Here is a 57177-nt window from a genome sequence, read left to right as displayed (position 1 = left end):
GTGACGGCCGAACAGGTTCATGTAGATCGAGTCAACCAGATCGATAGGCGATTTACCGCCGTAGGTTGCTTTGTATTCATCGGAAGCCGAGAAACCAGCTGCGATCGTAGCGACCGAAGCGCCGGTGCTCAGCCAGGACTGCAGGCCCAATGGATCGGCTGGACGATTGAAGTACGCTACGTACAGGGTTTGAATTTCAGTCGCGGTAGCGGCAGTAGTGGTAGCCATTGATATAACTCCTAAGGATTAATAAATTTTCTGCGTCGCAGCACAATCGCTTGCAGTACTACGGCAGCCATAGTGGCAGAAGGCTTTCCAGGTTTATGTGACGAGCGTCACACGAAACTGCAAAACCCACTTATTTTTATAGGTTTTTTCTATAAAAAAGTGCGATATGCATTATCGGAGAAGCTTATGGGGAAATCAATAGTGCCCGCTGCTTAATGTGTAAGCAGGTACCACATTGATTCCCGACAGGTTAATAGCAGTTTTAGTATATTTAGAAAAAGAATATGGGCGCGCGCAAATGGACAGACAAAAAAAATGCCGCAAACTGCGGCATTTTTAAATAGTGACCGGATTACTTGGTCCAGTAAGTGGCCCCGTAGGCAGTGCGCTTGTCATCCAGTCGAGAAGAGAAGATATAGGCCGCATTATTGTTGGCGCCAAGCGAACCACTGACTGCCATATTAGTACCTTGTACGTATTGGACATTGCCGCTTAAATCGCCGTTGTTACCAACAAAGCCGGTAGATTGCAATTTATACGTCTGTCCGGCAGTGAGCAAATCAAACCCGGTGCTGAAAGTACGTTTGTCAAAATCCACCTGCAACTGGCCATTTTGCAAAGATGCCGCGCTGGTCAACTGGGTGGCGCTGTTCAGCACCAGTGCGTCGCTGGAACGCAACGCGAAACCGACCGAACCCTGTTGTGGAATTTCCCAATCCGCACCCTTGGTCCGGATCACCGTGTAATAAGAGTTATACGCTACGCGCTTGCCGCCAGCCGCCAACAAGGCCGCCGAGTCCACGGTTGCCGGCTGATCGGCAATGGCAGCCCAGCGCCCCCACATCAGTTCACTGGACGCGATAGTTGGCGTCGGCGTGGTGACAACCACTTCAGGTGGCGGCACCGCCGGTGGATCAGTCTTGATAGCGCTGTTACGCACCTGCTGAATGATCAGCGCAGCTTTTTGTGCATCCAGCGCCGGCTCAGCCAGGGCCTGACTGCTGCCGCTGCTCTTGCCGGACGGCTCGTCGCTGCGCGGCGGCGAGAGGGCATCCGGCGCCGAGCTGTTGGTATTCAACAACTGTGGCGCGGTTTCGCCGCGTTTTACCTTCAGCATCTGGCCAGCCTGGCCGGCTGCCAGCTCGCGGCTGGCCGTATGTTCGCATGGGCCGCCGCCGGTCGGCAGGCAGGCGCCGCCAAAGCCACTGACCACGATCGCGCCGGACAGCACGGTTACACTGGAGCTTTCATGGTCGGTAAAAACGGTAAAGTCGGTGCCGCGCACGCCGATGGCTGCCACCGGGGTATTGAAACGGAAATTCTGACGCGCCTGCTTGACCGCCGAGCCGGAGACGCTACGCGCCACGCCAGCCAGCAATTCCAGCTTGACGTGGGTGTTCGCCGGCACTTTGCGGTCGATGTGGTAGGTGACAATGCGCGCGCGGCTGGCCGGGCGCAGGATCAGCAGGCCATCGTCGGCCGTTTTCAGGTAAACATAGCCGTCCTTGCCGGTGCTCAGCTCCTGGCCTTCCTGCACGGCGTCGTTCAGCACCGCGCGGCGGCTGTCGGCAAAGACCTCGCCACTGACGAAGACGATGCGGCCCGCCTCGCCAGCCTGCGCCCAGGCGCCGCAAGCCAGCATGGCCGCGCCCAAGGCGAGGCGGCGCCAGTTGCGCAACGAATTATTTGGCGAAAATTGAGACCACATAGCTATTACTCCTTTTGGGACATTGTGCAGCCAGCCTCAAAATAATCCTGTGACGATCATCACATTTTTACGCAGGCGCTTCACTCTAAGCTACACTGTAGCCTTTGGGCATCATCACATCCAGCGGTGTTACTGTTTTTCACCATTTGTTACACATCTCGTTAGGATAATAACAAAATAGCATGAGGCGCCTCTCCACCATGGTCAGCTTGCATTAATGAAGTTGCCTTTTTTGCCACTTACCATCTCCGCCACTGTCGCCCGCCGCCTGATCGCGCTGGGCGCGGTGCTGCTGGCCGTGGGTGGTCAATGGCCGCACAGCGGGCTGGCGTGGAGCAGTGCCGATGAGTGGCTGCGCGACCAATTGATACGCCGCCAGGCCTCGGCGGCGACCGAGCAGCGGCTGGCCGTGATCGACATCGACGAAACCAGCCTGGCCGCAGCCGGCCCATGGCCGTGGCCGCGCGAACGCATCGCCACCATGATCGAGCAGTTGCTGGGCGATTACGGCGCGCGCGGCGTGGCGCTGGACCTGGTGTTGCCGGAACCGTCCGACGCCGGCGGCGACGCCCGCCTCGCCATGCTCAGCCAGCACGGTCCGCTGGTGCTGCCGCAAGCGTTTGATTACAACGGCAATATGCCGCTGCGCGTGGGCCGGCTCACCGGTGGCGCCGCTGCGGCCAGCGCTGGCGCGGCGGTGCCCGCCAGCGGCTACATCGCCAACCACGCCGGGCTGGCGCAGGCCGCCCACATCGGCAATATCGGCTTTGTGCCCGACCAGGATGGCGTAATCCGCCGCCTGCCGATGCAAACCTGGTTTGACGGCCGCACTTTCCCGACCTTGTCGCTGGCTTTGCTGGATTGCTGTAGCGCCAGCAAGCCCTCCGCCAGCGGCCCCACCGGCGGCATGCAGCTGGGCGATGGCTTGCGCCGCCTGCCCTACCGGCTGCAATGGGACGCCTATAAAGTCATCCCTGCCAGCATGATCCTCGACCTCAGCGCACCCGACGAACTGCTGCGCGGCAAGCTGGTGCTGATCGGCTCCTCGTCGCTGGGCCTGGCCGACCGGGTCGCCACGCCGCTGTCGGCTTCGACCAGCGGGCTGCTGGTGCACGCGGCCGCGCTCACCGCCCAGCTCGACGCGCGCGCCGGCCTGGCGCCTTCGGCCTGGCCGGGCCGCCTGATCGCCATGCTGTTTTCCAGCGCCACCATTGCGCTGTGCTTCTGGACACTGCCGCGCAAGTCGGCGCTGGTCAATGTGGGCGTGCTGGCGGCCGCCTCGCTGCTGTGGCTGGCGCTGGCGTGGCAGATGGCGCCGCATGACGCGCTGTTCGGCCTGAGCGCACCACTGCTGGCCAACGCCTTCCTGCTGGCGGTCGGCGTGCCGTTTGCCTGGCAGCAATCACAACGCCAGTCGCGCCGCCTGCTCGACACGCTGCGCCAGTATGTGGCGGATGCGGTGGTCGATGAACTGCTGCGCAACAACCTGCTCGACCCGCTCAAGCCCAGCCATTGCGACGTCACCACCCTGATTGCCGACATGCAGGGCTATACCAGCCATGTGGGGGCCCTGCCGCTGGAACAGGCGGCCGAGCTGACCCGCGCCTTCCTCGACTGCCTGACCGGACCGGTGCTGGCCGCCCATGGCACGCTGGACAAATTCACCGGCGACGGCCTGGTAGCGTTCTGGGGCGCGCCGCTGCCGGTGCGTGACCACGCCGACCAGGCACTGGACGCGGCGGCAGCGATCCAGGCCGGCATGGTCGAGTTCAATGCCGCGCGTGCGCGCCAGGGACTGGCGCCGATACGGGTGCGGATCGGCATCGAAAGCGGGCGCGCCATGGCCGGCGATTTTGGTTCTGCCGCACGCAGCATTTATACTGCGGTCGGCGATAGCGTCAATGTGGCGTCGCGGCTGGAAACGGCCGCGCGCGATTTGCCGCACGACGTGATCATCGGCCCCGGCACCGCAGCGTTGTGCCGGCGCCATCAGCTGCGCCATATCGGCGAACTCACGCTGCGCGGCAAGGAACACCCGACGACGCTGTACACGCTGCTGGCGCCTGCGCCGCAACAAGGAGTTTTGTGAAGAATTACCTGCCTGCCCTGCTGGGCGGATTACTGTGCACCGCCATCGCCTGCGCCCAGGAAGCGCCGGTGGAGGAAGACCTGTACCTGACGGCCATGCAGTCGATCGCCGACGGCCGCCGCGCCGACGCCAGCCTGATCCTGGACCGCATGCTGACGCGCGGCGCCCAGCACGCCGGCGAGTGGCTGGACCTGGCGATGATCCAGTGTGCGCTCGGCAATGACGCCGAGGCGGAAGCGCTATTCCTGCGTATCGAGCGCGAATACCAGCCGCCACAAGGCATCCGCGACATCATCGCCCAGCAGCGCCAGCAAGGCTGCTTCCGCTGGAAGCCGCAGGTGATGTGGAGCGTCAACGGCGCACGCGGCTACGATAGCAATGTCAACCAGGGCGCCAGCACGCCGTTCTTCACCGACAGCAACGGCGTGCCGCTGGAGTTGTTGCCTGAATACAAGCCTCACGCCGACCATTACAGCATTGCCTCGGCCGACTACCTGCGCGAAATCAGCCCCGATGGCGACATCGCGTTTGCCCAGGCCCACCTGCGCAAATACGACCGCGAGTCCGGCTATAATTCCGCGTCGATTTTTATCGGCGCCGAGCACCCATGGCAGGCGGGACGCTGGCAGATGCGCAGCACCGCCCTGCTGGGCGCGCTGACGCTGGGCGGCTCGCTCTACCAGGAACAGGCACAGCTGCAATTGCGCGCCGCGCCGCCGTTGAAATTGCCCAAGGGCTACGACTTCGCCTTGCTCGGCAGTGTTTCACGCACCCGCTACACCACGCTGTCCAATTTCGATTCGACCACGGTCGAGCTGCGCAACATACTCGGCTACCGCACCAGCAGCAGCCAGCTGCAGGCGGCCTTTGGCTATCAGCGCGACCTGGGCAGCGCGGCCCGCCCTGGCGGCGACCGCAGCGGCTGGTCGATGCGGCTATACGGACGGCGCACGCTGTTCGACGCGCTGCAAGGCGAGCTGGAACTGACCGGCCAGCGCTGGAGCGGCCAGAACGTCTACTCGCCAGGCCTGATCGATGTGGTGCGCAAGCAAAACAATCTGGTGTTGCGTAGCGTGCTCAGCTACCCGATCCAGCGCGACCAGACCTTGCAGCTGGAGTGGCGCCAGGTGCGCAACCGCGAGAATATTTCGATTTTCCAGTACGATGCACACCAGATCCAGCTCAGCTGGCGCTGGAACCATCTGTGACATGCGTGACATGCAACAATCTGCAACAATCCGCCGCTTGACGGCGGAAATTGTGTATAAGTAACGTTTTAGGCGCGCGGCCTGGCTGGCGCGCCGACGTAGAACAGCGATGACAAAAGCAACCGACACCGAACAGCTCGCCGCGGCGCCCGCCACCGGCAACGAGGCGTCTGCGCAAAATGTGCAGGTGCACCTGCGCCGCATCCCGCTGCTTGCCGGCCTCAGCGACGAGGAAGTAACGCGCCTCAAGCCCGAGCTGCGCTTCCGCCAGTATTCCAAGCGCGACATCGTGCTGCAGAAAGGCGCGGCCGGCGACGGCCTGCTGTTCCTGCTGTCGGGCCAGTTGCAGGTGATCGATGTGACCGAGGATGGCCGGGCGATCGGCCTGCGCATGCTGGCGCCGGGCGACTTTTTCGGCGAGATCGCGGTCATCAACGGTTCGCAGCGCACCGCCTCGGTGGTGGCGATGAGTTCGGTGCTGGTGGCTTTCCTGCCGGCGCCGGCGGCGCTGCACCTGTTCTCGCACTCGCCGTCGGTGGCCAACCTGATGCTGCGCCACCTGGCGGCCAAGATCCAGCGCGATTCGGAATTCCGTTCCTTGCTGAGTATCAACAATACCTCGCGCCGCATCTTCACCTACCTGGTGCAGATGAAAACCCCGGCCGAACAGCCTGGCCAGCCGGAAGTGGTGAAGAACCTGCCTACCCACCAGGACATCGCCAATATGATCAACACCAGCCGCGAGACGGTGACCAGGGCGCTGGCCACGCTGGTCCAGCAGGGCATCATCCAGAAGGTCAACCAGGAACTGGTCATCGTTGATCCCAAGGGCTTGCAGAAGCTGGTGGACGGCCCGTAATTCCATGATGCGCAAGGTATAATTGCGCGCTTTTTTCACGCCGCCCGCGCGGCCCCACACTGTCCCCAACCATGACATCACACCTGTTTTTCCACCGCGCGCCGGGAGCCCAACCATGATCGTGCTTGGCCGCCTGCGCAACATCGCCAGCTACCGCGGCTTCATCCTCGGCAGCGTGCAGCGCGAGTTCCAGTCCAAATACCGCAACTCCATCCTCGGCGCCGCCTGGACCGTGCTCAATCCGCTGGCCATGATCGTGGTGTACACCGTGATCTTCTCGCAGGTGATGCATAACCGCCTGGCCGGCAACAGCTCGGCGTTCGGCTACAGCATTTATCTGTGCGCCGGCGTGCTGACCTGGAATCTGTTCGCCGAGATCACCAGCAAGGCGCAGAACGTCTTCATCGACAACGCCGGCCTGATCAAGAAAATCAACTTCCCGCGCATCTGCCTGCCGATCATCGTGGTCACCAACGCGCTGCTGAACTTTGCCATCATCTTCGGCCTGTTCACCGCCTTCCTCATCGTCAGCGGCAACTTCCCCGGCTGGATCTACGCCGCCGTGCTGCCGGTGCTGCTGCTCGAAATCCTGCTGGCGATCGGCCTCGGCATGGTGCTGGCGGTGCTGAATGTGTTCTTCCGCGACGTCGGCCAGTTCTTCACCATCGCGCTGCAATTCTGGTTCTGGTTCACGCCGGTGGTCTACCCGGCCAGCGTGCTGCCGGAAGACGTGCGCCCAATGCTGGCCTGGAACCCGATGGCGCCGGTGATCGGCGCCTTCCAGGATATCCTGGTGCATCAGCGCGCGCCCCAGTGGGCCAGCCTGCTGCCAGCCCTGGCGCTGGCGCTGATCCTGTGCCTGCTTGGCATGCAACTGTTCCGCAAACGCGCGGGAGAAATGGTGGATGAACTGTGAACGGCAGCATACGCGTCAATAATCTCGGCAAGGCCTACCGCCGCTATACCAGCCACCGCGCGCGCCTGCTGGAATGGATCATGCCGTCGCGCCCGCGCCACGACACCATCTGGGTGCTGCGCGACATCAGCTTCAACGTCGAACCCGGCCAGGCGCTGGGCATCATCGGCATCAACGGCGCCGGCAAGAGCACGCTGCTGAAGCTGATCACCGGCACCGCCGCGCCGACCACCGGCAACGTCGCCATCGGCGGCCGCGTGGCCGCCATGCTGGAACTGGGCATGGGCTTCCATCCGGACTTCAGCGGCCGCCAGAACTGCTATATGTCGGGCCAGCTGCTCGGCCTCAGCGTCGAAGAACTGGACCGGCTGATGCCGGAGATCGAGGCGTTTGCCGAAATCGGCGAATACATCGACCAGCCGGTGCGGGTCTACTCCAGCGGCATGCAAATGCGGCTGGCGTTCAGCGTGGCCACCGCGCGCCGCCCCGACGTGCTGATCGTCGATGAAGCGCTGTCGGTCGGCGACGCCTACTTCCAGCACAAGAGCTTTGAACGCATCCGCGCCTTCCGCACCGAAGGCACCACGCTGCTGATCGTCTCGCACGACAAGGGCGCGATCCAGTCGGTGTGCGACCGCGCCATCCTGCTCGACAAGGGACGCGTCAGCAAGGAAGGCACGCCGGAAGAAATCATGGACCTGTACAACGCCATGCTGGCCGAGCGCGAGGGCGACAACGTGCGCCAGGAAACGCTGGACAGCGGCAAGGTGCAAACCATCTCCGGCACCGGCCAGGCAACGGTCGAACACATCGCGCTGCTCAAGGAAGATGGCGAGCCGGCCGAGGTGCATGGCACCGGCAGCAAGGTGACCATGGAAATCCGCGTGGCGGTGCATGACGACCTGCCGGAAATGACGCTGGGCTACCGCATCAAGGACCGGCTGGGCCAGAACATCTTTGGCACCAACACCTTCCACAAGCTCAAACCGCTGACCAATCTGCGCGCCGGCCAGCGCCTGACAGTGCGCGCCAGCTTCCCGCTCAACCTGGGACCGGGCAGCTACTCGGTGGCCACCGCGCTGCACAGCAGCGACAACCACCTGAGCGAAAATTACGAGTGGCGCGACCTGGCGCTGGTGTTTGAGGTCATGAATTTAAAACACAGCTATTTCGAGGGCTGCACCTGGCTCGATCCGGAAATAGCCATCGACTACGGAGACGCGCAATGAGCCTGACTTCCTACGCCGCCCATTTCGAAGACCTGCTGCTATGGCGTGCCTTGCGCCAGGTGAAAGGCGGCCAGTACCTGGACGCCGGCGCCGGTGATCCGCTGCACGGCTCGGCCACCCAGTTGTTCTATGCACGCGGCTGGCGCGGCATCAACCTCGAACCGGCCAGCGCGCCGCTGCGCCAGTTGCGCATCGCCCGCCCGGCCGACATCAACCTGCCGCTGGCGGCGGCTGCCGCTGAAGGCACTGCCGATTTCTACGAAGTGACCGGCACGCCGCTGTCGACGCTGGACGGCGCGCTGGCGCGCCACTACCGTGAGCAGGGCCGCGAAGTGGTGCTGCGCCAGGCCGCGCTGCGCACGCTGGACCAGGTGTGCGCCGAGCATCTGGACGGCCCACTGCACTTCCTGCACCTGGGCATGGACGATCCGGCCGACGCGCTGGCCGGCTTCGACCTGCAACGCTGGCAGCCGTGGCTGGTGGTGCTGCGCGCGCCGGCCGGCGCAGCGCAGCCGCTGCTGCAAGCGGCCGGCTACACGCTGGCCTACCAGGACGGCTGGAAGCAGTACTTCGTCGCGCCGCAACAGCAGGCGCTGGCCGCCGCACTGCAACTGCCGCCGAATCCGCACGACGACTGGCAACTGGCCGAAGGCCACGCGCGCAGCTTCCCGCTGGACGAATGGCGCCAGCGCACCGCCGCCGCCGAAGCGGAAGCGGCCACCTCGCGCAGCTGGGCCATGGCCCACGTCGAAGAATGGAAATACAAGTACACGCAGATGGAAGAGCAGCGCGAGCGCGCCGACCAGCTGCAGGCGGAACTGAAGCGCGTGCGCGCCATCGCCGACGAACAGACCAGCCGCCTGGAACACGACCGCCAGCACTATCTGGAGCAACGCGCCGAAATGGACCGCACGCTGGCCGCCGGCCAGGCCGATGTGGCGGCGGTCTACGCCAGCCTGTCGTGGCGCATCACCAAGCCGCTGCGCGCCGCCAAGTTCGTGCTGACGCGCGGCCCGCGCTGGGCGCTGCGCCAGCCAAGCCGCGTGCGCGGCGTGCTGGTGCGCGGCGCCAAGCGTGTGCTGGGCGCTGCGCTGCGCTATGTCAACGCGCGTCCCAAGCTGACCTTCTTCCTGCGCCGCACCGTGTCGCGCCTGCCGTTCCTGCTGCCGCTGGCGCGCATGGTGCACATGCGCCTCAAGCATAGCCAGGCGAACGGCGCCGGCGCCGCCGATGGCGCGCTGCCGGCCGACGCCGGCGCACCTGCCGACCTGAGCCAGCTGCCCGACGCCGCCCGCCGCATGTTCAAGGACTTGCGCCGTTCCGCCCCTCACTCCTGATCACCACGAGCACACTTCATGCGTATCGTAATTGACCTGCAAGCCTGCCAGGGCTCCAGCACACATCGCGGCATCGGCCGCTATTCGATGGCCCTGCTGCAAGCGATGCTGAAACGCGCCGGCGGCCACGACATCCGCATCGCGCTCAACAACCGCTTTCCGGACAGCGTGGCGGTGCTGCGCAAGACGCTGGGCGAACTGCTGCCGCAACAGCAGATCCACGCCTACGAGCTGCCGTCGCACATCTGGGAACACCAGACGCAGAACAGCTGGCGCCTGCGCGCCGCCGAGCAGCTGCGGGAACACTATCTGGCCAGCCTGCAACCGGACGTGGTGCACGTTTCCAGCCTGTTCGAAGGCCTGGGCGAAGACGCCTGCGCCTCGCTGCTGCACAGCCGCGGCCAGTTCGACACCGCGATCACGCTGTACGACCTGATTCCGCTGCTGCGCAAGGAAACCTATCTGACCGATCCGCATGTGGCCAACTGGTACTACCGTAAGCTGCAAAGCCTGAAGAACGCCGAGCTGCTGCTGGCGATTTCCGGCCACTCGAAACAGGAGGCGATGGATGCGCTGCAGCTGCCTGAGCACCAGGTGGCGAATATCTCGTCGGCGGTGGACGATATCTTCCGCCAGCGCCAGCTGAGCGCCGATGAAGAACAGGCGCTGCGCCAGCGCTACGGCCTGCAACGCCAGTACATCATGTACACCGGCGGCATCGACTTCCGCAAGAATATCGAAGGCCTGATCGAAGCCTACTCGCTGCTGCCGGCGCCGCTGCGCGCGCAGTACCAGCTGGCGGTGGTGTGCAGCATTCCCGACCACGACCGCCTGCGCCTGCAAGCGCTGGCGGCCAGCTTCAAGATTCCCAAGGGCGACCTGGTGCTGACCGGCTTCGTGCCGGACGACGACCTGGTATCGCTGTACAACCTGACCGGCCTGTTCGTCTTCCCTTCGCTGCAGGAAGGCTTCGGCCTGCCGGCGCTGGAAGCCATGTCCTGCGGCGTGCCGGTGATCGGCTCCAACAACAGCAGCATCCCGGAAGTGATCGGCCGCGCCGACGCGCTGTTCGATCCGAACCGGGTGACGGCGATCCGCGACAAGATGCAGCAGGTGCTGGAACAGCCGGCCTTTGCCGCCGAGCTGCGCACGCACGGACTGGAACAGTGCAAGCAGTTCTCGTGGGACGCCAGCGCGCAGAAAACCCTGGCCGCCTTCGAACAGGTGCATGAACGGCGCAGCGACGCGCAGCGCACGCAGGTGGCGGTGGCCACTGCGGTTCAAGCGGCGCCGGCGGCGCGTCCGCGCCTGGCGTATATCTCGCCGCTGCCGCCGGAACGCACCGGCGTGGCCGACCAGAGCGCCGAGCTGCTGCCGGAACTGGCGCGCTACTACGATATCGAAGTGGTGGTGCAGCAGCAGGAAGTCGACGAGCGCTGGATGCTGGCCAACTTCCCGGTACGCAGCGTGGAATGGTTTGAAGCCAATGCCAGCCGCTATGACCGCGTGCTCTACCACTTCGGCAACTCCGGCTTCCACGCCCATATGTTCGCGCTGTTGCAGCGCCATCCGGGCGTGGTGGTGCTGCATGACTTCTACCTGAGCGGCGCGGTGCACTATCTGTCCTCGCTGAACCTGGAGCCGAACGCCTATTGCCGCATGCTGTACCAGTCGCATGGCTATCAGGCGCTGGTGGAGGAGCTGGCGCAGGGCCGCGAAGCCTCCTACTATCACTACCCATGCAACCGCCCGGTGCTGGAAGCGGCCAGCGGCATCATCACCCACTCGCGCTATTCGCAGCAGCTGGCCGAGCGCTGGTATGGCGCCGGCGCGGCCGCCGACTGGCGCTACATCCCGCTGCTGCGCGCCCTGCCCGGCCAGCTCGACCGCGCCGCCGCGCGCGCCAGGCTGGGACTGACCGACAAGGACTTCCTGGTCTGCTCCTTCGGCCTGATCGCGATCACCAAGTGCAATGAGAAGATTCTTGAGGCGTGGATCAATTCCACGCTGTCCAAAGACGCCAACTGCCGCCTGGTATTCGTCGGCGAAAACCATGTCGGCCCGTTCGGCAACGCGCTGGCGGCGCGCATGGCGGGCCAGCGCAATGTGCAGATCACCGGCTTCGTCTCGATGGAGATGTTCCGCACCTACCTCGCGGCAGCCGATTGCGCGGTGCAGCTGCGCAGCCGCTCCCGCGGCGAGACCTCCGGCACCATCCTCGACAGCATGGCCTATCGCCTGCCGACCATCATCAACGCCCACGGTTCGGCTGCCGAAATGCCGGAACATGTGGTGATCAAGCTGCCGGATGAATTCAGCGACGAGCAACTCAGTGCCGCCATCATCCGCCTGCGCGACCAGCCTGGCCTGGCCAAACAGCTGGTGGACAGTGCGGTGGACTACATGCAGCAGGTCCACCACCCGGCCGCCGTCGGCGCCGCCTATCACCAGGCGATCGAGCAGTTTGCCCGCCATAGCCCGCACAGCCAGTACCAGATGCTGGTGCAGCGCCTGAACCAGATCAGCGCCAGCTTCAGCCCATCCGAGCAGGACTGGGTGAAAGTCGCCGGCGCACTGGCCGCCAACACCCCGGCCAGCGGCCTGCCGCAGTTGCTGGTGGATGTCACCGGCGTGGAGCAGGATCAGCAGGCGCAAGCCCGCCTGCTGGCGCTGCTGCAAGCGCCGCCGGCCGGCTACCGCGTCGAACCGGTGCAACTGGTGGAGGACGCTTACCGCTACGCACGCCGCAGCACGCTGGCGCTGATCGGCCGCGGCGACCTGCAACTGGATGACGACGTGGCCGACATCAAGCAGCGCGACAGCCTGCTGTTGCTGGGTGCGCAAACGCCGCCGGCAGCGCTGCTGAATCGCGGCGTCACGCTGCTGGCCCAAACCGGGCTGGCGGCATTGCTGCCAGCCGGCCATGCCGCCATCCTCGCCGGAGACAGCAGCGATGCGCACTGACGCTCCCCGCCAGCTGCTGGTCGATCTGTCCGAGCTGGTACGGCATGACGCCCGCTCCGGCATCCAGCGGGTGGTGCGCGGCATGCTGCAAACATTGCTGGCTGCACCGCCTGCTGGCTACAGCGTGCACGCCGTGTATGACGCCGGCGGCTACTACGCCTATGCCGGGATGGAACAGGACGCCGCTGGCCAGCCACGCTATGTGGCGGCGGCCGACGGCCAGCAGCAAGCGCTGCAAGTGAGCGCCGGCGACCTGTTTGTCGGCATCGACCTGAGCCTGGAAGGCGTACTCCGCAACCAGGCCGTGCTGGCCAGCCTGCGCCAGCACGGCGTGCGCCTGTATTTCATGGTCTATGACCTGCTGCCAGTACGCCAGCCGGCCTGGTTCGTCGACGGCCTGGCCAGCGCTTTCGCGCAGTGGCTGGAGGCGGTGTCCTTGCTGGCCGATGGCCTGATCTGCAATGCGCGCGCCACCGCCGACGACCTGCTTGACTGGCTGGACCAGCACCCGCCGCAACGCGCGCTGCCGTTGCACATCGGCTGCGCAGCACTGGGCGCCGACCTGGCAGCCACGCTGCCAAGCAGCGGCGTCAACGCCGACGAGGCAGCCTTGCTGCCGCAACTGGCGCAGCGGCCGACGCTGCTGATGGTCGGCACGCTGGAGCCGCGCAAGATGCAGGCACAGGCGCTGGACGCGCTGGAACTGCTTTGGCAACAGGATTGCGAACTGAACCTGGTCATCGTCGGCAAGCCGGGCTGGCGCATGGAAGCACTGGCCGCCCGGCTGGAAGCACATCCGCAGCTGGGTCAACGCCTGTTCTGGCTGCCGCGCGCCAGCGACGAATTGCTGCTGCGCCTGTACCAGGACAGCAGCGCACTGCTGGCAGCGTCGCAGGGCGAGGGCTATGGCCTGCCGCTGATCGAAGCGGCGCAGCACGGCTTGCCGGTGATTGCGCGCGACCTGGCGGTATTCCGCGAAGTCGGCGGCCAGCACGCCTGGTACTTCAATGCCGGCGACGGCGAGCAATTGTCGGCTGCGCTGCGCGACTGGCTGCGGCTGTACCGCGACGGCCAGGCCCCAGCCTCCGGCGGCATGCCGCGACTGGACTGGGCGGCCAGCACCAGCCAGCTGCTGGCCTGTGTACTGGATGGCAAGTGGTACGGCCGCGCGCCGGTCAAATTGCCCTAGGGTTACAAATTTTCACAATTTAGGGGTCAAAACAGGCGCTGTGGCGGCTGGTAAAAATTGCCGATTTCGCAATGGGAATATATACTAGGAGCCCTTTACCTACTTTTACCTTCGCTTATGCTCCCACGCCTGCCTCGAACGGGGAGATTGATTCAACGCTGGCTGCCACTGCTTCTGGGCATCAACATTCTGCTGCTGGCGTTCTACCTGGTAGTCGACTACCAGCTGGTGTATCACTCGGATTCCGCCGTTAAGAACCTGCTGGCGCAGGAAATCGTCGACACTGGCCAATACTTCCCGCGCGACTGGAACTACGTTAACGGCGACCTGTGGGTGCTCAACACCCATACCTTCATCATTCCGCTGCTGCGCTTCATGCACAACGGCTTCCTGGCGCACGCCGCCTCCGACCTGATTTCCGCCGCGGTGATCCTGTACGGCAGCTGGCTGCTGACCGGCCTGCTGGAGCAAAGCCGCCTGGCCCGCCTGCTGGGCATGGCCGTGATATCGGCCGGCATGTCGCTGATCATGGCCGAGCACATTTACGGCCAGGCCGCCTACGGCTCGCTGTACTACATGGCCTGCTTCCTGCTGTTCGCCTACTGGTCGCTGACCCAGGCCCGGCAAGGCCGCCAGCGGCTGCTGTGGAGCGCCGCCACCGTGGCGCTGACCGCACTGGTGTTCTGGACCAACCCGCAACGCGCACTGCTGTTCTACGCCCTGCCGCTGCTGACCGCCGGCGGTCTGCAGCACTGGCTGGAACGCCGCGCCGCGCGCACGGCCAGCCAGCGTCCGCAGGGACGCCACGCCTGGGCCATCGCGATGGTGGTGCTGGGCCTGGTGATCGGCACGCTGCTGAGCGTGTACACGCTCAAACAGGTCAACAACAACCTCGGCCTGACGCTGATACGCTGGCTCGACTTCAACGGCATGGCGCGCAATCTGCTGGCCGTGATCAACGGCGTGGCCTGCCTGTTCGACGGCGTCCCGCACGGCAATGGCAAGGTGGTGTCGCTGGCCGGCGCCTACGCCTCGCTGCGCGTGGTCGGTGCGCTGCTGCTGATCGGCATGCTGCCGTGGGGCCTGTACCGCTCGCTGCAACTGGAACGCGGCCCGCGCCAGCTGGTGGTGGTGTTTGCCTGCGTATCGTTTGCCGCCAACCTGTTCATGATGCTGACCACCACGCTGGCCGACATGAGTTCGCCAGAAGCCTCGGTGCGCTACCTGGTGCCGTCGCTGCTGACCATGCTGCCTATCCTGATCGGCATGCTGGTCGACCAGGGCGCCGGCAAGCCGCTGCCGCGCTGGGCCGGTATCGGCGCCATCGCGCTGCTGGCCACCAGCGCACCAACGTCCTACCTGTATCCTTACAACGAGGCGCGCCACCTGCCGCGCCATGGACTGATCCTGGCGACACCGGACCAGCAACTGGCCGACTTCCTCAAGCAGCAGGGCCTGCGCTACGGCTACGCCACCTTCTGGAACGCCGGCAAGCTCACCGTACTGAGCGGCGGCGCCGCGCAGGTGCGGCCGGTGGTGGTCGAGCGCGGCCTGCCGCAGCCCAACCGCAAGCTCAGTTCCAACCGCTGGTATATGCCGCAAACCTGGCAGGGCGAGACCTATTTGATGCTGCGCGACGCCGAGCTGGCGCACCTGAACCGCGCGCTGCTCGACAGCTACGCCGGCCAGCCGCGCCTGCTGCGCTACCAGGACGTCAACATCCTGATCTATCCACACAATCTGGCCGCCGTCGTGCCGGGCTGGGACATCCAGGTGCAGCAGCCGCAGCACTACAAAATGGACGAACACACGCTGCATCAGCGCGGCGCCATCGTGGACGGTGTGATGACCGTGCAGCCGGGCGAAGAAGGCAATCTGCACTTTGGCCCGATGCGCATGCTGGCGCCCGGTGCTTACGCGGTCAGCTTCGACGTGGACACCGAAGGCGACGGCCAGGGCGAATTCGGCGCGCTCGACGTGGCCACCCAGGGCGGCGCCAAAATCCATGTGCGCCAGCCGGTCATCGCGGCTGGCAAGCAACGCATCACCTTGCGCTTCGACACCGACCGGACGCTGGACATGGTTGAATTCCGCGCCTTCAGCACCGGCCGTGGCCGCTTCTCGCTGAGCGGCATCGATATCGAACGCATCCCTACCGCATTGGAGAAACAATAATGCAAGCGACACCTCTGATCTCGGTCGTGATCCCGGTCTACAAGGCCGAGAAGATGCTCGACGAGCTATATACCCGCCTGCGCGATGCACTCGAAACCGTCAGCCCGCATTTTGAAATCGTACTGGTGGAAGACTGCGGCGGCGACCGTTCGTGGGAAGTAATCGAACGCCTGGCCAAGGCCGACCCGCGCGTGGTCGGCCTGCAGTTCTCGCGCAACTTCGGCCAGCACTACGGCATCACCGCCGGCATGGACCAGTGCCGCGGCGACTGGGTGGTGGTGATGGACTGCGACCTGCAGGACGCGCCGGAAGAAATCCCGCGCCTGTACGCCAAGGCCCAGGAAGGCTACGACGTGGTGCTGGCCTTGCGCGGCAAACGCCAGGACCCGCTGCTCAAGCGCGCCGTGGCGTGGCTGTACTACCGCACCTTCAGCTATCTGGCCGACCTCGACATCGACGGCGACAGCGGCAACTTCCGCATCATGTCGCGCCAGGTGGTGAAGAACTTCGTGCGCATGCGCGAACAACTGCGCTTCTTTGGCGGCCACGTGCAGTGGATGGGCTTCCCCACCACCGGCATCCAGGTACAGCACGCCGCGCGCGCCGAAGGCAAATCGACCTACACCTTTGCCAAGCTGTGGCGGCTGGCGATGGACACCATCCTCGCCTATTCCGACAAGCCGCTGCGCATGGCCGCCAAGCTGGGACTGGGCATGGCGGCGCTGTCGATGGTGTTCGGCCTGTACCTGCTGCTGCGCTCGTGGCTGCAAGGTTCGCCGGTGCCGGGCTGGAGCAGCCTGATCGTCTCGCTGTATTTCATCGGCGGCCTGATCATCGGCATCCTCGGCATACTTGGCATCTACCTGGGCAAGGCCTTCGACGAAACCAAGAAGCGCCCGCTGTACATCGTGCGCCGCGCCACCCCGAACACGCTGCTGCGCGAAGACTGAACACCATGGATATTTCCCTTTCCCCGCTTGACCTGGAACGCTTTGGCGTGACCACTGCCAAGGCCGCGCTGAGCGCCGGCGACCGCGCGCCGGACGCTGCCGCCTGGTGCCGCAGCAAGGCGGTGCAGATGCTGATCGCACGCGTGCCGACCAGCGCCGTGGCGCTGGTGCAGCAGCTGGAGCAGCAAGGCGCCTTCCTGACCGACACGCTGCTGTACTACAGCCGCAAGCAACTCTCGCCGGAAGCCGCCGCGCTGCCGGACGGCTACCGCTGGCGCCTGGCCACGCCGGCCGACGCCGATGCAGTGGCGGCGCTGGCGGCGCTGACCTTCACCGGCTACGCCGGCCACTACCACGCCGACCACCGGCTCGACCAGGCCGCCGCCGACGCGGTGTACGCCGACTGGGCCGCCAACTCCTGCCGCAACCCGAAGGTGGCGGACGCGGTGCTGCTGATCGAGCACGACGGCGCGCTGATTGCCTTCGCCACGCTGAAAGACCGTGGCGAGGCGCTGCTGGAAGGCGTGCTGTTCGGCGTGCATCCGGACCACCAGGGCCGCCGCCTGTACCAGGCGCTGATGCAGCAGGCGCAGCACTGGGGCAGCCAGCACAGTTTCAGCGCCATGACCGTCTCCACCCAGGTGGTCAACCTGGCGGTGCAGAAGGTCTGGTGCCGCCTGGGCTTCGAGCCGTCGTCCAGCTATTACACCTTCCACCAGTGGTTTGGAGAGTCCGCATGAACTACCTGTATATCGTCGCCACCATCGCGCTGACCGTGTTCGGCCAGATCGCCATCAAGATGCAGGTATCCAAAGCCGGCTCGCTGCCGGCGGACAGCGGCGACAAGCTGCTGTTCCTGATCAAGCTGCTGCTGAACCCGTGGATCATCGCCGCCTTTGCCGCCGCCTTCCTGGCGTCGGTGACCTGGATGGGCGCGATGAGCAAATTCCAGCTGAGCCATGCCTACCCGTTCATGAGCCTCAACTTCGTCATCGTGCTGGGCCTGAGCGCCTGGCTGTTCCATGAACCCATGTCGCTCACCCGGATGGCCGGCGTGGCGCTGATCTGCATAGGCACCATCGTTGCCGCACAAGGCTAAGGAGCCCGCATGAATCCGATCCCCTTCAACAAACCCTTCATGACCGGCCGCGAGCTGTGGTACATCGCCCAGGCGCACACCAATGGCCACCTGTCCGGCGACGGCCAGTTCACCAAAAAATGCCACGCCTGGCTGGAGCAAAGCACCGGCGCCAAACGCGCGCTGCTGACCCACTCATGCACCGCCGCGCTGGAAATGGCGGCGCTGCTGGCCGAGCTGGAACCGGGCGACGAAGTCATCATGCCGTCCTATACCTTCGTCTCGACCGCCAACGCGTTTGTGATGCGCGGCGCGGTGCCGGTGTTTGTCGACATCCGCCCTGACACGCTCAACCTCGATGAAAGCAAGATCGAGGCGGCGATCACCCCGCGCACCAAGGTGATCCTGCCGGTGCACTATGCCGGCGTGGCCTGCGAGATGGACACCATCATGGAGATCGCCGAGCGCCATGGCCTGATCGTCATCGAAGACGCGGCGCAAGGCATCATGTCGACCTACAAGGGCCGGCCGCTGGGCAGCATCGGCCACCTGGGCGCCTACTCCTTCCACGAAACCAAGAACATCATCGCCGGCGAAGGCGGCGCGCTGCTGGTCAACGATCCCAAGCTGGCCGAACGCGCCGAAATCATCCGCGAAAAAGGCACCAACCGCAGCCAGTTCTTCCGTGGCCAGGTGGACAAATACACCTGGGTCGACATCGGCTCGTCCTACCTGCCGGGCGAAGTGATCGCCGCCTTCCTGTGGGCGCAGATGGAGGAAGCGGATTACATCACCGCACGCCGCCTGGCGCTGTGGGACCACTACCACGCGACGCTGGCGCCGCTGGAGGCCGAGGGCCGCTTGCGCCGCCCGGTCGTGCCGGACGGCTGCCAGCACAACGCCCACATGTATTACATCCTGCTCGACTCGCTGGAGCAGCGCACCCAGGTACTGGCCAGGATGAAGCAGCAAGGCGTCAACTGCGTCTTCCACTACGTGCCGCTGCACAGCGCGCCATACGGCATCCAGCACAGCCGCCACCACGGCGCCATGGACAATACCGACCATCTGTCCGATCGCCTGCTGCGCCTGCCGCTGTGGGTAGGCCTGGAGGAGCAGCAGGAGCGCGTGCTGCGCGCCTTGCGCGAAGCTCTGTGAAGCACGGCGCGCCGTTCCCGGACGCGCCTGGCGTGCCGCTGGTTATCGACCTGGACGGCACGCTGCTGCGCTCGGATCTGCTGCTGGAATCAGCGCTGGCGCATGCCCGCACCCGCCCGCTGCACTTGCTGGCGCCGCTGGCCTGGCTGGCGGGCGGCAAGGCCAGGCTCAAGCAACGCCTGGCCGAAGCGGTCGAGATCGACGTCACCACCCTGCCCTACGACCCGCGCGTGCTGGCCTTGATCGCGCGCGAGCGCGCCGCCGGCCGCCGCATCGTGCTCGCCACCGCCAGTCACAGATTGTATGCGGAGCGGGTTGCCGCCCACTTGCAGGTGTTCGACGAAGTGCTGGCCACCGAAGGCGAACTCAACCTCTCAGCCGCGCGCAAGCGCGACAGCCTGGTGCAACGCTACGGCGCCCAGGGCTACGACTACGCCGGCAATGCCGGCGACGACCTGGTGGTATGGCGCGCGGCGCGCCGCGCGTATGTGGTGAACGCCGGCTCGGGTGTGCGGCGGCGCGCGGCCGCGCACGGCAATGTGGCCGAAGTGCTGGCGCCGGCGTCGCCGCTGCAGCAGCTGCACAGCGCGCTACGCGCCATGCGCATGCACCAGTGGGCCAAAAACCTGCTGATCTTCCTGCCACTGCTGGCAGCGCATGTGGCCGATCAGCCTGCGCGCATGGCGGCCGGCGCGCTGGCCTTCATCTGCTTCAGCCTGTGCGCCTCCAGCGTCTACTTGCTGAACGACTTGCTCGACCTGGCGGATGACCGCCATCACCAGAGCAAGCGTCAACGGCCATTCGCCGCCGGCCAGCTGCCGCTGCTGACCGGCATGGCGCTGACACCCTTGCTGCTGGCGGCCGCCTTCGGGCTGGCGCTGGCGCTGCTGCCCTGGCGATTCAGCGCGGTGCTGCTGGCCTACTACGCGCTAACGCTGGGCTATTCGCTGCACCTGAAACGGCTGATGGCGGTGGACGCGGTAACACTGGCGGCGCTGTACACGCTGCGCCTGATTGCCGGCGCCGCCGCCTTCGGCGTGCCGCTGACCTTCTGGCTGCTGGCGTTTTCGATGTTTATGTTCCTCAGCCTGGCGCTGGTCAAGCGTTATGCCGAGCTGCGCGAGGCGCGCCACCGCGGCGACACCGCGCAGGCGCGCGGACGCGGCTACTTCCCCGGCGATCTGGAAATGATCGCTTCGCTGGGCGCCGCTTCCGGCTACCTGGCGGTACTGGTGCTGGCGCTGTACACGCAGGACCGCGCCACCGTAGCGCTGTATCGCCAGCCGCAGCTGATCTGGCTGGCCTGCCCGCTGCTGCTGTTCTGGACGACCCGCACCTGGATGCTGACCCACCGGGGCGCCATGCACGACGACCCGGTCGTGTTCGCCCTGAAGGACCGCACCAGCCTGGTGGTGGGTGGGCTGTTTGCGCTGATCTTCTGGGCCGCGACCTGATCCTGGCTTAATGCAGGCCGTGCTGCAGGCCGCCGTCCGGCCACGCCAGCACCTCGAAATTGCCGCAATCGGCGCGGGCTGCAGGCACGCCGTTCAGACGTATCAGCGCTGCCGCGTCGAGCACATCGACCTCATGGCTGATGAGCGCGAAATCGTAGGACTGGCTGAACACCGCCTCACTGGTAATCCAGCGCATGCCATTCAGCTGACTGGTGTACGACGCTATCACCGGCTGTGTGCGGCTCAGCATGCCGTAGCGCTTGGCGTCCCAGTAGTTGGCGATGCCGCGCCGCAGCTTGTGCTGTGCCAGCATGGCGTCCATGCACGCCACTTGCGGTGGATAGTAAGCCTGCCGCACCTGATCGAGGTCGCGCAACTGCGGCAGCAGCATCTTCAGCGTCAGCCCGGCAGTCAGCGCCATCAGCAAGACCGGCAGGTGACGCTGCCAGCGTTGCGGCAGGCAGCTGTACAGCAGCAGCGGACCAAGCAGCAGCGGCAGCACAAAGGCGGGGATGAAATAGCGCACCGTGAAATCATTGGTGGACACCAGTACCACCGCCACGCCGGCCGCCCCGGACAGCCAGCTGAACACCGCCAGTTGCGCCGCCAGCGGCTGACGGATGCGCCAGCCGCGCCCGGCTAGGGTGCCCGGCAGCAGCAGGCTGACCGCCAGGTAGTAGGCTATCAGCAGTGTCAGGCACAGCGGTGCACGCTGCCAGGTTTGCGCCAGCATGCCGCCAAGTTGCGCCAGGTTGCTGTCGATCCCCGCCAGCGACAGGCCCCACGGTAGCTTGTGCGCATGCGCCACCAGCTTGTACAACTGCATGCCGATGAGCGAGCCGATCAGGATAGCGGCCGCCTGGCGCTTCCACGGCAAGCCCTGGCGCCACTGCAGCAATCCCAGCGTGGCCAGCGCCGGCAGTGCGTATTGCAGCACGTACAGCCGGTCAGACAGCGCCGCCAGCGCCGCTACCACGCCCAGCAGCCAGCATGCCTGGCCGTGCTGCAGCCGCAGCGACAGCAGCAGCAGCAAGAAGGCGCCGCAATGGAAGGCGCTCAGATAGAAGTAGCTGTACGGCGTGACGGTCTGCATCGCCCAGTAGAACACCAGCACCGTGGCGAACGCCGCCGCCAGCGGCGCGGCGCGGCTATCGAGCACGGCGCGCGCCAGCCACCACGCCAGGCCGAACAGCAACCCGCCCTGCAGCACGAAGAACAGCGGCAGCGCATGGAAGAAATCGCCAGCCAGCCAGTGCGCCAGGAAGAATAGCGGCCAATCGGGCAAAAACGACGGCGCCGGCGTCAGATACCACTGCGACAGGCGGCCATTGTGCTGCACCAGGTCGCGATACAGCGCCGGCAGATAATCGCTGTCCGAATGGAACAGCAGCGCCAGGTCTATCTTCAGTTGCAGATACCAGAGCACCGCTGCCAGCAGGCTCAGGCCGACGCACAAGAGCGCCAGCACCGGCACACCGTAGCGCGCGCGCGCGATGGCCGGCATCACAGGCTGAGCTTCTTGAAAATGCTTTCCGGGACGGCGCGGATGATGGCCATGATGCCCCACCAGAAAAATGGCGTGTAGAGCACATTGCGCTGGCTGTCGATGGCTTGGACGATGGCGCTTCCCACCTGCTCCGGCGTGGCCCACAGCGGGCCTTTGGGGAAGGCAGCCGTCATCGGCGTATCCACAAAGCCGGGCTTGATGGTCAGCACCTGCACGCCGGACTTGCTCAGGCGGTTGCGCAGCCCCTGCAGGAACACCGCCAGCATGCCTTTGGCGCTACCGTAAATATAGTTGGACTGGCGGCCACGGTCGCCGGCCACCGAGCCGATCACCGCGATGGCGCCGCGGCGCTGCGCGGCAAAGCGGTTGGCGATATCGGTCAGCAGTGAAATCACGCTCAGCGCATTGGTGCTGATTTCCTTCAGCGCCAGCGTGGCGTCGGCTTCACAGGCTTTCTGGTCAGGCAAGGTGCCGTGCGCAATCAGCACGATGTCCAGGCCGCCAAGCGTGGACACGGCGCGCTCGACAGCCATCGCATGCTGGTCAAAGTCGTTGGCGTCGAACGGCGCGCCAGCGGTGCTGGCCGCACCGCGTATCTTCAGGTCAGCCAGCAGCGCATCCAGCCGCTCGGCGTTACGCGCCAGCAGGTAGAGCGCATCGCCGCGCTGTGCGTAGCAGCGCGCGGCGGCTTCGGCGATTGCCGAAGTGGCGCCAATAATGAGGATTTTTTGCATGTCAAAGTCCCAGTCGGTTTGATTGGCAGGAAGCGAACGCGCCGAGGGCGCCATAGTCGCGCCGCACCTGCTGGAAAGCGGCGAATTGCGGATAAGCGCGCTGAAAAGTGGCTGCGCTCATGCGTGCATCCTTGGCCAGGTAATGACGGCCGCCGGCCGCCAGCACCATGGCGTCAAGTTCGTCGAGCAGTGCCAGCAAGCCCGGCTCCAGCTTGAAGTCCAGCGCCAGCGTATAACCTTCCAGCGGGAAGGAAAGATAGTTATCGTTGGCCGGGCCGAAGGTTTTCAGCACGGCCAGGAAAGAGCCGCGTCCCGAGGCGGCGATCCGCGTCAGGATGGCGTGCAGCGCCTGCGTGCCGGCTGCGCGCGGAATAACAAACTGGTACTGCACAAAGCCAGCCTTGCCGTACAGGCGGTTCCACTGCAGCAGGCCGTCCAGCGGATAAAAGTAAGGCTCGTAGTGGACTTGCGCCCGCGCTGTGCGCGGCTGATGGTAGTACAGGGTATTGAAGGCGCCGATGGTATGGCGGTTGAGCAGTTGCGCCGGCAGGTCGACCGGCAGCGTGCGGCTGCGTTTCGGCCGTGGCGCCAGTCCGCCCTGCTGCGCGTGTTCACCCAGCATCAGCAACGAGCGGCCGAGGCGCGCGCCACCCGTGACGCAATCGATCCAGGCGACCGAATAGCGCGCGCTGCCATGCTGTTCGAACAGGTCCAGCACTTCGGCCAGCGAGCCTGCGCGCAGCGTGGTCTGGTCGATATAGGCGCTGGGCACGCGGCGCAGGCGCAGGGTGACGGTCAGCAAGATACCGGTCAGGCCCATGCCGCCGCAGGTGGCGCGGAACAGCTCCGGATGGGTGTCGCGCGTGCAATGCAGCCGGCGGCCATCTGCCAGCAGCAGCTCGAACGACAGCACATGGGCGCTGAAACAGCCGTCGACATGATGATTTTTGCCATGCACATCGCTGGCAACCGCACCGCCCACAGTGACAAATTTGGTACCTGGGGTGACAGGCAGGAACCAGCCCTGCGGCAACAGCACTTCCAGCAGATCGGCCAGCGTAGCGCCGGCTTCGCAGCACAAGATGCCGGTAGCGGGATCAAACCCGCGCAGCAGGTGGCGGCGCGTTTGCGCCATCACCAGCGGCGCCAGCGCGCTGTCGCCATAGCTGCGCCCCAGTCCGCGCGCAATCAGCGCCTGGCCTTGATGCGCTGCCAGCAGGCCGGCAGCCTCGCCGGAGGTGGCGGGTGCCAGCATGCTGGCCTCCACCACAGGATAACGCCCCCAACTGTGTAAGCGCATCGGCTGGGGTCGGCTTACTGTTTGGGCGCACCGCCCAGCAGGAAGGCCAGCTTGGGCTTGGCCTTGGTGATCGCCGCGCCGCCGACAGCGGCAGCGGCCGGCGCCGGCGCGGCCTTGGCCGGCTCGTACGGCTTGAGGAACCATGGATCGACCTTCTCGCGGCGCGGCGGACCGCCGCCGCCGAGGCTGCGCGGTGGACGCTCGGCCGAGCGCGGGGCGCGGGCGGCGTCTTCGCTGCGGCGTGGGCGGCGTTCGCCGCGCTCGTCGGCAAAGCTCGGCGCCGGGTCGAAGCCCTGCGGCTCGGCGCGCTTGATGGTTTGCTTGATCAGTTTTTCGATGTCGGCCAGCAGGCGCTCATCCTTGTCCGAGTAGATCGAGATGGCGTCGCCCGAGGCGCCGGCGCGGCCGGTGCGGCCGATGCGGTGCACATAGTCTTCGGCGTTGTACGGCAGGTCGTAATTGATCACGCACGGCAGGTCGGAGATGTCGAGGCCGCGCGCGGCCACGTCGGTCGCCACCAGGATGTCGATCTCGCCCTTCTTGAACGCTTCCAGCGCGGCCATGCGTTCCTGCTGGGTCTTGTCGCCGTGGATGGCGGAGGCCTTCATGCCCTCGCGCTCCAGCTCGCGCGCCAGGCGTGACGCGCCCAGCTTGGTGTTGGAGAAGATGATCACCTGCTTCAGCTCACGCTGGCGCAGCAGGTGCGCGGTCAGCGCATGCTTCTGGTTCTCGGCGATCTTGTACACCACCTGGGTGACCTTGTCGGCGGTCTTGTTGGCGCGCGCCACTTCGATGGTGATCGGGTCGGTCAGGAAGGTGTTGGCCAGCTTCTTGATTTCCGGCGAGAAGGTGGCCGAGAACATCAGGTTCTGGCGCTTCTTCGGCAGCAGGTTGATGATGCGTTGCAGGTCGGGCAGGAAGCCCATGTCCAGCATGCGGTCGGCCTCGTCCATGACCAGCATCTGCACCTGGTTCAGCGCGATATTCTTTTGCTCCACGTGGTCCAGCAGACGGCCTGGGGTGGCGATGACGATTTCCACGCCGCCCTTCAGGATCACCGTCTGCGGCTTCATGTCCATGCCGCCGAACACCACCGTCGAACGCAGCGGCGTGTGCTTGGCGTAGGCCTTGACGTTGTCGGCCACCTGCACCGCCAGTTCGCGGGTCGGGGTCAGGATCAGCGCCCGCACCGGATGGCGCGCCGGCGAAGTGCTGGCGCTGGCGTGGGCCAGCAGCATCTGGATGATCGGCAGCGAGAAGCTGGCGGTCTTGCCGGTGCCGGTCTGCGCCGCGCCCATCACGTCGCGCCCTTGCAGCAGCACAGGGATGGCCTGGGCCTGGATCGGCGTCGGGTGCTCGTAGCCCTGGTCGTTCAGCGCGCGCAGGATGTCTGGCGACAGGCCGAAATCGGCGAAACGGACTTGGACGGGCGCCTCGGCAGCCTGTTCTGGGACGGAAGGGGTGGTGATTTCGGTATCGGACATAATGTGGACGGATGGTGAAGCGCCGTAAACTATACCCTAATTTCTGGCAACTGCGCTAAAAAACGGCAGCTTTAATAGCAAAACCTTGCATCAATGGCATGCATGATAATTATTTTGATCACACACCAGTTGCATGGCCGCCCAAGAAAAGGGCCGCACATGGCGCAGCTCGCCTGAGGTAAGATAAGCTATGGACGATCCGCAACCCCAACCACCGGCCCCACCCGATCCCCGCGACTGCTGCCACAGCGGCTGCACCTACTGCGTGGACGACCTCTACCAGGAAGAACTGGAACGCTACCGCGTAGCCCTCAAAGCCTGGCAAGCCCGCCAACCCTAAATCCGCGACGCTAGAAGGCTTCCCACTCGTCGCCGCCGACGGTTTCCCTGACCGGCTTGCTGGTGGCGACGCGCGCAGCAGGGGCGTGGGCGCTGGCGACCACGGCTGCCGGCACCGGCGGCTTGCGCGGCGCGGCTGGACGAGGCGACGCGCTGACGCCTAGCAGCTTGAAAACGCTGACCACTTCGCTCAATCGCGCCGCTTGTTCTTGCATCGATTCGGCGGCGGCGGCAGCTTCTTCTACCAGCGCGGCATTTTGCTGCGTCACCTGGTCCATCTGCACAATCGCCGTGTTGACTTGTTCGATGCCGGAGCTCTGCTCCGCGCTGGCCGAGGTGATTTCGCTCATGATGTCGGTCACCCGGGTGATGCTGGTGACGATTTCATTCATCGTTTCGCCCGCCTGATTGACCAGCGCCGAGCCGGTCTCGACCTTTTCCACCGAATCGCTGATCAGCAGCTTGATGTCCTTGGCCGCCGCCGCCGAGCGGTGCGCCAGGTTGCGCACTTCGCCCGCCACCACCGCGAAGCCGCGCCCCTGCTCGCCAGCGCGCGCCGCTTCCACTGCCGCATTCAGCGCGAGAATATTGGTTTGAAAGGCGATCCCGTCGATCACCGAAATAATGTCGACAATTTTACGCGACGATTCATTGATCGAGGCCATCGTGCCCACCACCTGGCCAACCACATCACCGCCTTTCAAGGCGATGCCCGAAGCCGACTGCGCCAGCTGGTTGGCCTGGCGCGCATTATCGGCATTTTGCTTCACCGTGCTGGTCAGCTCTTCCATCGACGAGGCCGTCTCTTCCAGCGAGCTGGCCTGCTGCTCGGTGCGCGATGACAGGTCCTGGTTGCCGCTGGCGATTTCCGATGACGCAGTGGCGATGGTATCCGTGCCATGCCGCACCTGGCTGACCAGGTTTTGCAGATTGCCGGTCATGTCTTTCAGCGCCTGCATCAGCTGGCCGGTTTCGCAAGCGCTCTTGACGTCGATGCTGCGGGTCAGGTCGCCATCGGCCACATCACGCGCCAGCGATACCGCTTCCTGCAAAGGCGTGGCCACCATCCGCGCCACCCACAGCGCCAGCACCATGCCGATGCCGATATTCACCACCAGCAGGATAATCGAGGTGGTCCGCGCATTTTTGTACACTGCCGACGCCAGCTCGCTGGCCTCATCGCCGCCATCGACGTTGAGCTTGACCAGCTTGTTGACGTTCTCGGTAATCACCTGCAGCGCGGCGGCCGAGGTGGTGGAAGATAGCTTGCGGCCGTCGGCCTTGTTGCCGCTGCGCGACAGGGCGATCATTTTGTCATGATCGATCATGAAAGCCGCCAGGCCCTTGTCGAACTCGGTGGCGATGGCTTTTTCTTCCGGGCTGGAAATCAGTTTTTCGTAAACATCGCGGTGTTTTTTGAGGGTGGCCAGCGCATCGTCCATGCGCTTTTCGTAGTCGGCCATGGCGGCCGGCTCGTCGTTGAGCAGGTGCGCCAGCTCCCAGCGGCGCAGCTCGCCGACGTCGGTGCGCAAGTCCATCACCGCGCGCACGCTGGGCATCCAGTTGTCCGCCAGGTCGGTCGATGCCTGATTGACGCGATCCATCGACAGCATATTGCTGACACCCAGCAACAGGGTTAATGCCAATACCGCACCGAATGAAACAATCAGTTTGGTGGCTATCTTCAGATCGTAAAACCATTTCATGGCCCATCTCCTCATGGCTGCTGCTGGCTATCCAGTATGCAACTATGTGAAGCGCCATGCCAGCGCCACGCTGCGCTTGTGTTGTCCAAGCAACAGCGTGGCGCGGCGGACGCTTACAGCTTGCCGTTCAGGGTGAAGAACACCTGGCGTGGCGCGCCGGTCAGCAGCGTGCCCATGAGGCCCTTCGGATCGCTGGCGGCGAAGCCGTTGGTGCCGATGGTGCTGATGTACTGCTTGTCAAACAGATTGGTGACGTTGATTTGCAGCGACAGTTCCTTCGCCCAAGCCAAGGATTTCAGCTTGTAGCCGGCCGACAGATTGGCCACCCAGAAGGCATCCACCGCGTTGTCGTTCAGGTAGGTGTAGTAGCGCTTGCCGGTGTACTTGCCGCCGAGGCGGGCGAAGAACGGGCCGCCGTCATACGATACTTCGGTGTTGAACGATTGCTTAGGCGAGTTGACCACGGTCTTGCCGCTGACCGCAACCAGGGTGGCGCCATCCATATAGTTCGACTTGTACTTGGAGTCGTTATAGGTGACCGAGTTGAACCAGCTGAATTCGCGGTTCAGCTTCCACACGGCGATCGCTTCCGCGCCCTTGGTGTCAACCTTGCCGACGTTGACGAAGGTCGATGGGCAGCCGAGGATGCCGGCGCAGGTGGCCACGCTCAGTTGACGGTCGTCGAAGCGCGCGTTGTACACCGCCAGCGAGCCCTGGACGCTGGCGCGCTTGAAGCGGTAGCCCAGGTCGATATTGGTCGAGGTTTCCGGCTTCAGGCTGGCGATGCCGGCGTTGTACGCCTCTTGCGTTTGCGAGAACGGACCGCCGACGCCAGGCTGGTGGGCGCGCATGTTTTTCGACGCCGAACCGAACACCTCGTCATCCTGGGTGATGGCATAGTTGAAGCCGGCCTGCGGCAGGAATTTCTTCTCGGCGCTCAGCTGGCCGGCGGCGCGGGTGCCAACCAGGTTGCGGGCGGTGATATCCACGTCCAGCGATTTGAAGCCGGCGTTGATCTTCAGCTTGCCGTCCATCAGCGCCAGCGTGTCTTGCAGGTAGTACTGCGAGGTGGTGGTGATGAAGTTCTGCTTCCAGTCCACGCGGAACGGGTTGCGCAGGTAGTACATGGTGTCGCCAGGGCCGGTTGCGCCATAGTAGGCGCGGGTGCCGGTGTGATTGCTGCGCTCGCCCCACAGGCCGGCGCTGATGGTGTGGCTGCCGAGTTCCCAGCTCAGGTCGCTGGTGACGCCGTCACGGCCGATGTTGTACTCGGTGGTGCGGATCGAGATCGGGTTGTTGGCGTCGGTGGCCGCGTACGGCGTGTACCAGTGGCCCTGGCCTTCGTTGTCGTGGTGGTAGATGGTGGTCTTCAGATCCACGCCGCTGGCCAGGTTCAGGTCCAGCGTCAGGCCGCCGAGGGTGTCCTTGCGCAGGCCGCCGGCCGAGTAGTAGGCGTCGTCCATGCTGGTGACGCCACCGCTGTAGACACCCTTGGCAGCATTGATCGCGCGCTGCCAGTCGGACTGGTAGTTATCCCAGTTATAGCCGAGGCGGCCAATCATTTCCTTCGACAAATCCTGATAGTCGATTTCCTTGCGGTCGGAATAGTTGATGAAGCCGGTCAGGCTGTTGTTCTCGCCGAAGTTGAACACGAAACGCGCGTTCCATTGATCCTGGTCCTGGCTGCCTTCGCCTTTCCATTTGTCGGTGCGCTGGCGGGTGCCGCTGATGAAGGCCTTGAACACGCCGTTGATCAGGCCGGTATCGACGCGGGCGAAAGTGCGCGCGGTCGAATCGCTGCCGAAGGTTTGCGCGAAGGTCAGGCCGCGCTCATCGGTCGGCGCCAGCGTGAAGAACTGCACCGTGCCTCCCAGGTTGCTCGACGACGCAGTGCCCAGCGAACCGGCGCCCTGCGACACCGACACGCTGCCGATGTTTTCCGACGAGATGGCGCGGCTGATGTGCAGGCCGTTGTTGTTGGCGTAGCTCATGTCGCCCAGCGGCACGCCGTCCAGCGTGTAGCCCAGCTGGCTTTGGTTGAAGCCGCGGATGCTGAAGCTGGTCGACCATTCGTAGGCGCCGAAAGGATCGGCCGACTGGAAGTTCACGCCTGGCAGTTTATCCAGCACTTTCAGCGGGCTGGTGCCCGGCAGCGCTTCGGCCAGGTCGGCCTTGTTGATGTTTTGTACCTGGCGCGACTGGCCGCGGCCGGTGATTTCCACCGTCTGCACCGGACCGGCCATGGCCGCTACGGAGGCGTCTTCGGCGGCGTCGTTCTCGGCGGCGTATGCTTGGCAAGCCAGGGCTTGCAGCACCAGCAAGCACAAAGGTTTCAGAGGGAAGCGCTGTGGCATGGTCGTTATTCTTTCTTGCTAGGTTGGTGGAAAATCAACTGGCAAGATTGTAGGAAGCCGATATGACGATGCGATGACGCGGCCGTGACATCTTGATGACACAGCAACAGACCTCAGCAAGCGTACGCGCGCGCAGTTCGGCGGCAACACGCTGTGGACGCTGGCGATGTTCGCCACGCTGGGGTAAGCTGGGGCTTTCTCCGGAGGTGCGATGTCGCGACCGATTGCGCTGCTGCTTGCCGCCGTGCTGGCCTTGCCCCCCTTCGCCTTCGCCATCGAGCGGCCCTTCCCCGCCAATATCCTGCGCGGCAAATTCACGCCCGGCTATTTCCCGGACATCACGCTGGACGGCAAGCCGCGCCAGCTATCGCCGGCAGCGCGCATCTTCAATCAGGACAATATGCTCGAAATGCCGGCTGCTCTGCGCGGCAAGGATATCGTGGTCAATTACACGGTCGATGGCATGGGCAATATCGATCGCATCTGGATACTCACCGCCGAAGAAGCGGCGCAGAAAGTGCCGACCGCTAAATAGGATAGGCCGCCTGTGCGGCACTGGCGCGCTGGTCGGCAAAGCGCAGCAGCTCGTCCGGCGGAATCGGCCGCGAGATGTGATAGCCCTGGAGATAGTGGCAGCCCATTTTTTCCAGAATCGCCGCCTGCCCTTCCGTCTCCACGCCTTCCGCCACCAGTTGCAGCCCGAGGCTGTGGCCCATGGCGATGATGGCGTGCACCAGGCTGTTGCTGCGCTCGCTGTGCTCGATATCCATGACGAAGGCGCGGTCGATCTTCAGCGTGTTGAGGTGGAACTGGGTCAGGTAGCTGAGCGAGGAATAGCCGGTGCCGAAGTCATCCAGCGAAATGCCGACACCCAGCGCGCGCAGCTGGGCCAGCACGGTTTGCACGTTGACGGCGTCCTCGATCAGCACCCGCTCGGTCAGTTCCAGCTCCAGCTGGTGCGGCGACAGGCCGTTGTGGATCAGCGCCTGCGACACCAGTGTGACGAATTGCGGATCGGCCAGCTGCCAGGCTGAGACGTTGATGCTGATGGTCACATCGTCCAGCACGCTCTTTTTCCACGCGCCCATCTGGCGGCAAGCCTGCTCCAGTACCCAGGTGCCCAGCTCGATAATCATGCCGCTGTCCTCGGCCACCGGGATGAAGCGGTCCGGCGACACCGGCCCCAGCAGCGAGCTATTCCAGCGCAACAAGGCTTCGACCTTGGTCAGCTTGCCGGAATGGGCGTTGGTGATGGCTTGGTAGACCAGGTAGAACTCATGGGCTTCGATGGCGCCGCGCAGCGCACCGTCGATCACCAGCCCGTCCTTGGCCAGCGCGTTCATGGTGTCGTGGAACATGCGCTGCTCGCCTCGGCCGACTTTCTTGGCCTCGTACATGGCGATGTCGGCGTTGCGTATCAGCGTGTCGCTGTCGTGGCCGTGCTGCGGATAGCAGGCAATGCCGACGCTGGCGGTGACGCTCAGTGCGTGATAGGACACCTCGAAGCCCTTGGCCATGGCGGCGATGATTTCGTTGGCGCAGCCAGCCGCCATCCACTCGGCGCTAGCAGGCGCCAGGTCGGGGATGATGATGATGAACTCGTCGCCGCCGAAGCGGGCCAGCACGTCGTCCGGGCGCAGCAGGTTGTGCAGGCGGTTGGCGGCGGTGCGCAGCAGTTCGTCGCCGGCGGTGTGGCCGAAGGAATCGTTGACGCGCTTGAACTTGTCCAGGTCGATGAACAGCACCGCGCATTCGCGTCCCTTGCTGGCGGCCTTGGCGATTTCCTGGGTCAGCCTGACGGACAGCGCGTGGCGGTTGCTGAAGCCGGTCACCGGATCGATGCGGGCCGCCTGGTACAGCAAATCGTCCTTTTTCTTGCGTTCGCTGATGTCCAGCAGCTGTACCAGGCAGTACAGCCGGCCGCGCTCGATGTAGGGCGAGCCCAGCAGCTCAACCGGCAGACGGTTGCCATTTCGCAAATTTAAGATGGCCGTATCGGAGATCGGGTACTGCACGCCCTCGGCTTCAAAGCGCTCAAAATACTGGTCGGACATTTGGCGGGTCAGGCCGGGCAGCAGGTCGGAACTGTGCAGGCCGATTAACTCCTGGGCATTATTAAATCCCAGCAATTTTGCGCAGCGTTCATTGGCGACGTGGATATAGCCGCGCCGGTCGCGTATCAGGAAGCCGTGGCTGAGGCTGTCGATGGTGCGAACATAGCGCTGCTGGATTTCATCCTGCACCGCGTAAATCAATCCCAGCATCGACAGCACTTTGAGGATGCTGGTGCCGACGAACCAGACGCCATACATTTCCGGACTCAGGCTGGCGGCGCTGAGCAGATTAAACCCGCCGCGCAGAATTAATGTCAGCCCCAATAAGCGGTAGCGATTATGTACGCTGACTAAACGCGAGCCGACCCAGAACATCACCACGCCTAAAGCAGTTGCACTTCCCGGCACCAGCCATTGCTGATTGGTTCGCCACAATAAATAGAATACACCACTGATGGCCAGAATACCTGGCAACATCCGGCGCATATGCTGCTTGCGGAATTTACCGATAAAAAACTGCGTGCCGGACCAATATCCCGCCATGCCAACGGTTAAAAACAAGGCGCATAAATATAATTGCCATTGCAATGGCACGACGCCTGTGCCTTTAAACCATAACACGCCGCCGGCCATTACCGACAACTGTCCCACGCCCCAGAATAGCGCATGCTTTTCCTTGCGCTGCATAAGCCAAAGGAAAATCAGTAAAGCACTCAATATGGTGTCGGCGGTAAATTCCACCAACATGGCCGTGAGGAAGCTCGGATCTGCGTTCATTGACATCGGCGCCCTGAGGACGCAACTCAAAGTGACTAGCGCATTGTATGCCTAACTCGCTAAATCATGCCAGTAGTTAGCATGTAAGCGCCATTTTTGAGCTTGCTTCCTTAGAGAAACAACGATATGGCGAGGCTCCACATGACGATGGCGATCATTCCGTCCAGAATACGCCACGCAGTGGGCTTGGCAAATACCGGCCGCAAATAGCGCGCGCCGAGGCCCAAGGCGCTAAACCATAAGGCGGATGCCAACATTGCGCCCAAAGCAAAATACAGTTTCCCGTTACCCGGCTGCTGGCCACCGATAGACCCCAATAACACCACCGTATCCAAATAAACATGGGGATTTAAAAGACTGAACGCCAGCATCGCGGCAATTACTGTTTTTCTGTCCTGTGCAGTATTATTATCATCGGCAAGCATGGCTGAAGGATGGATTGCAGCGCGTGCAGCGCGTAGTCCATACCAGAATAAAAATAAGGCGCCGGCGATTTTTATCCAGAATAAAAGTACCGCTGCCTCGGTAATCAGCTTGCCCATGCCGGCCACGCCTGCGGCGATCAGCGTCACGTCGCAAATAATACAAATGGCGATACAGGTCAGCACAAATTCACGTTTTAAGGCCTGGCGTAGTAAATAAGCGTTTTGTGAACCGATGGCAACTATCAGGCTGCCGCCGAGGCCGATTCCTTTTAAAAAAGCGCTGGCTTCCATTATTTTTCTCCGTGCAAAAGACGCCAGCTTACTGTTCGGACGAACATAAGTATAATTAATATTATTTGCCAAATATTAGGTGAGCTAATGAGTCGAGTAGACTACCGGGGCTTGGCCGCATTGGACGCGGTGATCGATTACGGCAGCTTCGACAAGGCTGCCGCCGCGCTGTCGATCACCCAGTCGGCGGTGTCGCAGCGCATCCGCATGCTGGAAAACAGCGCCGGCGAACTGCTGATCGTGCGCAGCCAGCCGCCCTCGCCGACCGAGGCCGGCCAGCGCCTGATCGCCCATTATCGCCAGGTGCGGCTGCTGGAATCGGCGCTGGACCGGCGTCCCGGCGAGAGCGACTCCTTGCCCGAAATTGCCATCGCCGTGAACGCCGACAGCGCCGCCACCTGGCTGCAGGAAGCCGTCACCCCGCTGATGAGCGCCGGCAACTGCATGCTGAACATCCGGCTGGACGACCAGGACCACACGCTGACCATGTTGCGCGAGGGCCGCGTGTTCGGCTGCGTGACCAGCGAAACCGCCCAGGTGCCAGGCACCACTGTCACACCGCTGGGCATAATGCGCTATCTCTGTGTGACCAGCCCGGCCTTTGCCGCCCGCTGGTTTGCCAACGGCATGACGGCTCAAGCCGTGCAGCGCGCACCGGCGCTGCATTTCGACCGCAAGGACATGCTGCAAACCCGCTTCATCGCGCAGCGCACCGGCTACACCGGCCGCTACCCACACCATGCGCTGTCCAGTTCGGAGGGTTTTGTGCGTTTTCTAGAGGCGGGACTGGGCTATGGCATGCTGCCCTTGCAACAATGCGCCCAGCAGCTAGAGGATGGCAGACTGGTCGATCTTGCTCCAGGCGGCTGGCTGGATGTGCCGCTGATGTGGCATATGTGGGATATCCAGACCCCGTTTACGCGTGCATTGTCGGATAACGTGATCACTACTGCACGCAAATGGCTCATTTAACCGCCTAATTCCTCCCTGGCGCGCGCTTCCCAGGCATCCGTGTCCGGCTGGTGCAGATAACGGTCTTCCAGCACCGTCTGCGTCGTCGGCGGGCCTATGCGCTGATAAATCATCATACTGGTCCACGATAGCGTACCCGGCGCATGCGTCTCCAATAGACGGAAGGACGGATGCTTGATCGGATAGGTGGTGGTGCTCACCAGCGCGCCTTCCGGCAACTCGCGCGCCAGCTTGTTGCTGAGCGCGTTCATCAGCGGACCGAAACAGGTGCTGTAGACAAACACCAGGCTGGCGCCGCGCACATCCACCTTGAACATATCGTTTTCGATGAAGGCGATGCGCGCGCCCAGCTCCAGCAGATGCCGGCCGTTTGCCACCACGCCGGATGGTAGCGTCAGCGGCGTGTCCACCCTCAGCGGCTCGGGCAAGGCTTCCAAACCCTGCCGGGTCAGCGTCAGCAGCCGCACCAGGCGGTCCTGCGCCAGCCGGTGCCGGTAGGTCATCAGCTCGACGCCAACACAGCGCGAAAACGGCAAGGTCAGCGCGGCCGTCATCACCACCTTGCCCAGTCCGCTTCCCAGGTCAACCATGATGCCGCCCGTCGGCAGATAAGGTTTGATCGCGTCGAAGTAGTTTTCCAGCTCGAAGCGCTGCATTTCGCCGTAGATGAGGCCACTTTCCTGAATCAGCCATTGATGGAGTTCAGCGTCGGAAATCGCTTCCAGCGGGCGGAAGCCAGGCAGCGGCGCCAGCTTGGGCAGCATGCCCATCGGCAGAATGCTGGCGGGCAGCGTGCCGACCAGCACGCTCACGTGCGGACGCAGTCGGTGCAGCAAATACGCGTGACGCGACGGTTTTTCCAGGCAGGTGCGCAGCGCGTAGCCAATTTCCAGGAACGGCAGAAAGGGCGAATCCGGCGTCAGCTCCAGCGTCGGACGCGGATGGTTTTCGCCGCCCTGTATGCTCTGGAACAAGGCTTCAAAAATATCGGCCGGCTGGCGGTAGCGCTGGACCGGAACGACAGGACGGTTTTCGGTGCGGAAGGTCGTGCTATTCATCGGGATGAGGATTGCATCTCCCGCTAATTTTGTAAATAGAACATCACGCCGGACGCAGCGGCTTTAGCATCTTTGCAACATCATCATAATGGCCCTGCCAGCCGGAACTGGCCAGCTTGGGCGCGCACACCGGGCAGGCGATGAAGGGATCGCAGTCATGTTGCAGCTCGATATAGTAGCGGCCGATGACCGGCTTGCCAGCGTAAGAGTCGGTCATCACCGGGCGCGACTTCAGCGAAGGCTTGGCGACGGCCGGAACGAAATCGGCGCCGCCCGGCGGCAGCCAGCGCTTGAAGGCTTCCACCGGTTTGCCTTCAGGCACATACCAGGATTTTCGATCATTATTCCAGCGCGCACCCAGCGCCTTGGCTTCATCTTTTTCCGCGAACGGGACTTTTAAAAACATCATGGGAATTACTCCGCAACAGCAAGAGTGACATTTTACAGGCCGGCGCACTAAATCATGCGCTATGAGAAAATACGCATATGCCTACGATAGAACCCCTCACCCTGACGCTGACCGAACTGGCCGCGCGCTGGAAGCTCAGCCCGCAACAAGTGCTGGCGTCGCCGCACGCCTTGCCCATGTATTTCTACTTTGATGGCCTGGTCTTCGACTTCAACGACAAATGGCACCGCGCCAATGGCGATGCCAGCGCCGTGCAAGCGCTGGAGCAGCACAAGACCCGGCTGGGCACGCTGGAAATCGACCTGCAGCGCCAAGCCATGCACAAGCGCGGCCTGCTGAAACTGACGCAATGGGAAGAAGCGCTGAGCGATGAAGAAATGCAGAGCCAGCAAACCGAGGCGGACCGCCTCACCGAAGAAATCGCCTTCCTCAGCGCGCAACTGAAACAGCGCGAAGAGGAACGCCAGCGGCGCGTACGCAACGGCCTGCTGCGCGCGGCGCCGCGCACGCTCAACGACATCGCCCAGCACGGCCAGACGCGCTTCCCGCCATTCGCCTACATGCCGCACACGCCGAATCCGCCGGCCGGCGACACTCCCGCCATCGCCGAAGGCGCCGTGGTGGCACTGGAAGACGGCTTCCCGCTGAAAGAAGCGCTGACCACGGCGGATCTGGTGGCGGCGATGCAGGACGTGCGCGCCGCCGAAGAACGCGCCGGCTGATTACGCCAGCACGATCCGTTTCTGCTCGCGCGCCGAGCGGTAAATCGCCTCGACGATACGGATATCGCGCAGGCCCTCTTCGCCCGCCACAATAGGCTCCTTGTTGTTGACGATGCACTGCGACAGGTGATCCAGCTGCGCCGCCCACTGGGTTTTGCCCGGTCCCGGCGGCGGATCGACTTGCTTGCTGCGGTCCTGGCCTACCCACAGCTTGTTGCCATCGTAGCGCGTGCCCGGCTCCAGGTCGATGCGGCCCTTGTCGCCCATCAGCAGGATATGGTTCTGATTGGCGCTGTACATTGACATGCAGGAGCCAATCACGCCGGACGGGAATTCCAGCTGGAACTCGATCATGTCCTCCACTTCCTTGAAGCGCGGATCATTGCGGTCGGTGGTTTCCTTGGCGTAGACCGCAATCGGTTCCTCTCCCGTCATATAACGTGCCGCGTTCAGCGCGTAAATGCCGATATCCATCAGCGAACCGCCGCCGGACATCGCTTTCTTCAAACGCCATGCGTTGGGATTGCCGGCGGTGAAACCGTGCTCGGAGCGGAAATAGCGCAGCTTGCCGATCGCGCCCGAACGGGCCAGGCGGATCGCTTCCAGGTTATGCGCTTCAAAGTGGCAGCGATAGCCGATCATCAGCTTTTTGCCAGCCTTTTTGCAGGCAGCGATCATCGCTTCGCACTCTTTCGACGACACCGCCATCGGCTTCTCGCACATCACATGCTTGCCCGCCTGGGCGGCACGGATGGTGTACTCGGCGTGCATCGACACCGGCAGGCAGACGTAGACAATATCGATCTCCGGATTGTCCTTGATGCTGTCGAAATTCTTGTAATCGTAGATGCCGCTTTCCGGCACGCCATACTCGGCCGCCACGCGCTTGGCCTTGGCCGGATCGCCACTGACCAGCGCCACCAGCTTGCTGTGTTCGCAGTTCTTAAACTGTGGAATGATAATCCCCAGCCCATAGCCGCCCAGCCCGACTATCGCATAGCCCAGCTTGCGCCCTGCCGTTGCCGCCATCGCCGGCAGCCCCACCGCCGAAGCCGTGATAGCGCTACCAGCAGCAATCACCAGCCCGCGTCGATTCATATCAATCATGCCTGTCTCCTCCTTAATGGGTGTGGCGACAATTTTAGTCTAAGTACAATTTGCTGGAGCATCTGAACCAAGAAAAATAGCGCCCTTAGAACGCGATTGACATCCGCAAGAATCAAACTAGACTAAGAGAACTTAGTTTAGTGGAGATGCCAACATGCTAACTGTCAATATCCATGAAGCGAAAACGCACCTTTCCCGGCTTGTAGAGCAAGCGGTCAACGGAGAACCCTTCGTTATTGCCAAAGCTGGCAAACCCTTGGTGAAAGTGGTGGCGCTTGACGCGCCTACACATGGTCAAACTCGCCGCTTGGGCTTCCTGACGGGAAATATCAGCGTACCAGATGATTTCAACACCATGGGAAACAATGAAATTGCGCAGCTTTTCAATGCTGAGTCATGAAACTGCTGCTGGATACGCATCTATTGCTCTGGGCAGCAGGGCAACCTGAGCGGCTGTCGCCAGCCGCTCATTTATTGCTGGATGATCCAAACAATGAACTGCTGTTCAGCGCCGCCAGTCTATGGGAAATTACCATCAAGCACGGACTTGGGCGTAGCGATTTCCAAGTAGATCCTCGCCTGCTAAGACGCGGACTACTGGATAACGGATATGCCGAATTACCTATCACGAGCGAACATACTGTTGCCGTCGATACCCTTGCTTCACTACACAAAGATCCGTTCGACCGCATCCTGGTAGCACAGGCAATTGTTGAAGGCATCTCCTTAATCACATCTGATCCACTGGTCGCGCAATATCCCGGTCCAGTGCGCTACGTCTGACAGCGGCAATAAAAAAGGACTTAGGCTTGCACCTAAGTCCTTCATTTTATTTGGTAGGCCCTCCCAGAGTCGAACTGGGCACCAACGGATTATGAGTCCGCTGCTCTAACCAAGCATGAGCTAAGGGCCCTGAGGGGTGTTGCTGCGCTGGAGAAGGTCTAGTCTCTCTGATGCGCACTCGTTAAGAAAACGAACACGCGAGCATAAAGGCTAGCCCTACCCCAGTCAAGTCTTAGTTGGCTTCCAGGAAGCTCTTCAGCTTGTCCGAGCGGCTCGGATGGCGCAGCTTGCGCAAGGCCTTGGCTTCGATCTGACGGATGCGCTCGCGCGTCACGTCAAACTGTTTGCCCACTTCTTCCAGCGTGTGATCGGTCGACATTTCGATACCGAAACGCATGCGCAGGACTTTGGCCTCGCGCGGCGTCAGCGAATCGAGCACGTCCTTGACCACGCCGCGCATCGAGGCATGCAGCGCCGCGTCGGAAGGCGCCAGCGTGTTGTTGTCCTCGATGAAGTCGCCCAGATGCGAATCGTCGTCGTCGCCGATCGGCGTCTCCATCGAAATCGGCTCCTTGGCGATTTTCATGATCTTGCGGATCTTGTCCTCGGGCATTTCCATCTTGATGGCCAGCGTTGCCGGGTCCGGCTCGGCGCCCGTCTCTTGCAGGATCTGGCGCGAGATACGGTTCATCTTGTTGATGGTTTCGATCATGTGCACCGGAATCCGGATGGTGCGCGCCTGGTCGGCGATCGAACGGGTGATGGCCTGGCGTATCCACCACGTTGCATAGGTCGAGAATTTGTAGCCGCGACGGTATTCAAACTTGTCCACCGCCTTCATCAGGCCGATATTGCCTTCCTGGATCAGGTCGAGGAACTGCAAGCCACGGTTGGTGTATTTCTTGGCGATCGAAATCACCAGGCGCAAGTTGGCCTCGGTCATTTCGCGCTTGGCCTTGCGCGCCTTCATTTCACCGGCCGCCATCTGGCGGTTGATGTTGCGCAAGTCCGGCAGCGGCAGCACCACGCGCGCCTGCAGATCGATCAGGCGCTGTTGCAACTCCTTGATGGTCGGAATGTTGCGGCCCAGGATGGCGCTGTAGGCGTGGCCGGCAGCCACTTCGCCATCAACCCATTCCAGATTGGTTTCATTGCCGGGGAAGACTTTGATGAAGTGGGCGCGCGGCATGCCGCACTTGTTGACCGCCACGTCCAGAATCTGTTTCTCGATGTGGCGGACTTCATCGACCTGGCCACGCAGCGTGTCGCACAGTTTCTCGACCACTTTGGCGGTAAAGCGGATGCCCAGCAGTTCCTGGGAAATCGCTTCCTGCGCCTTGACGTAGGCTTTCGAGTTGTAGCCCTCTTTCTCGAAGGCGCGGCGCATCTTGTCGAATTGCAGGGAGATGGTATCGAATTTTGCCAGCGAGGCGTTTTTCAGCGCTTCCAGCTGTTCGGCCGAGTAGCCCGCCGCAGCGCCCGATGGGCTGGCTTCTTCCTCTTCCTCTTCTTCCTCTTCTTGCTCTTCCTCGTCTTCTTCTTCCTCATCGGACGAAGCCGCTGCTGGCGCTGCCGCCTGCTGGTCTTCGCTCTCATCGACCAGGCCGTCGACGATTTCATCAATCTTGATTTCGTCGGCGCGGATGCGGTCGGAGGCGGCAATGATTTCGGCAATCGTCACCGGGCAGGCGGAAATCGCCTGGATCATGTCTTTCAGGCCATCTTCGATGCGCTTGGCGATTTCGATCTCGCCTTCGCGGGTCAGCAGCTCGACCGAGCCCATTTCGCGCATATACATGCGCACCGGGTCGGTGGTGCGGCCGAAGTCGGAGTCAACGGTGGACAGCGCCGCTTCGGCGGCCGCCTCGGCTTCGTCATCGCTGGTGACGGTGGCGACATTGTCGGACAGCAGCAGCGTCTCGGCGTCGGGCGCATGCTCGTAGACGGCAATGCCCATGTCGTTGAAGGTGCCGATAATGCCTTCGATCGCTTCCGGATCGACGATGTTGTCGGGCAGATGGTCGTTGATCTCGGCATAGGTCAGGAAACCGCGTTCCTTGCCGAACTTGATCAGGGTCTTGAGTTTCTGGCGCCGGCGTTCGAGTTCTTCCTCGGTCGCCTCGGTGTCGGACGAGAAGGCGTCCTTCAGCAGCGCTTTTTCCTTGGCCTTGCGGTCCTTGGCCTTGGCCTTGTCGACCGCCTTCAGCTCGGCGCGTTCGACCGCGTTGAGCGCTGCGACTTCGTCGTTCTCAGGCTGGAATTCTTTCGGTTTGCGCCCGCGCCGGCCCGGCACTTTGACCGAAGGCAGCACGTAACCGGACGTGTCGATCGCGGCCAATGCAGCCGCGTCCGTGGTCTGGCTGACCGCAGGCGGGTTGCTGGCGACGCGCGTCTCCGGCTTGTCCGCCGTTTTAGCGGATTTTGCGCTCACTTTAGTCGGCTTTACAGCCGCTTTGGATTCAGGTTTCTTGATTGGCACAGGCGCTTTCGATTACGGATAAAGTTTCGATCCTGTTCGGATCACTACGTCTTCGAACTTGCCGACTACACAAGTCCGACAATACTACGACTTACTTACACCTGGGTCAGGCCGACCGAGTCTATAGAGAATTCCCGAGAATTCTACTGCATCAGACACGTGCGTGGGGGCAAGAAACCATGACTCGGTTAGATAGCAAACAGACTATTTGCTGAACCGTAGCTGGCCCTGGCCGCCGACACCCGTTCCCTCTGCGTCGATCAAAGAGCCTAACTCACTGAAAACAAACACACTCTGAACAGAAAAACGATGCCAAAACATACAACACTTAGCGTTTTATTATAGCACGTCACTTTTCAATTTCCAGGGGGATGCACGGCGGAGCTCCCGCTGGAATAATGACAGAAACGTTACGACACAAAACTGTACACAACTTTTAACGCGTCGCCAGCTCTGCCTGCGCCTCGCGCAACAACTGGTCTTGCTGTGCGGTTAACTCCCGGTAGCGTACGCCGATCTCGTCGGACGACAGGCCAGCCGCAAACAACTGGCTCAACTCGCGCTTCAGCGCATCCTGCTTGACCTGGCGGATCGCCGCCCGCAACACAACCCGCTCGGTGTCGCGCTCCGTCTCCGGCTCCTTGACGATTTCGCCGATGATGCCGTCGTACTCGTCGCTCAGCGACTTCAGGTGCTGGGCAAAAGCGGCGAAGGAGCCGCTCTCGCCCAGGCCGCGCGCCTCGGTCAGCAACTGCGTCAAGCGCTCCGCCGACTCCTGGCCGAACGATTGGAATGCCGCCTGCGCCGCCGCATCAACGTCCAGCGCCAGCGAGGGATGCGCCACCAGCACCCGCATGATCTGCAGCTCCAGCCCTTTCGGCTGCGGCCGGCCGCCCCTCGGCGGCGCGATCTTGTTCAGCGCCACCGGCTTGGCTAGTTCGAACAGCACCTCGATCTCGGACGGCGAGGTTTGCGTCAGTTGTGCCAGGCCGCGCACGATTTGCAGCCGCAGCGCGGTCGGCGTCATCGCCTGCAGCATCGGCTTGGCATCGAACTGGGCGCGCGCCCGGCCTTCCAGGCTGTTCATATCATGCTCGCCGCACGCCTCCTTGATCAGGAACTGCGACAGCGGCATGGCCTCATGGATTTCCTGCTCAAACGCTTCCTTGCCGTAGGCGCGCACATAGCTATCAGGATCGTGCTCGGTCGGCAGGAACAAAAACTTGATGGTCTTGTTGTCCGTCACATGCGGCAAGCAGGCTTCCAGCGCGCGCCGTGCGGCGCGGCGGCCGGCCTTGTCGCCGTCGAAACTGAAGATCACCGTGTCGGTCTGGCGCAACAGCTTCTGCACATGGTTGGTGGTGCAGGCCGTACCCAGTGTCGCCACCGCCTGCGGGAAACCCATCTGCGCCAGCGCCACCACGTCCATATAGCCTTCCGTCACCAGCACATAGCCGGCATCGCGGATCGCCTGGCGCGCCTCGAACAGGCCATACAGCTCGAAGCCCTTTGAAAATAAAGGCGTTTCCGGGGAATTCAAGTACTTCGGTTCGCCCTGGTCCAGCACCCGGCCGCCAAACGCGATCACCTGTCCCTTGGTATTGCGGATCGGGAACATCACCCGCTCACGGAAGCGGTCATAGCGCTTGCGGTTGTTGCCGTCTTCGTCGACCTTGTCGATCACCAGGCCGGATTCGGCCAGCACCACCGCTTCGTAATCCGGGAACTGCGAACGCAGATTGTCCCAGCCCGGCGGCGCGTAGCCCAGGCCGAAGCGGGCGGCGATTTCGCCGGTGAGGCCGCGGTTCTTCAGGTAGGCGATGGCATTCGGTGCGCTGCGCAGTTGCAGCTTGTAGAAGTCGCTGGCGCGCGTCATCGCCTCGGTCAGCGCCAGGCTCTGCGCCTGCATCTGCGCGCGCTGCGCCGGCGGAATCTTGTCGTCCTGGTCCGGCACCACCATGCCGACGCTTTGCGCCAGCTCTTTGACGGCATCGACAAAGCCCATGCCGGAATATTCGATCATGAAACCGATCGAGGTACCGTGTGCGCCGCAGCCGAAGCAGTGGTAAAACTGCTTGGTCGGGCTGACTGTAAAGCTGGGAGATTTTTCGTTGTGAAACGGGCACAAACCCATGTAGTTCGCGCCGCCCTTCTTGAGCTGCACGTAACGGCCGACCACGTCGACGATATCGACCCGGTTCAGCAAATCGGCGATAAAAGTTTGTGGTATCACAGGGGATAGGCGATCTTGGCGTTAATCAGGCTATACCGTGGCAGCCTGAAGCGCCTTGATGCGCGTCAAGCTGCCACGATGGTGTTGCTTAGGCTGGGGTCAGCGCTTTTTTGACCAGGGCCGAAACCACGGTCATATCGGCACGGCCGGCCAGCTTCGGCTTGACGATGCCCATGACTTTGCCCATGTCCTGCGGACCAGCGGCGCCCGAGGCTGCCACCGCGGCAGCCACTTCGGCGGCGATTTCCTCGTCCGACAGGCCGGCAGGCATATAGGTGCTCAGCACCACCAGTTCGGCTTTTTCGATGTCAGCCAGGTCGGCGCGGCCACCGGCTTCGAACTGGGTGATCGAATCCTTGCGCTGCTTGATCATTTTTTCCACGATGGCGATGGTTTGCTCATCGGTGACGGTGATCTGTTCGTCCACTTCCTTGCGCTTGATTTCAGCCAGGATCAGGCGGATGGTCGCCAGACGGCTTGCTTCCTTGGCGCGCATGGCGTTTTTCATGTCTTCGGTGATTTGGTCTTTCAAGGCCATAGCGTTTCTTTCAGGGAATTGTGAAATAAAAAGCGAAAACCCGCTGCAGCTAAAAAGCCGGAGCGGGTATTCTCTTAGATGCCGCTAAACGCAACCGGCATATGCCAGGTTGGCCTGCGTAAGCAATCTTAGAAGAGTTTTTTCGGCAGCTGTTGGCTGCGAATGCGTTTGTAGTGACGCTTAACAGCAGCAGCCAGCTTGCGCTTACGCTCAGCCGTTGGCTTTTCGTAGAACTCGCGTGCGCGCAGTTCGGTCAGCAGACCGGTTTTTTCGATGGTGCGTTTGAAGCGACGCATTGCGACTTCGAACGGCTCGTTTTCTTTAAGGCGAATAGTGGTCATGTAAAAATTCAAACCGTTGGAGGTTATAGGGAGACAGAGACTATAGCAGCTTTTTCCGAAAAATGGAAGCCATGGGCTGTCGGGAACAGCCCGCCATGCGGCTTTCATGGGAAAAACAACAACGTGCAGACTGCCAGTATATCAGACTGCCTGCCCCGCCGCCACACCCGACGCCCAGGCCCACTGGAAGTTGTAGCCGCCCAGCCAGCCGGTCACATCCACTGTTTCCCCGATGAAATACAGGCCGGGCACTTTGGTCGCCATCATGGTCTGCTGCGACAGCTCGCGGGTATCGATACCGCCGCGCGTCACTTCGGCCTTTTTGTAGCCTTCCGAGCCGTTCGGCGTCAGCGACCATTGGTTGATGGCGGCGCCCAGCTTGCGCAGCTGCGCATCCGGCATATCGGCCAGGCGCGCATCTAGCGCAAAACCGTGTGCCACCAGCAAGCCTTCCGCCAGGCGCGCCGGCAACCATTGCGCCAGGACATTGCCGAGTTGTTTCTTGATCGTGTTCTTGCCTTCGATCAGCGTCTGCGCCAAGTCCAGTTCCGGCAGCAGATTGATGACAATCGGCGTGCCCGGCTGCCAGTACGAGGAAATCTGCAAAATCGCCGGGCCGGACAGGCCGCGATGGGTGAACAGCAAGTCTTCACGGAAACGCGCGCCAGTGGCGTTGCGCCCCTTCAGCGAGCCGGTTTCAACATCGACTTCCAGCGCGATGCCGGACATTTCCACGAATGGCGCCCACTGCTGGGCGTCAAAGGTCAGCGGCACCAGCGCCGGGCGCGGCTCGACCATGCGCAGGCCGAATTGCTGGGCGATGCGGTAGCCAAAGTCGGTGGCGCCGATTTTCGGAATCGACAGGCCGCCGGTGGCGATCACCACGCTGGGCGCTTCGATGGGGCCGCTATCGGTCTGCAATACAAAGCCTTCGGCGCCCTGCTCCAGGCTGTCGATCTTGCACGGCATGCGCCAGTGGACATCGCCGCCCGCGCACTCGTCTTTCAGCATATCGATGATCAGTTCGGCGGAATCGTCGCAGAACAGCTGGCCGCGATGCTTCTCGTGATAGCCGATGCGGTGCTTCTTCACCAGCGCGACGAAATCCGCTGGCGTGTAGCGCGACAGCGCGCTTTTGCAGAAGTGCGGATTCTCGGACAGGAAGTTGGCCGGGCCGGCGTTCACATTGGTGAAATTGCAGCGGCCGCCGCCCGAGATGCGGATTTTCTCGGCCAGCTTGGCGGCATGGTCGATCAGCACCACGCGCAGGCCGCGCTGGGCGGCGGTCGCCGCACACATCATCCCGGCCGCGCCCGCGCCGATTACCGCTACATCAAACTTTGCCATGTTATTCCCGTCGATACAGTGAAGGGGCGAGATTTTACTCGATCGGCTCGCTCACATGCTGGCGCGACTGCACGGTCCGCGCCACCAGCAGGCATTGCGCCACCTGCTCGGCGATCGGCGGCGGCACCGCCACCTCGCCGCTCAGCACCGACTTGATCCATGCCGCCGTGGTCGCCGCATCCTTGTTCTCAGGCAGCAGCGGCAGCTCGCCAACCAGCGTCTGCTTGGGCACCAGCGTGGTCCGCAGGCCGCCATGGAACCAGTCGATCTGCTGCGCCTTGTTGGCGTTGGCCACCGTCTCGCCTTCCGTGCCGCGCATCAGGAACGCATCGCCGCGCTCATGCAGCGCCGTGGTGGTAAAGTATTCGCCCAGCATCTCCAGGTATTCGGGGTGGGTGTACGACACCAGCCGCAGCGCCGGCCCGGCAAACGGCTGCATGATCTTGACCAGTGTATGGGTCGAATTGCGCACGCCCAGCACCCGCCGCAGCGATAGCAGATGCGCCAGCTTGGGCGCCATGGTGTCGATGGCGATAAACGCCGGTTTGCCTTGCGACATGGCCTCCTCTGCCTCCGAACGGTGCCGCGCCGCCGTCACGCCCAGCTCGGCAAACACCTCGGCCGTGGTGATCCGGCCGACATCGGTGGTCACGCCGTGCACCAGCACCGGCACGCCCTCGCGCGCCAGCAGCAGTGCCAGCAGCGGCGTCAGATTGGCCATCTTGCGCGCACCGTTGTACGACGGAATAGCCACCGGCGCGAACTGGCCGGGCGGTGCATTGAACGGCTCGAAGCAGGCTTCGGCCGCATCGAGGAAGCCGCCGATTTCTTCGACCGACTCGCCCTTGATGCGCATCGCCAGCAGAATGCCGCCCAGCTCCAGGTCGGAGACGCGGCCGTCCAGCATGGCCTGATACAGATTGTGGGCGTCGTCGCGGTTCATGCTGCGCGCGCCGTCCTTGCCGCGCCCGATTTCTTTGATGAAACGCGCGGCGGGGAATGGTTCGTGAGATATGGTCATGGCAGCAAGCTTAAACCAGTCGGGCGCATTTCGGCTACACTATCTGGTTCCCGAAAATGAAACCAGTGCAAAGATCATGATTTCCCCAGATATTGAAAACGTCAACGTTACCTCGTTTGCTCCGATGCCGTCGCCGGAAGCCTTGCATAGCAAGCTGCCGTTGACCGATCTGGCGTCCGAGACCGTGATGAAGGGCCGCGATGCCCTGCGCAACATCATCGACCGCAAGGACAAGCGCCTGTTCGTGGTGGTCGGCCCTTGCTCGATCCACGATCCGGTAGCCGGCCTGGACTACGCGCGCCGCCTGAAGGCGCTGCAGGCCGAAGTCGGCGAAACCATGCTGCTGGTGATGCGCGTGTATTTCGAAAAGCCGCGCACCACCACCGGCTGGAAGGGCTATATCAATGATCCGGACATGGACGATTCTTTCCGCGTCAACGTCGGCATGGAGAAAGCGCGCCAGTTCCTGCTGGACGTGTGCGAACTGGGCCTGCCGACCGCCACCGAGGCGCTGGACCCGATCTCGCCGCAATACCTGGGCGATCTGATCGCCTGGACCGCCATCGGCGCCCGCACTACCGAATCGCAGACCCACCGCGAAATGTCGTCCGGCCTGTCGACCCCGGTGGGCTTCAAGAACGGCACCGATGGCGACATCAGCATCGCCATCAACGCGATTCTGTCGTCGGCGCACCCGCACTCCTTCCTGGGCATCAACGCGCAGGGTAATGTGGCTATCGTGCGTACCCGCGGCAATGGCTACGGCCATGTGGTGCTGCGTGGCGGCGATGGCCGTCCGAACTACGATTCGGTATCGATCGCGATCGCCGAGCAGTCGCTGGCCAAGGCCAAGCTGCCGGCCAATCTGGTGGTCGACTGCTCGCACGCCAACAGCTACAAAAAGCCTGAGCTGCAGCCGCTGGTGATGGCTGACGTCATCCACCAGATCGTGCAGGGCAACAAGTCGCTGGTCGGTGTGATGATCGAGTCCAACATTGTTGGCGGCAACCAGAAGATCCCGGCTGACCTGAGCCAGCTGGTGTACGGCTGCTCGGTCACCGACGGCTGCATCGACTGGGACACCACCGAGAAGATGCTGCGCGAAGCGCATCAGCAGCTGCTCAGCCGCCCTTAATAGCAGTACGCCACCAGACTGGTGGCGACGCCATACTGCCCCGCCAGCGCCGCCTCGGCCTTGCTGGCCGGGGCGCTCAGTTCATCCAGGTCCAGGTAGACCTTCAGGTTCTCCACCTTGACCGAATACCGGCGCGCGCCGCTACAACGCGGGTCCATGCCCCGGCACTCAAGCACCGCGTGCACGCTTTCCTCGCCACTACGGAACAGCGCCACCCCCGGCAGCTCCTGCCACGCCAGCCCGCGCGGCACCAGACGCGCTCCGCTGTCCAGCGGCACATCCTTCAGTTTGCAGATCACTTTCCAGTTTGCAGACATAGCCCCTCCCTCGCTGTGCCTGTTTTCTAAGCAAAAGCGATGCCACCGAATTTCTGGCCATTTGGCAAAAATTCGCACCCGGCCAGTGCGGCCCGGACCCAGGCCAGTGCATGCTTGCACCCGGTTTACATTACAATGGCGGATTCCCCTTTAGAAATTTGCTGCTTCCATGATCGTTCTTGGCGTTGAATCCTCCTGTGACGAAACCGGCCTGGCGTTGTACGACACGCAACACGGCCTGCTGTCCCATGCCCTGCACTCGCAGGTAGCCATGCATGAGGAATATGGCGGCGTGGTGCCGGAACTGGCCTCGCGCGACCACATCCGCCGCGCCATTCCGCTGCTGGAGCAGACACTGGAACAAGCCGGCAAGACGCCGGACGACATCGACGCCATCGCCTACACCCAGGGTCCCGGCCTGGCCGGCGCGCTGCTGGTTGGCTCCTCGGTGGCATGCAGCCTCGGCCTGTCGCTGGACAAGCCGGTGCTGGGCGTGCACCACCTGGAAGGCCATCTGCTGTCGCCGCTGCTGGCGTCCGAACCGCCGGAGTTTCCGTTCATCGCGCTGCTGGTGTCGGGCGGCCACACGCAGCTGATGCGGGTGGACGGCGTCGGCCAGTACACGCTGCTGGGCGAAACGCTGGACGACGCGGCCGGCGAAGCCTTCGACAAATCGGCCAAGCTGCTGGGCCTCGGCTATCCGGGCGGCCCGGCGATTTCGCGCCTGGCCGAATTCGGCGATCCGCTGGCCTACAAGCTGCCGCGCCCGATGATGCACACCAAGGATTTCAACTTCAGCTTCTCCGGCCTGAAAACAGCGGTGCTGACGGTGGTGAAGAACCACGATGAAAAAGTCATCGCCAATATCTGCGAGCAGGACAAGGCGAATATCGCGCGCGGCTTCGTCGATGCGATTGTGGAAGTGCTAACCGCCAAGTGCGTGTCGGCGCTCAAGCACACCGGCCTGAAGCGGCTGGTGATTGCCGGCGGCGTCGGCGCCAACAAGCAGCTGCGCGAGTCGCTGAATGCGGCGGCCGCCAAGAAGCGCTTCAAGGTCTACTATCCGGAACTGGAATTCTGCACCGATAACGGCGCGATGATCGCCTTCGCCGGGGCGATGCGTTTGATGATCAACCCGGACGCGGCCAAGAAGGATTACTCGTTCAACGTGCGGCCGCGCTGGCCGCTCGACGAGCTGAAGGTAATTTAAGCCTGGGCGAACGCCATCCCGGCCAGCACGGCCAGGCCGACCAGCGGAATCCAGAATTTTGCCTTGCCATGGCCCAGACTCACGCCACGGGCGGCAATGCGCTCGCTGCGGCGGCGGTGTTCATCGGCCGGCGATTCGTGTACAACGGTTTTGTTATCTTTGTCAGTAACGGTATTCATAACAGCCTCCATGTAAATCGATCATCGTCCTTTCTGGAGGGCAATGCAATTGTTGTGCCAACCAAATAGGCAGTAAGACGCCTAGTCAGCTTGATTCTAGGCGCTTTTGTGGTGAAGTAGCCACACAATACAAGGCGCCAGGCACTAAAACCGTGCACGCACGCACGCTCAATCGATTTATCTTGCTTTGGCCGCATTGACAGCCCGCCGCTGAGCCTGCAAGCGTAGCGGTGCCTGCTCCGAGACGAAATCAATGAAATGGCGTACCCGCAGCGGCATCTGGGTGCGCTGCTGATAGCACATGAATACGCCGTTATTGGCGGTAATGGTGGAAGTCAGCAGCGGTGCCAGCGCGCCGCTGGCCAGTTCCTTCTCGATCATGAACACCGGCATCTGGCCGATGCCCATGCCGTTAAGCACCGCCATCAGCTCCCCTTCCACCGTATTGAAACTGGCCACGGTCGGCACATCCTGATAGACGGTGGCGCCGTCGACGTGGAACTCCCACGGCAGCAAACGGCCGGTATTGGGCTGGCGGAAACCGGTGCAGCGGTGGCCTGCCAGGTCGGCCACCTTCTTCGGCGTACCGTGTGCATCCAGATAGGCCGGCGCGGCGCAGGTCAGCAGCGTGATCTCGCCGAGCTTGCGGGAAATCAGATTGCGCTCGGGCGGGCTGCCGGCGCGGAAGCCAACATCGATGCGGCTCTCCACCAGATCGGTGAAATGGTCGTCCAGTTGCATATCGAAATGGGCGCCGGGGTAGCGCTGCTGGAACTGCTGCAACAGCGGCACGATGATCGCATTGCCGATCGACATGGGCGCGGCGATGCGGATCAGGCCATCGACTTCCAGCCGGCTGCTCTGGATCTGCTCCAGCGCCTCGTCCAGCAGGCGCAGGCCGGGGTTGGCCAGCTCAAACAGCCGCGAGCCCTCGTCGGTGAGGCTGAGGCTACGGGTGGTCCGGTGGAACAGGCGCACGCCGAGATGATCCTCCAGCTGCCGCACCGCCTTGCTGACCGCTTGCGGCGTCAGCCCGGCATCCACCGCCGCTTGGCTGAAACTCCTGGCGCGCACCACGCCGATGAACAAACTGATGACTCGGGCTTTATCCATATTATCAACCAGTAGGTGAAAATCAAACAGCTTTCCTATGGCTAGTGTAGCAGATCAGGGCAGCCTAAACTTGCCTCCATCAACACTACTTTGAAAGGAAACACATCATGACTGGCACTGCACAAAAAGTATGGTTCATCACCGGCGCATCGCGTGGCTTCGGCCTGCTGACCGCGCAAAAAGCGCTGGCGCGCGGCGACCTGGTGGCCGCCACCGCACGCGATCCTGAAACCGTCATCGCCGCGCTGGGCGAGCATCCCAACCTGCTGGCGCTGCGGCTGGATGTCAAACTGGAAGCACAGGCCATCACCGCCGCGCAGCAAGCGGTGGCACGCTTCGGCCGCATCGACGTACTGGTCAACAACGCCGGCTACGGCCTGCTGGGTGCGGTGGAGGAATCCAGCGCCGACGAAGTGCGCGCCGTCTACGAGACCAATGTCTTCGGCCTGCTCAACGTCACCCGTGCGGTACTGCCGGCGATGCGCCGCCAGGGCAGCGGCCACGTCATCAACATCTCGTCGATTGGCGGTTACTCCGGCTATGCGGGCTGGGGCGTGTACGGCTCGACCAAGTTTGCGGTCGAAGGCCTGAGCGAAGCACTGGCGATGGAACTGGCGCCACTGAACATCCAGGTAACGGTGGTCGAACCCGGCTTCTTCCGCACCGACTTCCTCGACACCACCTCGCTGGTCACGACGCGCGACCGTATCGACGCCTACGCCGCCACTGTCGGCAAAATGCGCGACTTCGCCGCCGACGCCAACCACGCCCAGCCCGGCGATCCACTGAAACTGGCCGACGCCCTGCTGAAGCTGGCAGACAGCGACCAGCCGCCAGTGCGCCTGCAACTCGGCTCCGACACCGTGCAACGCGTGCGCGCCAAAAACCAGTTCGTCGAAAAAGAACTGGCCGAATGGCTGGACGTCGCCCTCTCCACCGACCACTGACCCCGGATTTAGAAGAGGTCGGCTCGGGGGTAGGACCAGGCGGGGATGTTGGCCGGGCATGGGGCTGGGGCGACGCGTAAGGTGGTGAAGTTGCCGTTCGGTGTCGATGCGAAGCGGTAGTCGGATAGGGCACCGTCTTTCAGCAGCGGCATGCGGCCGAAGCGTAGCCAGGCGTCGACCTGGCAGTCGCTGGCTTTTAAGGCGCGCAGCTGTTGCAGGCTGCCGGTTAGCGTTTGCTGCTCTACCGAGAGGCCGGCGGGACAAGTGACGTCGGCAAGGCGGGTGACGCCGCGCTGTAGCCGGTACTGCTTGTCATCGGCCTGGATGCTGACGTAGCTCCAGCACGCCGGCTGCGAGGGGAAGGCGGTCATCGCCACGTCCAGCACGCGCTCGGTCGGATGCAATGTTTGCAGGATGGCGGTGATTTGTATCCGCGCCGCTTGTGCTGCCACGTTTTGTACACCGAGAAAGGCGATGCTGACGCCCAGCGCCAGCAGCAAACCGCCCCTGCCCTGCGGTCCTGCACGCCATTGCGCCGCGCCGCACACCAAACCGATCAGCAGCAGCGCGGCAAAAGATGGCCAAGCGAGATAGCCGCGTGCGGCGAAGAAGACTAGCGCGGCGAATAGCAGCGCGAGGCCGGCCAGGCGCAACATCCGCCAGCGCATGATCAGCGCCATCGGCACGCCGATCGCCACCCAGAACAAGGGTTCGATGATGAACACCATGTCGCCATACAACCAGCGTCCATCGAAAGGATACCAGGGATGCACGCCATACGAATTGGTGTAGTCCATTGCCAGGTGCAGCGCGAAGCCCAGTACGATGCTCAGCGCAAGCCCCAGCCGCGCGGCAGCGCTGGTGCGCAGCAAGGCGCGCGCGGCTGGCCATAACAGCCATAGCAAGCCCGCCAGCAGCAAGGCCTGCGGCAGCGCCCACAACGCCGTATGCGTGTGGCCGCGATGATGCAGCAGATAGCCCAGCGGGGCCGGCAGCAGCTTGGTCAGGAACAGGTCGAGATCGGGGAAGTTGCTGGCCAGCGCGCACGCGACCAGCAGCAGCCGGTGCCGCGCGCGCTGCGCCAGCGGTTCCGGCTCCGCCGGCAGGCTGCGGTGTACCAGCTCGCCAACGCCAAAGCCGATAATGCTGTGAGTGATGTTATCCATTCGGATCTAGCAGCTGTTGCAGCCGCCTGGGATAGTGATTGAGAAAATCGCGCGTGATGGCATAATGCTCGGTGTCTTCATACGCCACTTCGGTCATGCCGGTGCCGTCGAACAGCAGGATTTTGGCGTTGGGGTAAGCCAGCAAAATCGGCGAGTGGGTGGCGATGATGAATTGCGAATCCTGCTGCACCAGCTGATGGATCACGCTCAGCGCCGCCAGCTGCCGGTTGGGCGACAGCGCCGCCTCCGGCTCGTCCAGCAGATACAGGCCGTTGCCGCGAAAGGTGTCCAGCAGCACCGACATGAATGCCTCGCCATGCGAGCGGGCGTGCAGCGAGTTGTAGCTCGCGGCGCTGCGTTCGTGATATTCATCCATGCGCGTGGCGACGTTGTGGAAGCTCTCTGCACGGAAGAAATAGCGGTCGCGCGGCGTCTTGAAGCTCTTCGACAGCCGCAGCGACTGGAACAGCGGCGCCTGCTCCTGCGCGGTATTCAGATTGCTGACACTGCGGCTGCCGCCATCAATGCTGAAGCCCAGCGCCAGCGCGATCGCTTCCAGCAAGGTCGACTTGCCGGCGCCGTTCTCGCCGATGAAGAAGGTCACGTCCGGATGAAAATCCAGCGTCGATAAATCGCGCACCGCCGGCACGCGGTACGGATGGCGCTCCCAGTCGACATCATCGCCGAACAGCGCGGTGATTCTTTGCAGGTAGGGCTTGGCCAGCAAGCCCACTAGCGCTGCACCTCGACGCCGCGCCAGAAGGCGATATGGTCCTTGATCTGCGCCGCCTTTTCCGATGGCTCCGGATAGTACCAGGCGGCGTTTTCATTCAGCTTGCCGTTGACGTTCAGCGTGTAATAGCTGGCCAGCCCTTTCCACGGGCAGCGCGAGGTGTGGTCGCTGGGTTGCAGGTATTCCCGCTTCACGCTCGACGGCGGGAAGTAGACGTTGTTCTCGACAATTTCGACTTGGTCGTCGCTCGCCTCGGCGATGACGACACCATTCCAGCTGGCGGTGGGCATGGCAATCTCCCTGTTCAGGTTCCGCACTCGACACGGTTACGGCCACCGTGCTTGGCGCGGTACAGCGCGGCGTCGGCCTGGCGCAGCAGGCTTTCGATATCGTTCACGTCCATGTGGTCGAACACGCCGATACCCAGGCTGGCGGTCACGTGCAGTGGCCGCCCGCTGGCGTAATGGATTTGCGCTTCGATCTTGGCGCGCAGCGTTTCGGCGAATTTGCACGCGCCTTCCAGCGGCGTGTTCGGCAGGATCACGCACAGTTCCTCGCCGCCATAGCGGCCGGGAACGTCGATCACCCGCACATTCTCACGCAGCAGCTTGCCCAGCGTGGTCAGCACCTGGTCGCCGACCGCATGGCCGTGGTCATCATTGATTTTCTTGAAGTGATCGAGATCGATCATCACCGCCGACAACGGCGAACGGAAACGCCGCGCACGCGCCACTTCAAACTTCAGCCGGTGCAGCAGAGAGCGACGGTTGTGCAGGCCGGTCAGCTCGTCGGTGGTGGCCAGCAGTTCCAGTTCGCGCACTGTGGCTTCCAGTGTTTTTTCGTTGGCGCGCAGTTCGATCAGCGCCATTACCTGGCGCGCCAGCTTGCCCAGCATGGCGCGCTTGTCGTCGCTGAGGCGGCCCGGCTTGATATCCAGCACGCACAGGGTGCCAATGGCAAAGCCGTCCGACGAGGTCAGCGCCACGCTGCTGTACATGCGCATATGCGGCTCGCCCACGGTCAGCGGCATGTGGGCGGTGCGCGGGTCCAGCGTCAGGTCGGGAATTTCGGTGGCGGCGTCGCCCAGCACCGCCAGCGCGCAGTAGCTCTCGCCGCGCGGCAGCTCGCCCATCTGCATACCGGCGCAGGACTTGATCCAGACCCGTTCGGCGTCCACCAGGGAAATGAAGGCGTACGGCGCCTCGCAGATTTTGGCGGCCAGCTCGGTGAGGAAGCTGAAATCTTCGCAGGCGGGGGTATCGAGAATGTGATAGCGGTGCAGCGCGGCCAGACGAAACTGGTCGGCCTGCGAATTGGCGGTGATCAGCGTATATACTTTTTCTTCGGCCAGCATGGGCCTCCCTGAGTAGTTACAACTTTTACCCAGGGAGTTTATCGCAAAACAAGATCCATGGGAGCGCTTGCGCCCCCGCAACCGGTACTTTTATGCCGATTTGGCCATAATCTCGCGCAGCACTTTCTCAAACACCTCGGCCGGCTGGCCGCCGGAGATCAGATGGCGCTCGTTGATGATCACGGCCGGCACCGAATTGATGCCGTGGCGGTGGAAGAATTCCTCGGCCTGGCGCACCTCGCCCGCGTATTCATTGGAATGCAGCACCTTGCGCGCCGCGTCCTTGTCCAGCCCCACTTCGCCGGCCACGTAGATCAGCACCTCATGCGCACTCGGGTCCAGCCCCTGCGTGAAGTAAGCCTTGAACAGCGCTTCCTTCAGCGCTTTCTGCTTGCCTTCCAGGCCGGCCCAGTGCAGCAGGCGGTGCGCGTCGAAGGTGTTGTAGATGCGGCCGCGCTTGTCCATCGCGAAGTCGAAGCCGACATCGGCGCCGCGCGCGCGTATCATCTCGCGCGCCTGTTGCTGCTGTTCCGGGCTGGAGCCGTATTTCTCGGTCAGGTGCTCGCCGATGTCCTGGCCTTCCGGCGGCATGGCCGCGTTCAGCTCGAACGGCTGGAAATGGATGTCGACCTCGGCTTCATCGCCGATCGCGGCCAGCGCCTTGTCGAGCGACTTCAGGCCGATCGCGCACCAGGGGCACGAAACGTCGGAGACAAAATCAATTTTAATGGGAGTTGCCATGGGTGCCTTTCGATTTGCTGCCGATGCGGCTTTCCTTGCCGGCGATCAGCTTCGCGATGTTGCCGCTGTGACGGAATACCAACAGCACGCTCATGATGAACACGGCGGCCAGCTGCGGCTCCACGCCAAACAATAAACCATAATAGAACGGTGCGAACACCGCCGCCACCAGGGCCGCCAGCGACGAATAGCGGAAGGCGAACGCCACCACGGCCCACGTCACCAAGGTGGCGACGCCCAGCCAAACATTCAAGCCCAGCAGCACACCGGCCGCCGTCGCCACGCCCTTGCCGCCCACAAAGCGGAAAAATACCGGCCACAGGTGGCCCAGGAATACCGCAATCGCCACCAGCGCGATGGTTGGATCGCCGATCTGCAGACGTTCCTGGAAATGAATCGCCAGCCACACCGCCAGCCAGCCTTTGACGGCGTCGCCGATCAGCGTGGCGATGGCGGCGGCTTTATTGCCACTGCGCAACACATTGGTGGCGCCGGGGTTTTTCGAGCCATAGGTGCGGGGGTCGGCCAGGCCGAACAACTTGCTGCTGACAACGGCAAACGAGATCGAACCGATCAGGTAGGCGGCCACGGTCATCCAAACTGTATTCATCTTTTCCTCAAATTATTGTCATAGGCCCATCAGGGCAGCCGCTGAATATACAGCCTTACTCCGCCAGTGCGCAATGTACCGCCTTGGCGTTGAGCAGCTCGGTGAGCACCTGCGGCTGGATGCCAACCAGGTAGCCACGCCTACCGCCATTGATATAAATCGTTTCCAGCGCAAGAATGCTATCCTCTACATACACCGGCATGGCCTTCTTGGTGCCGAATGGCGAGGTGCCGCCGATCATGTAGCCGCTGTGGCGCGTCGCCACTTCCGGCTTGCATGGTTCGACCGACTTGCAGCCGATGTTACGCGCCAGATTCTTGGTCGAGACCTTGCAATTGCCGTGCATCAGCACAATTAAAGGCTTGGCGGCTTCGTCCTGCATCACCAGCGTCTTGACCACGTGATGCTCGTCGACGCCCAGCTCGCGCGAGGACACGCTGGTGCCGCCGTGTTCCTCGTAGTTGTACGGGTGCTCGGTGAAGGCGACCTTGTGCTTGCGCAGCATCTGGGTGGCAGGGGTTTCGGAAATATGCTCTTTTTTAGCCATGGTGAGATCGGAGTTGTCCATTATGCAGCAGGAAATTCGCTTTGCCACTTTCAATGTTTGCAATCTTTCCCAGCCTGGGGCGAAATTGTACGACAATCTGGCGCCGCTGACCGAGGCGGAGTATCAAGCGAAGGTCGACTGGACGGCGCAACAGCTGGACCAGCTGGACGCCGACGTCATCGGCTTGCAGGAAATTTTCTCGCTGGCCGCGCTGCGCGACGTGCTGGCGCGCAGCGTCCGCTATCGCGAGGCGACGCTGGCCGGCTTCGAGCCGCCCGCCGATCCAGCCACCGGCCTGCCGCGCGTGACGCCGGAACTGGCGCTGATCTCGCGCCTGCCACTGGCCGCGCCGCCGCAGGCCTACATCATGTTTCCGGATGGCGTGGCGCTGCCCGACGGCAGCCGCGACGCCGACCGTTTCGCACGTGCGCCGCTGCACGCGCAGATCGTGCTGCCGAATGAGCGCATCGTTGACGTGATCGTGGTCCACCTCAAATCCAAGCGTCCCGACTACCAGCCGGGCGACGCCGGCGATGCGCCGATGCTGCACGCCCAGGCCAATCTGCGCTCGCTGATCCGTCGTGGCACCGAGGCGGTGGCGC

General features: G+C 63.0%; 53 protein-coding genes and 1 tRNA gene (2 of these 54 cut by a window edge). 24 read left to right on the top strand and 30 right to left on the bottom strand.

The window, feature by feature from the left end; translation table 11 throughout:
- Both KW842_RS17170 and KW842_RS17165 read right to left on the bottom strand, forming a co-directional pair.
- The coding region annotated (locus KW842_RS17170) for a DUF4214 domain-containing protein (protein WP_218305315.1) crosses the window boundary (this coding region is incomplete at its 3' end): on the bottom strand, positions 1–228 show 228 of its 3860 nt. The annotated region extends 3632 nt beyond the left edge of the window.
- 352 nt (positions 229–580) lie between these two features.
- Positions 581–1936, bottom strand: a complete 1356-nt coding sequence (locus tag KW842_RS17165; protein ID WP_218305314.1) for a FecR domain-containing protein — start codon at positions 1934–1936, stop codon at positions 581–583.
- Between the two features lie 232 nt (positions 1937–2168).
- Between KW842_RS17165 and KW842_RS17160 the strand changes: the two genes are divergently transcribed.
- The 14 genes from KW842_RS17160 to KW842_RS17095 all read left to right on the top strand — a co-directional run bounded on the left by KW842_RS17160 (position 2169) and on the right by KW842_RS17095 (position 20542).
- Positions 2169–4025 carry a CHASE2 domain-containing protein gene (locus tag KW842_RS17160; RefSeq protein WP_218305313.1) on the top strand — a complete coding sequence of 619 codons (1857 nt, stop codon included), beginning with the start codon at positions 2169–2171 and terminating at the stop codon, positions 4023–4025.
- A complete protein-coding gene (locus tag KW842_RS17155) occupies positions 4022–5233 on the top strand; it encodes a tetratricopeptide repeat protein (RefSeq protein ID WP_218305312.1) in 1212 nt (403 codons plus the stop codon). Before KW842_RS17160 ends, KW842_RS17155 begins: the two co-directional genes overlap by 4 nt.
- Before the next feature lie 109 nt (positions 5234–5342).
- Entirely contained in the window at positions 5343–6092 is a 750-nt protein-coding gene (locus KW842_RS17150) for a Crp/Fnr family transcriptional regulator (RefSeq protein WP_218305311.1), read from the top strand.
- A 115-nt stretch (positions 6093–6207) separates the two neighbouring features.
- Entirely contained in the window at positions 6208–7008 is an 801-nt protein-coding gene (locus KW842_RS17145; protein WP_218305310.1) for an ABC transporter permease, read from the top strand.
- The gene (locus tag KW842_RS17140; RefSeq protein WP_373925196.1) at positions 7005–8237 is read left to right on the top strand and encodes an ABC transporter ATP-binding protein; all 1233 of its coding nucleotides are present in this window, start codon (positions 7005–7007) and stop codon (positions 8235–8237) included. Before KW842_RS17145 ends, KW842_RS17140 begins: the two co-directional genes overlap by 4 nt.
- Positions 8234–9574 (top strand): FkbM family methyltransferase, encoded by a 1341-nt coding sequence (locus KW842_RS17135; RefSeq protein WP_218305309.1) that lies wholly within the window; start codon positions 8234–8236, stop codon positions 9572–9574. Before KW842_RS17140 ends, KW842_RS17135 begins: the two co-directional genes overlap by 4 nt.
- 18 nt (positions 9575–9592) lie before the next feature.
- A complete protein-coding gene (locus tag KW842_RS17130; RefSeq protein WP_218305308.1) occupies positions 9593–12538 on the top strand; it encodes a glycosyltransferase in 2946 nt (981 codons plus the stop codon).
- Complete coding sequence (locus tag KW842_RS17125; protein ID WP_218305307.1) at positions 12528–13727, top strand: glycosyltransferase family 1 protein; 1200 nt, start codon at positions 12528–12530, stop codon at positions 13725–13727. The genes KW842_RS17130 and KW842_RS17125 overlap by 11 nt, the downstream gene beginning before the upstream one ends.
- Before the next feature lie 147 nt (positions 13728–13874).
- Positions 13875–15902 carry a hypothetical protein gene (locus tag KW842_RS17120; RefSeq protein WP_218305306.1) on the top strand — a complete coding sequence of 676 codons (2028 nt, stop codon included), beginning with the start codon at positions 13875–13877 and terminating at the stop codon, positions 15900–15902.
- Complete coding sequence (locus KW842_RS17115; protein ID WP_218305305.1) at positions 15902–16852, top strand: glycosyltransferase family 2 protein; 951 nt, start codon at positions 15902–15904, stop codon at positions 16850–16852. Before KW842_RS17120 ends, KW842_RS17115 begins: the two co-directional genes overlap by 1 nt.
- A 5-nt stretch (positions 16853–16857) precedes the next feature.
- The gene (locus tag KW842_RS17110; RefSeq protein WP_218305304.1) at positions 16858–17592 is read left to right on the top strand and encodes a GNAT family N-acetyltransferase; all 735 of its coding nucleotides are present in this window, start codon (positions 16858–16860) and stop codon (positions 17590–17592) included.
- Positions 17589–17951 (top strand): EamA family transporter, encoded by a 363-nt coding sequence (locus KW842_RS17105; RefSeq protein WP_218305303.1) that lies wholly within the window; start codon positions 17589–17591, stop codon positions 17949–17951. Before KW842_RS17110 ends, KW842_RS17105 begins: the two co-directional genes overlap by 4 nt.
- A 9-nt stretch (positions 17952–17960) precedes the next feature.
- Positions 17961–19088, top strand: coding sequence for a dTDP-4-amino-4,6-dideoxygalactose transaminase (gene rffA / locus KW842_RS17100; protein ID WP_218305302.1), 1128 nt, complete (start codon positions 17961–17963; stop codon positions 19086–19088).
- The gene (locus tag KW842_RS17095) at positions 19085–20542 is read left to right on the top strand and encodes a UbiA family prenyltransferase (RefSeq protein WP_373925195.1); all 1458 of its coding nucleotides are present in this window, start codon (positions 19085–19087) and stop codon (positions 20540–20542) included. Before rffA ends, KW842_RS17095 begins: the two co-directional genes overlap by 4 nt.
- Positions 20543–20549: 7 nt before the next feature.
- On the opposite strand, the gene KW842_RS17090 is transcribed toward KW842_RS17095, so the two are convergent.
- Genes KW842_RS17090 through KW842_RS17075 form a run of 4 tightly spaced genes read right to left on the bottom strand, consistent with a single transcriptional unit; the run spans position 20550 to position 25567 of the window.
- Positions 20550–22049 carry a hypothetical protein gene (locus tag KW842_RS17090; RefSeq protein ID WP_218305301.1) on the bottom strand — a complete coding sequence of 500 codons (1500 nt, stop codon included), beginning with the start codon at positions 22047–22049 and terminating at the stop codon, positions 20550–20552.
- Complete coding sequence (locus KW842_RS17085; protein WP_218305300.1) at positions 22046–22783, bottom strand: SDR family oxidoreductase; 738 nt, start codon at positions 22781–22783, stop codon at positions 22046–22048. The genes KW842_RS17090 and KW842_RS17085 overlap by 4 nt, the downstream gene beginning before the upstream one ends.
- A gap of 1 nt (position 22784) precedes the next feature.
- Positions 22785–24038: an FAD-binding oxidoreductase gene (locus KW842_RS17080; protein ID WP_229223745.1), complete on the bottom strand. Its 1254-nt coding sequence runs from the start codon at positions 24036–24038 to the stop codon at positions 22785–22787.
- Between the two features lie 59 nt (positions 24039–24097).
- The gene (locus KW842_RS17075; protein WP_218305298.1) at positions 24098–25567 is read right to left on the bottom strand and encodes a DEAD/DEAH box helicase; all 1470 of its coding nucleotides are present in this window, start codon (positions 25565–25567) and stop codon (positions 24098–24100) included.
- A gap of 190 nt (positions 25568–25757) precedes the next feature.
- Here KW842_RS17075 and KW842_RS17070 point away from each other — a divergent pair, with 190 nt between their 5' ends.
- Positions 25758–25907 carry an oxidoreductase-like domain-containing protein gene (locus KW842_RS17070; protein ID WP_218305297.1) on the top strand — a complete coding sequence of 50 codons (150 nt, stop codon included), beginning with the start codon at positions 25758–25760 and terminating at the stop codon, positions 25905–25907.
- Positions 25908–25917: 10 nt separating this feature from the next.
- On the opposite strand, the gene KW842_RS17065 is transcribed toward KW842_RS17070, so the two are convergent.
- The gene (locus KW842_RS17065; RefSeq protein WP_218305296.1) at positions 25918–27612 is read right to left on the bottom strand and encodes a methyl-accepting chemotaxis protein; all 1695 of its coding nucleotides are present in this window, start codon (positions 27610–27612) and stop codon (positions 25918–25920) included.
- Positions 27613–27725: 113 nt separating this feature from the next.
- Complete coding sequence (locus KW842_RS17060; RefSeq protein ID WP_218305295.1) at positions 27726–29966, bottom strand: TonB-dependent receptor; 2241 nt, start codon at positions 29964–29966, stop codon at positions 27726–27728.
- Between the two features lie 211 nt (positions 29967–30177).
- Here KW842_RS17060 and KW842_RS17055 point away from each other — a divergent pair, with 211 nt between their 5' ends.
- Positions 30178–30501, top strand: a complete 324-nt coding sequence (locus KW842_RS17055; protein WP_218305294.1) for a hypothetical protein — start codon at positions 30178–30180, stop codon at positions 30499–30501.
- On the opposite strand, the gene KW842_RS17050 is transcribed toward KW842_RS17055, so the two are convergent.
- Both KW842_RS17050 and KW842_RS17045 read right to left on the bottom strand, forming a co-directional pair.
- Positions 30494–32497: a bifunctional diguanylate cyclase/phosphodiesterase gene (locus KW842_RS17050; RefSeq protein ID WP_229223744.1), complete on the bottom strand. Its 2004-nt coding sequence runs from the start codon at positions 32495–32497 to the stop codon at positions 30494–30496. The genes KW842_RS17055 and KW842_RS17050 overlap by 8 nt on opposite strands.
- 410 nt (positions 32498–32907) lie before the next feature.
- A complete protein-coding gene (locus tag KW842_RS17045) occupies positions 32908–33513 on the bottom strand; it encodes a LysE/ArgO family amino acid transporter (protein ID WP_218305293.1) in 606 nt (201 codons plus the stop codon).
- A gap of 87 nt (positions 33514–33600) precedes the next feature.
- On the opposite strand from KW842_RS17045, the gene KW842_RS17040 reads away from it, so the two are divergent.
- Entirely contained in the window at positions 33601–34485 is an 885-nt protein-coding gene (locus KW842_RS17040; protein WP_218305292.1) for a LysR family transcriptional regulator ArgP, read from the top strand.
- Here KW842_RS17040 and KW842_RS17035 read toward each other — a convergent pair.
- Both KW842_RS17035 and KW842_RS17030 read right to left on the bottom strand, forming a co-directional pair.
- Positions 34482–35543 carry a histone methylation protein DOT1-like protein gene (locus KW842_RS17035; RefSeq protein ID WP_218305291.1) on the bottom strand — a complete coding sequence of 354 codons (1062 nt, stop codon included), beginning with the start codon at positions 35541–35543 and terminating at the stop codon, positions 34482–34484. The two genes, KW842_RS17040 and KW842_RS17035, sit on opposite strands and share 4 nt — an antisense overlap.
- Before the next feature lie 43 nt (positions 35544–35586).
- A complete protein-coding gene (locus KW842_RS17030; protein ID WP_218305290.1) occupies positions 35587–35952 on the bottom strand; it encodes a DUF5710 domain-containing protein in 366 nt (121 codons plus the stop codon).
- A 77-nt stretch (positions 35953–36029) separates the two neighbouring features.
- On the opposite strand from KW842_RS17030, the gene KW842_RS17025 reads away from it, so the two are divergent.
- A complete protein-coding gene (locus KW842_RS17025) occupies positions 36030–36674 on the top strand; it encodes a hypothetical protein (protein WP_218305289.1) in 645 nt (214 codons plus the stop codon).
- On the opposite strand, the gene KW842_RS17020 is transcribed toward KW842_RS17025, so the two are convergent.
- Positions 36675–37781 carry a Gfo/Idh/MocA family protein gene (locus KW842_RS17020; protein WP_218305288.1) on the bottom strand — a complete coding sequence of 369 codons (1107 nt, stop codon included), beginning with the start codon at positions 37779–37781 and terminating at the stop codon, positions 36675–36677.
- 154 nt (positions 37782–37935) lie between these two features.
- Here KW842_RS17020 and KW842_RS17015 point away from each other — a divergent pair, with 154 nt between their 5' ends.
- A complete protein-coding gene (locus tag KW842_RS17015; RefSeq protein ID WP_218305287.1) occupies positions 37936–38181 on the top strand; it encodes a type II toxin-antitoxin system Phd/YefM family antitoxin in 246 nt (81 codons plus the stop codon).
- A complete protein-coding gene (locus KW842_RS17010) occupies positions 38178–38564 on the top strand; it encodes a type II toxin-antitoxin system VapC family toxin (RefSeq protein ID WP_218305286.1) in 387 nt (128 codons plus the stop codon). The genes KW842_RS17015 and KW842_RS17010 overlap by 4 nt, the downstream gene beginning before the upstream one ends.
- A gap of 51 nt (positions 38565–38615) precedes the next feature.
- Here the strand turns inward: KW842_RS17010 and KW842_RS17005 are convergent.
- The 7 genes from KW842_RS17005 to ybiB form a co-directional block, all read right to left on the bottom strand.
- Positions 38616–38694 (bottom strand) — tRNA-Ile (locus KW842_RS17005).
- Between the two features lie 102 nt (positions 38695–38796).
- A complete protein-coding gene (gene rpoD, locus KW842_RS17000) occupies positions 38797–41043 on the bottom strand; it encodes an RNA polymerase sigma factor RpoD (RefSeq protein WP_218305285.1) in 2247 nt (748 codons plus the stop codon).
- Between the two features lie 436 nt (positions 41044–41479).
- Entirely contained in the window at positions 41480–43276 is a 1797-nt protein-coding gene (gene dnaG / locus KW842_RS16995; RefSeq protein WP_218305284.1) for a DNA primase, read from the bottom strand.
- Positions 43277–43364: 88 nt separating this feature from the next.
- Positions 43365–43814: a GatB/YqeY domain-containing protein gene (locus KW842_RS16990; RefSeq protein WP_218305283.1), complete on the bottom strand. Its 450-nt coding sequence runs from the start codon at positions 43812–43814 to the stop codon at positions 43365–43367.
- Between the two features lie 128 nt (positions 43815–43942).
- Positions 43943–44155: a 30S ribosomal protein S21 gene (rpsU, locus tag KW842_RS16985; protein WP_008451879.1), complete on the bottom strand. Its 213-nt coding sequence runs from the start codon at positions 44153–44155 to the stop codon at positions 43943–43945.
- A 141-nt stretch (positions 44156–44296) separates the two neighbouring features.
- Positions 44297–45502: an NAD(P)/FAD-dependent oxidoreductase gene (locus KW842_RS16980; RefSeq protein WP_218305282.1), complete on the bottom strand. Its 1206-nt coding sequence runs from the start codon at positions 45500–45502 to the stop codon at positions 44297–44299.
- Between the two features lie 34 nt (positions 45503–45536).
- Positions 45537–46523 (bottom strand): DNA-binding protein YbiB, encoded by a 987-nt coding sequence (ybiB, locus tag KW842_RS16975; RefSeq protein WP_218305281.1) that lies wholly within the window; start codon positions 46521–46523, stop codon positions 45537–45539.
- 76 nt (positions 46524–46599) lie between these two features.
- On the opposite strand from ybiB, the gene KW842_RS16970 reads away from it, so the two are divergent.
- Positions 46600–47658 carry a 3-deoxy-7-phosphoheptulonate synthase gene (locus tag KW842_RS16970; RefSeq protein ID WP_218305280.1) on the top strand — a complete coding sequence of 353 codons (1059 nt, stop codon included), beginning with the start codon at positions 46600–46602 and terminating at the stop codon, positions 47656–47658.
- On the opposite strand, the gene KW842_RS16965 is transcribed toward KW842_RS16970, so the two are convergent.
- The gene (locus KW842_RS16965) at positions 47655–47975 is read right to left on the bottom strand and encodes a hypothetical protein (protein WP_218305279.1); all 321 of its coding nucleotides are present in this window, start codon (positions 47973–47975) and stop codon (positions 47655–47657) included. The two genes, KW842_RS16970 and KW842_RS16965, sit on opposite strands and share 4 nt — an antisense overlap.
- A 169-nt stretch (positions 47976–48144) precedes the next feature.
- On the opposite strand from KW842_RS16965, the gene tsaD reads away from it, so the two are divergent.
- Positions 48145–49185 carry a tRNA (adenosine(37)-N6)-threonylcarbamoyltransferase complex transferase subunit TsaD gene (gene tsaD / locus KW842_RS16960; RefSeq protein ID WP_218305278.1) on the top strand — a complete coding sequence of 347 codons (1041 nt, stop codon included), beginning with the start codon at positions 48145–48147 and terminating at the stop codon, positions 49183–49185.
- On the opposite strand, the gene KW842_RS16955 is transcribed toward tsaD, so the two are convergent.
- A complete protein-coding gene (locus KW842_RS16955; protein WP_218305277.1) occupies positions 49182–49364 on the bottom strand; it encodes a hypothetical protein in 183 nt (60 codons plus the stop codon). The two genes, tsaD and KW842_RS16955, sit on opposite strands and share 4 nt — an antisense overlap.
- Before the next feature lie 177 nt (positions 49365–49541).
- The gene (locus tag KW842_RS16950) at positions 49542–50477 is read right to left on the bottom strand and encodes a LysR family transcriptional regulator (protein WP_218305276.1); all 936 of its coding nucleotides are present in this window, start codon (positions 50475–50477) and stop codon (positions 49542–49544) included.
- Between the two features lie 107 nt (positions 50478–50584).
- On the opposite strand from KW842_RS16950, the gene KW842_RS16945 reads away from it, so the two are divergent.
- Positions 50585–51424 carry an oxidoreductase gene (locus tag KW842_RS16945; RefSeq protein WP_218305275.1) on the top strand — a complete coding sequence of 280 codons (840 nt, stop codon included), beginning with the start codon at positions 50585–50587 and terminating at the stop codon, positions 51422–51424.
- Between the two features lie 8 nt (positions 51425–51432).
- Here KW842_RS16945 and KW842_RS16940 read toward each other — a convergent pair whose 3' ends face one another.
- The 7 genes from KW842_RS16940 to ybaK all read right to left on the bottom strand — a co-directional run bounded on the left by KW842_RS16940 (position 51433) and on the right by ybaK (position 56575).
- Entirely contained in the window at positions 51433–52590 is a 1158-nt protein-coding gene (locus KW842_RS16940) for a metal-dependent hydrolase (protein ID WP_218305274.1), read from the bottom strand.
- A complete protein-coding gene (locus KW842_RS16935; protein WP_218305273.1) occupies positions 52583–53323 on the bottom strand; it encodes an AAA family ATPase in 741 nt (246 codons plus the stop codon). Before KW842_RS16935 ends, KW842_RS16940 begins: the two co-directional genes overlap by 8 nt.
- A complete protein-coding gene (locus KW842_RS16930) occupies positions 53323–53613 on the bottom strand; it encodes a DUF427 domain-containing protein (RefSeq protein WP_218305272.1) in 291 nt (96 codons plus the stop codon). Before KW842_RS16930 ends, KW842_RS16935 begins: the two co-directional genes overlap by 1 nt.
- Before the next feature lie 14 nt (positions 53614–53627).
- On the bottom strand, positions 53628–54677 hold the full coding sequence (locus KW842_RS16925) for a sensor domain-containing diguanylate cyclase (protein WP_218305271.1): 1050 nt from the start codon (positions 54675–54677) through the stop codon (positions 53628–53630).
- A 90-nt stretch (positions 54678–54767) separates the two neighbouring features.
- Positions 54768–55418: a DsbA family oxidoreductase gene (locus tag KW842_RS16920; protein ID WP_218305270.1), complete on the bottom strand. Its 651-nt coding sequence runs from the start codon at positions 55416–55418 to the stop codon at positions 54768–54770.
- Positions 55402–56028 (bottom strand): glycerol-3-phosphate 1-O-acyltransferase PlsY, encoded by a 627-nt coding sequence (plsY, locus tag KW842_RS16915; protein WP_218305269.1) that lies wholly within the window; start codon positions 56026–56028, stop codon positions 55402–55404. The genes KW842_RS16920 and plsY overlap by 17 nt, the downstream gene beginning before the upstream one ends.
- A gap of 55 nt (positions 56029–56083) precedes the next feature.
- The gene (gene ybaK / locus KW842_RS16910; protein ID WP_218305268.1) at positions 56084–56575 is read right to left on the bottom strand and encodes a Cys-tRNA(Pro) deacylase; all 492 of its coding nucleotides are present in this window, start codon (positions 56573–56575) and stop codon (positions 56084–56086) included.
- A 22-nt stretch (positions 56576–56597) separates the two neighbouring features.
- Here ybaK and KW842_RS16905 point away from each other — a divergent pair, with 22 nt between their 5' ends.
- On the top strand, positions 56598–57177 hold the 5' portion of the coding sequence (locus KW842_RS16905) for an endonuclease/exonuclease/phosphatase family protein (RefSeq protein ID WP_218305267.1). 422 nt of this gene lie beyond the right edge of the window; only the first 580 of its 1002 coding nucleotides appear in the window; it begins with the start codon at positions 56598–56600; its stop codon lies beyond the right edge, outside the window.

The organism is Duganella sp. sic0402, from assembly GCF_019219065.1.
Classification (GTDB): Bacteria; Pseudomonadota; Gammaproteobacteria; order Burkholderiales; family Burkholderiaceae_D; genus Rugamonas.
This window is presented reverse-complemented; position numbering and strand designations above follow the sequence as displayed.

Excerpts from the sequence above, each read along its gene's own strand:
- KW842_RS17165 (WP_218305314.1), bottom strand. The coding sequence starts at position 1,936 with ATGTGGTCTCAATTTTCGCCAAATAATTCGTTGCGCAACTGGCGCCGC.
- KW842_RS17150 (WP_218305311.1), top strand. The coding sequence starts at position 5,343 with ATGACAAAAGCAACCGACACCGAACAGCTCGCCGCGGCGCCCGCCACC.
- KW842_RS17145 (WP_218305310.1), top strand. The coding sequence starts at position 6,208 with ATGATCGTGCTTGGCCGCCTGCGCAACATCGCCAGCTACCGCGGCTTC.
- KW842_RS17135 (WP_218305309.1), top strand. The coding sequence starts at position 8,234 with ATGAGCCTGACTTCCTACGCCGCCCATTTCGAAGACCTGCTGCTATGG.
- KW842_RS17130 (WP_218305308.1), top strand. The coding sequence starts at position 9,593 with ATGCGTATCGTAATTGACCTGCAAGCCTGCCAGGGCTCCAGCACACAT.
- KW842_RS17125 (WP_218305307.1), top strand. The coding sequence starts at position 12,528 with ATGCGCACTGACGCTCCCCGCCAGCTGCTGGTCGATCTGTCCGAGCTG.
- KW842_RS17115 (WP_218305305.1), top strand. The coding sequence starts at position 15,902 with ATGCAAGCGACACCTCTGATCTCGGTCGTGATCCCGGTCTACAAGGCC.
- KW842_RS17110 (WP_218305304.1), top strand. The coding sequence starts at position 16,858 with ATGGATATTTCCCTTTCCCCGCTTGACCTGGAACGCTTTGGCGTGACC.
- KW842_RS17105 (WP_218305303.1), top strand. The coding sequence starts at position 17,589 with ATGAACTACCTGTATATCGTCGCCACCATCGCGCTGACCGTGTTCGGC.
- rffA (WP_218305302.1), top strand. The coding sequence starts at position 17,961 with ATGAATCCGATCCCCTTCAACAAACCCTTCATGACCGGCCGCGAGCTG.
- KW842_RS17085 (WP_218305300.1), bottom strand. The coding sequence starts at position 22,783 with ATGCAAAAAATCCTCATTATTGGCGCCACTTCGGCAATCGCCGAAGCC.
- KW842_RS17080 (WP_229223745.1), bottom strand. The coding sequence starts at position 24,038 with ATGCTGGCACCCGCCACCTCCGGCGAGGCTGCCGGCCTGCTGGCAGCG.
- KW842_RS17075 (WP_218305298.1), bottom strand. The coding sequence starts at position 25,567 with ATGTCCGATACCGAAATCACCACCCCTTCCGTCCCAGAACAGGCTGCC.
- KW842_RS17070 (WP_218305297.1), top strand. The coding sequence starts at position 25,758 with ATGGACGATCCGCAACCCCAACCACCGGCCCCACCCGATCCCCGCGAC.
- KW842_RS17065 (WP_218305296.1), bottom strand. The coding sequence starts at position 27,612 with ATGAAATGGTTTTACGATCTGAAGATAGCCACCAAACTGATTGTTTCA.
- KW842_RS17060 (WP_218305295.1), bottom strand. The coding sequence starts at position 29,966 with ATGCCACAGCGCTTCCCTCTGAAACCTTTGTGCTTGCTGGTGCTGCAA.
- KW842_RS17055 (WP_218305294.1), top strand. The coding sequence starts at position 30,178 with ATGTCGCGACCGATTGCGCTGCTGCTTGCCGCCGTGCTGGCCTTGCCC.
- KW842_RS17050 (WP_229223744.1), bottom strand. The coding sequence starts at position 32,497 with ATGTTGCCAGGTATTCTGGCCATCAGTGGTGTATTCTATTTATTGTGG.
- KW842_RS17045 (WP_218305293.1), bottom strand. The coding sequence starts at position 33,513 with ATGGAAGCCAGCGCTTTTTTAAAAGGAATCGGCCTCGGCGGCAGCCTG.
- KW842_RS17040 (WP_218305292.1), top strand. The coding sequence starts at position 33,601 with ATGAGTCGAGTAGACTACCGGGGCTTGGCCGCATTGGACGCGGTGATC.
- KW842_RS17035 (WP_218305291.1), bottom strand. The coding sequence starts at position 35,543 with ATGAATAGCACGACCTTCCGCACCGAAAACCGTCCTGTCGTTCCGGTC.
- KW842_RS17030 (WP_218305290.1), bottom strand. The coding sequence starts at position 35,952 with ATGATGTTTTTAAAAGTCCCGTTCGCGGAAAAAGATGAAGCCAAGGCG.
- KW842_RS17025 (WP_218305289.1), top strand. The coding sequence starts at position 36,030 with ATGCCTACGATAGAACCCCTCACCCTGACGCTGACCGAACTGGCCGCG.
- KW842_RS17020 (WP_218305288.1), bottom strand. The coding sequence starts at position 37,781 with ATGATTGATATGAATCGACGCGGGCTGGTGATTGCTGCTGGTAGCGCT.
- KW842_RS17015 (WP_218305287.1), top strand. The coding sequence starts at position 37,936 with ATGCTAACTGTCAATATCCATGAAGCGAAAACGCACCTTTCCCGGCTT.
- KW842_RS17010 (WP_218305286.1), top strand. The coding sequence starts at position 38,178 with ATGAAACTGCTGCTGGATACGCATCTATTGCTCTGGGCAGCAGGGCAA.
- KW842_RS16990 (WP_218305283.1), bottom strand. The coding sequence starts at position 43,814 with ATGGCCTTGAAAGACCAAATCACCGAAGACATGAAAAACGCCATGCGC.
- rpsU (WP_008451879.1), bottom strand. The coding sequence starts at position 44,155 with ATGACCACTATTCGCCTTAAAGAAAACGAGCCGTTCGAAGTCGCAATG.
- KW842_RS16980 (WP_218305282.1), bottom strand. The coding sequence starts at position 45,502 with ATGGCAAAGTTTGATGTAGCGGTAATCGGCGCGGGCGCGGCCGGGATG.
- ybiB (WP_218305281.1), bottom strand. The coding sequence starts at position 46,523 with ATGACCATATCTCACGAACCATTCCCCGCCGCGCGTTTCATCAAAGAA.
- KW842_RS16970 (WP_218305280.1), top strand. The coding sequence starts at position 46,600 with ATGATTTCCCCAGATATTGAAAACGTCAACGTTACCTCGTTTGCTCCG.
- KW842_RS16965 (WP_218305279.1), bottom strand. The coding sequence starts at position 47,975 with ATGTCTGCAAACTGGAAAGTGATCTGCAAACTGAAGGATGTGCCGCTG.
- tsaD (WP_218305278.1), top strand. The coding sequence starts at position 48,145 with ATGATCGTTCTTGGCGTTGAATCCTCCTGTGACGAAACCGGCCTGGCG.
- KW842_RS16955 (WP_218305277.1), bottom strand. The coding sequence starts at position 49,364 with ATGAATACCGTTACTGACAAAGATAACAAAACCGTTGTACACGAATCG.
- KW842_RS16950 (WP_218305276.1), bottom strand. The coding sequence starts at position 50,477 with ATGGATAAAGCCCGAGTCATCAGTTTGTTCATCGGCGTGGTGCGCGCC.
- KW842_RS16945 (WP_218305275.1), top strand. The coding sequence starts at position 50,585 with ATGACTGGCACTGCACAAAAAGTATGGTTCATCACCGGCGCATCGCGT.
- KW842_RS16940 (WP_218305274.1), bottom strand. The coding sequence starts at position 52,590 with ATGGATAACATCACTCACAGCATTATCGGCTTTGGCGTTGGCGAGCTG.
- KW842_RS16930 (WP_218305272.1), bottom strand. The coding sequence starts at position 53,613 with ATGCCCACCGCCAGCTGGAATGGTGTCGTCATCGCCGAGGCGAGCGAC.
- KW842_RS16925 (WP_218305271.1), bottom strand. The coding sequence starts at position 54,677 with ATGCTGGCCGAAGAAAAAGTATATACGCTGATCACCGCCAATTCGCAG.
- KW842_RS16920 (WP_218305270.1), bottom strand. The coding sequence starts at position 55,418 with ATGGCAACTCCCATTAAAATTGATTTTGTCTCCGACGTTTCGTGCCCC.
- plsY (WP_218305269.1), bottom strand. The coding sequence starts at position 56,028 with ATGAATACAGTTTGGATGACCGTGGCCGCCTACCTGATCGGTTCGATC.
- ybaK (WP_218305268.1), bottom strand. The coding sequence starts at position 56,575 with ATGGCTAAAAAAGAGCATATTTCCGAAACCCCTGCCACCCAGATGCTG.